The sequence below is a fragment of the Pseudomonas sp. Root71 genome (genome assembly GCF_001429045.1).
Taxonomy (GTDB): Bacteria; Pseudomonadota; Gammaproteobacteria; order Pseudomonadales; family Pseudomonadaceae; genus Aquipseudomonas; species Aquipseudomonas monachiensis.
This window is the reverse complement of the sequence record NZ_LMHY01000025.1, coordinates 400,828-455,599: the sequence shown is the minus strand read 5'-3', so window position 1 is coordinate 455,599 and position 54,772 is coordinate 400,828. Positions and strand designations below refer to the sequence as shown.

55 protein-coding genes, 2 tRNA genes, 1 pseudogene and 1 riboswitch (2 of these 59 running past the window's edge) are annotated in these 54,772 nt (G+C 60.3%); of the genes and pseudogenes, 27 read left to right on the top strand and 31 right to left on the bottom strand.

What is annotated here, in order from left to right; all coding sequences use genetic code 11:
• Window positions 1–64, top strand: partial view of an ABC transporter permease gene (locus tag ASD95_RS18355; protein ID WP_056726288.1) — the 3' end only. The gene continues 626 nt to the left of window position 1, outside the view; only the last 64 of its 690 coding nucleotides appear in the window; its start codon lies off the left edge, out of view; the stop codon is at window positions 62–64.
• A gap of 49 nt (window positions 65–113) precedes the next feature.
• Entirely contained in the window at window positions 114–1,292 is a 1,179-nt protein-coding gene (locus tag ASD95_RS18350; RefSeq protein WP_056726287.1) for a pyridoxal phosphate-dependent aminotransferase, read from the top strand.
• Between the two features lie 169 nt (window positions 1,293–1,461).
• Here the strand turns inward: ASD95_RS18350 and ASD95_RS18345 are convergent.
• From ASD95_RS18345 to ASD95_RS18320, 6 genes are all read right to left on the bottom strand, one after another.
• A tRNA-Met gene (locus ASD95_RS18345) sits at window positions 1,462–1,538 on the bottom strand.
• A gap of 87 nt (window positions 1,539–1,625) precedes the next feature.
• Entirely contained in the window at window positions 1,626–3,080 is a 1,455-nt protein-coding gene (locus ASD95_RS18340) for an amidase (RefSeq protein ID WP_056726286.1), read from the bottom strand.
• Between the two features lie 60 nt (window positions 3,081–3,140).
• Complete coding sequence (locus ASD95_RS18335; protein WP_056726285.1) at window positions 3,141–4,187, bottom strand: ABC transporter substrate-binding protein; 1,047 nt, start codon at window positions 4,185–4,187, stop codon at window positions 3,141–3,143.
• A 27-nt stretch (window positions 4,188–4,214) separates the two neighbouring features.
• Window positions 4,215–5,021, bottom strand: a complete 807-nt coding sequence (locus ASD95_RS18330; RefSeq protein ID WP_056726284.1) for an ABC transporter permease — start codon at window positions 5,019–5,021, stop codon at window positions 4,215–4,217.
• On the bottom strand, window positions 5,021–5,941 hold the full coding sequence (locus ASD95_RS18325; RefSeq protein WP_056726283.1) for an ABC transporter permease: 921 nt from the start codon (window positions 5,939–5,941) through the stop codon (window positions 5,021–5,023). Before ASD95_RS18325 ends, ASD95_RS18330 begins: the two co-directional genes overlap by 1 nt.
• Before the next feature lie 15 nt (window positions 5,942–5,956).
• On the bottom strand, window positions 5,957–7,075 hold the full coding sequence (locus ASD95_RS18320) for an ABC transporter ATP-binding protein (protein ID WP_056726282.1): 1,119 nt from the start codon (window positions 7,073–7,075) through the stop codon (window positions 5,957–5,959).
• Window positions 7,076–7,303: 228 nt separating this feature from the next.
• Here ASD95_RS18320 and ASD95_RS18315 point away from each other — a divergent pair, with 228 nt between their 5' ends.
• Window positions 7,304–8,209, top strand: a complete 906-nt coding sequence (locus ASD95_RS18315) for a LysR substrate-binding domain-containing protein (protein WP_056726281.1) — start codon at window positions 7,304–7,306, stop codon at window positions 8,207–8,209.
• A gap of 15 nt (window positions 8,210–8,224) precedes the next feature.
• On the opposite strand, the gene ASD95_RS18310 is transcribed toward ASD95_RS18315, so the two are convergent.
• Window positions 8,225–10,282 (bottom strand): methyl-accepting chemotaxis protein, encoded by a 2,058-nt coding sequence (locus ASD95_RS18310; RefSeq protein ID WP_056726280.1) that lies wholly within the window; start codon window positions 10,280–10,282, stop codon window positions 8,225–8,227.
• Window positions 10,283–10,614: 332 nt separating this feature from the next.
• Here ASD95_RS18310 and ASD95_RS18305 point away from each other — a divergent pair, with 332 nt between their 5' ends.
• Window positions 10,615–11,832 carry an MFS transporter gene (locus ASD95_RS18305; RefSeq protein WP_056726279.1) on the top strand — a complete coding sequence of 406 codons (1,218 nt, stop codon included), beginning with the start codon at window positions 10,615–10,617 and terminating at the stop codon, window positions 11,830–11,832.
• Between the two features lie 128 nt (window positions 11,833–11,960).
• Here ASD95_RS18305 and ychF read toward each other — a convergent pair whose 3' ends face one another.
• The 8 genes from ychF to ASD95_RS18265 form a co-directional block, all read right to left on the bottom strand.
• Window positions 11,961–13,061 carry a redox-regulated ATPase YchF gene (gene ychF / locus ASD95_RS18300; RefSeq protein WP_056726278.1) on the bottom strand — a complete coding sequence of 367 codons (1,101 nt, stop codon included), beginning with the start codon at window positions 13,059–13,061 and terminating at the stop codon, window positions 11,961–11,963.
• Window positions 13,062–13,084: 23 nt separating this feature from the next.
• Window positions 13,085–13,669, bottom strand: coding sequence for an aminoacyl-tRNA hydrolase (pth, locus tag ASD95_RS18295; protein ID WP_008037207.1), 585 nt, complete (start codon window positions 13,667–13,669; stop codon window positions 13,085–13,087).
• 169 nt (window positions 13,670–13,838) lie between these two features.
• A complete protein-coding gene (locus ASD95_RS18290) occupies window positions 13,839–14,438 on the bottom strand; it encodes a 50S ribosomal protein L25/general stress protein Ctc (RefSeq protein WP_056726277.1) in 600 nt (199 codons plus the stop codon).
• Window positions 14,439–14,580: 142 nt separating this feature from the next.
• Window positions 14,581–15,522 (bottom strand): ribose-phosphate pyrophosphokinase, encoded by a 942-nt coding sequence (locus ASD95_RS18285; protein WP_003171603.1) that lies wholly within the window; start codon window positions 15,520–15,522, stop codon window positions 14,581–14,583.
• Between the two features lie 46 nt (window positions 15,523–15,568).
• Window positions 15,569–15,643 (bottom strand) — tRNA-Gln (locus ASD95_RS18280).
• A 36-nt stretch (window positions 15,644–15,679) separates the two neighbouring features.
• Window positions 15,680–16,531, bottom strand: coding sequence for a 4-(cytidine 5'-diphospho)-2-C-methyl-D-erythritol kinase (ispE, locus tag ASD95_RS18275; protein ID WP_056726276.1), 852 nt, complete (start codon window positions 16,529–16,531; stop codon window positions 15,680–15,682).
• Between the two features lies 1 nt (window position 16,532).
• On the bottom strand, window positions 16,533–17,150 hold the full coding sequence (lolB, locus tag ASD95_RS18270) for a lipoprotein insertase outer membrane protein LolB (protein WP_056726275.1): 618 nt from the start codon (window positions 17,148–17,150) through the stop codon (window positions 16,533–16,535).
• 4 nt (window positions 17,151–17,154) lie between these two features.
• Complete coding sequence (locus tag ASD95_RS18265; protein WP_056726274.1) at window positions 17,155–18,879, bottom strand: tetratricopeptide repeat protein; 1,725 nt, start codon at window positions 18,877–18,879, stop codon at window positions 17,155–17,157.
• 233 nt (window positions 18,880–19,112) lie between these two features.
• Between ASD95_RS18265 and hemA the strand changes: the two genes are divergently transcribed.
• The 6 genes from hemA (at window position 19,113) to ASD95_RS18235 (ending at window position 24,486) form a co-directional block, all read left to right on the top strand.
• On the top strand, window positions 19,113–20,402 hold the full coding sequence (gene hemA, locus ASD95_RS18260) for a glutamyl-tRNA reductase (protein WP_056726273.1): 1,290 nt from the start codon (window positions 19,113–19,115) through the stop codon (window positions 20,400–20,402).
• Window positions 20,399–21,481 (top strand): peptide chain release factor 1, encoded by a 1,083-nt coding sequence (prfA, locus tag ASD95_RS18255; RefSeq protein ID WP_056726272.1) that lies wholly within the window; start codon window positions 20,399–20,401, stop codon window positions 21,479–21,481. The genes hemA and prfA overlap by 4 nt, the downstream gene beginning before the upstream one ends.
• Entirely contained in the window at window positions 21,482–22,312 is an 831-nt protein-coding gene (prmC, locus tag ASD95_RS18250; protein ID WP_056726271.1) for a peptide chain release factor N(5)-glutamine methyltransferase, read from the top strand.
• Window positions 22,306–23,061 (top strand): molybdopterin-synthase adenylyltransferase MoeB, encoded by a 756-nt coding sequence (locus tag ASD95_RS18245; protein ID WP_056726270.1) that lies wholly within the window; start codon window positions 22,306–22,308, stop codon window positions 23,059–23,061. The genes prmC and ASD95_RS18245 overlap by 7 nt, the downstream gene beginning before the upstream one ends.
• Entirely contained in the window at window positions 23,054–23,845 is a 792-nt protein-coding gene (murI, locus tag ASD95_RS18240) for a glutamate racemase (protein ID WP_056726269.1), read from the top strand. The genes ASD95_RS18245 and murI overlap by 8 nt, the downstream gene beginning before the upstream one ends.
• Before the next feature lie 122 nt (window positions 23,846–23,967).
• Complete coding sequence (locus tag ASD95_RS18235; RefSeq protein WP_056726268.1) at window positions 23,968–24,486, top strand: acyloxyacyl hydrolase; 519 nt, start codon at window positions 23,968–23,970, stop codon at window positions 24,484–24,486.
• Between the two features lie 65 nt (window positions 24,487–24,551).
• On the opposite strand, the gene ASD95_RS18230 is transcribed toward ASD95_RS18235, so the two are convergent.
• From ASD95_RS18230 to ASD95_RS18205, 7 genes and pseudogenes are all read right to left on the bottom strand, one after another.
• Window positions 24,552–24,857, bottom strand: a complete 306-nt coding sequence (locus tag ASD95_RS18230) for a YkgJ family cysteine cluster protein (RefSeq protein WP_056726267.1) — start codon at window positions 24,855–24,857, stop codon at window positions 24,552–24,554.
• A 99-nt stretch (window positions 24,858–24,956) separates the two neighbouring features.
• The gene (locus tag ASD95_RS18225; RefSeq protein WP_056726266.1) at window positions 24,957–25,739 is read right to left on the bottom strand and encodes an SDR family NAD(P)-dependent oxidoreductase; all 783 of its coding nucleotides are present in this window, start codon (window positions 25,737–25,739) and stop codon (window positions 24,957–24,959) included.
• A pseudogene (locus ASD95_RS29955) lies at window positions 25,736–25,834 on the bottom strand (nuclear transport factor 2 family protein); the annotation flags it as partial. The pseudogene ASD95_RS29955 and the gene ASD95_RS18225, both read right to left, overlap by 4 nt.
• 2 nt (window positions 25,835–25,836) lie before the next feature.
• On the bottom strand, window positions 25,837–27,279 hold the full coding sequence (gene phrB / locus ASD95_RS18220) for a deoxyribodipyrimidine photo-lyase (RefSeq protein ID WP_056726334.1): 1,443 nt from the start codon (window positions 27,277–27,279) through the stop codon (window positions 25,837–25,839).
• Between the two features lie 21 nt (window positions 27,280–27,300).
• Window positions 27,301–28,242 carry a MerR family transcriptional regulator gene (locus ASD95_RS18215; protein WP_056726265.1) on the bottom strand — a complete coding sequence of 314 codons (942 nt, stop codon included), beginning with the start codon at window positions 28,240–28,242 and terminating at the stop codon, window positions 27,301–27,303.
• Entirely contained in the window at window positions 28,242–29,201 is a 960-nt protein-coding gene (locus ASD95_RS18210; protein WP_056726264.1) for a YbgA family protein, read from the bottom strand. The genes ASD95_RS18215 and ASD95_RS18210 overlap by 1 nt, the downstream gene beginning before the upstream one ends.
• 154 nt (window positions 29,202–29,355) lie before the next feature.
• Window positions 29,356–30,342, bottom strand: coding sequence for an NAD(P)/FAD-dependent oxidoreductase (locus ASD95_RS18205; RefSeq protein ID WP_056726263.1), 987 nt, complete (start codon window positions 30,340–30,342; stop codon window positions 29,356–29,358).
• Window positions 30,343–30,538: 196 nt separating this feature from the next.
• Here ASD95_RS18205 and ASD95_RS18200 point away from each other — a divergent pair, with 196 nt between their 5' ends.
• Both ASD95_RS18200 and hemH read left to right on the top strand, forming a co-directional pair.
• Complete coding sequence (locus tag ASD95_RS18200) at window positions 30,539–31,441, top strand: TIGR01777 family oxidoreductase (protein ID WP_056726262.1); 903 nt, start codon at window positions 30,539–30,541, stop codon at window positions 31,439–31,441.
• A 13-nt stretch (window positions 31,442–31,454) separates the two neighbouring features.
• Window positions 31,455–32,477 carry a ferrochelatase gene (gene hemH, locus ASD95_RS18195; protein WP_056726261.1) on the top strand — a complete coding sequence of 341 codons (1,023 nt, stop codon included), beginning with the start codon at window positions 31,455–31,457 and terminating at the stop codon, window positions 32,475–32,477.
• Window positions 32,478–32,582: 105 nt separating this feature from the next.
• Here the strand turns inward: hemH and ASD95_RS18190 are convergent, their stop codons facing one another.
• On the bottom strand, window positions 32,583–33,857 hold the full coding sequence (locus tag ASD95_RS18190; protein WP_046041878.1) for a uracil-xanthine permease family protein: 1,275 nt from the start codon (window positions 33,855–33,857) through the stop codon (window positions 32,583–32,585).
• A 2-nt stretch (window positions 33,858–33,859) separates the two neighbouring features.
• Entirely contained in the window at window positions 33,860–34,498 is a 639-nt protein-coding gene (upp, locus tag ASD95_RS18185) for a uracil phosphoribosyltransferase (RefSeq protein WP_056726260.1), read from the bottom strand.
• 174 nt (window positions 34,499–34,672) lie between these two features.
• Here upp and ASD95_RS18180 point away from each other — a divergent pair, with 174 nt between their 5' ends.
• The 4 genes from ASD95_RS18180 (at window position 34,673) to ASD95_RS18165 (ending at window position 36,715) form a co-directional block, all read left to right on the top strand.
• Window positions 34,673–35,230 (top strand): hypoxanthine-guanine phosphoribosyltransferase, encoded by a 558-nt coding sequence (locus tag ASD95_RS18180; RefSeq protein ID WP_008045996.1) that lies wholly within the window; start codon window positions 34,673–34,675, stop codon window positions 35,228–35,230.
• 3 nt (window positions 35,231–35,233) lie between these two features.
• Window positions 35,234–35,707, top strand: coding sequence for a WbuC family cupin fold metalloprotein (locus tag ASD95_RS18175; protein ID WP_056726259.1), 474 nt, complete (start codon window positions 35,234–35,236; stop codon window positions 35,705–35,707).
• 171 nt (window positions 35,708–35,878) lie between these two features.
• The gene (locus tag ASD95_RS18170) at window positions 35,879–36,364 is read left to right on the top strand and encodes a hypothetical protein (protein WP_056726258.1); all 486 of its coding nucleotides are present in this window, start codon (window positions 35,879–35,881) and stop codon (window positions 36,362–36,364) included.
• Window positions 36,365–36,427: 63 nt separating this feature from the next.
• Complete coding sequence (locus tag ASD95_RS18165; RefSeq protein ID WP_046041883.1) at window positions 36,428–36,715, top strand: PA4642 family protein; 288 nt, start codon at window positions 36,428–36,430, stop codon at window positions 36,713–36,715.
• A 142-nt stretch (window positions 36,716–36,857) separates the two neighbouring features.
• On the opposite strand, the gene mqo is transcribed toward ASD95_RS18165, so the two are convergent.
• Together mqo and ASD95_RS18155 are read right to left on the bottom strand one after the other, a co-directional pair.
• Window positions 36,858–38,366 carry a malate dehydrogenase (quinone) gene (gene mqo, locus ASD95_RS18160; protein WP_056726257.1) on the bottom strand — a complete coding sequence of 503 codons (1,509 nt, stop codon included), beginning with the start codon at window positions 38,364–38,366 and terminating at the stop codon, window positions 36,858–36,860.
• Between the two features lie 738 nt (window positions 38,367–39,104).
• Window positions 39,105–39,344, bottom strand: coding sequence for a hypothetical protein (locus ASD95_RS18155; protein ID WP_056726256.1), 240 nt, complete (start codon window positions 39,342–39,344; stop codon window positions 39,105–39,107).
• Between the two features lie 204 nt (window positions 39,345–39,548).
• On the opposite strand from ASD95_RS18155, the gene ASD95_RS18150 reads away from it, so the two are divergent.
• A complete protein-coding gene (locus ASD95_RS18150; protein WP_056726255.1) occupies window positions 39,549–40,133 on the top strand; it encodes a YajG family lipoprotein in 585 nt (194 codons plus the stop codon).
• A gap of 122 nt (window positions 40,134–40,255) precedes the next feature.
• Here the strand turns inward: ASD95_RS18150 and ASD95_RS18145 are convergent, their stop codons facing one another.
• Entirely contained in the window at window positions 40,256–40,462 is a 207-nt protein-coding gene (locus ASD95_RS18145) for a hypothetical protein (protein ID WP_033052291.1), read from the bottom strand.
• Between the two features lie 190 nt (window positions 40,463–40,652).
• On the opposite strand from ASD95_RS18145, the gene ASD95_RS18140 reads away from it, so the two are divergent.
• A complete protein-coding gene (locus ASD95_RS18140) occupies window positions 40,653–40,931 on the top strand; it encodes a hypothetical protein (RefSeq protein ID WP_056726254.1) in 279 nt (92 codons plus the stop codon).
• Window positions 40,932–41,007: 76 nt separating this feature from the next.
• On the opposite strand, the gene ASD95_RS18135 is transcribed toward ASD95_RS18140, so the two are convergent.
• Complete coding sequence (locus ASD95_RS18135) at window positions 41,008–42,174, bottom strand: 1-acyl-sn-glycerol-3-phosphate acyltransferase (protein WP_056726253.1); 1,167 nt, start codon at window positions 42,172–42,174, stop codon at window positions 41,008–41,010.
• 139 nt (window positions 42,175–42,313) lie between these two features.
• Here ASD95_RS18135 and ASD95_RS18130 point away from each other — a divergent pair, with 139 nt between their 5' ends.
• The 4 genes from ASD95_RS18130 (at window position 42,314) to ASD95_RS18115 (ending at window position 44,552) form a co-directional block, all read left to right on the top strand.
• Entirely contained in the window at window positions 42,314–42,496 is a 183-nt protein-coding gene (locus tag ASD95_RS18130) for a CPXCG motif-containing cysteine-rich protein (RefSeq protein WP_056726252.1), read from the top strand.
• Window positions 42,497–42,505: 9 nt separating this feature from the next.
• Window positions 42,506–42,766 carry a putative signal transducing protein gene (locus tag ASD95_RS18125; RefSeq protein ID WP_056726251.1) on the top strand — a complete coding sequence of 87 codons (261 nt, stop codon included), beginning with the start codon at window positions 42,506–42,508 and terminating at the stop codon, window positions 42,764–42,766.
• 35 nt (window positions 42,767–42,801) lie between these two features.
• Complete coding sequence (locus ASD95_RS18120) at window positions 42,802–43,425, top strand: SOS response-associated peptidase (protein ID WP_056726250.1); 624 nt, start codon at window positions 42,802–42,804, stop codon at window positions 43,423–43,425.
• A 308-nt stretch (window positions 43,426–43,733) separates the two neighbouring features.
• Window positions 43,734–44,552 (top strand): M48 family metallopeptidase, encoded by an 819-nt coding sequence (locus ASD95_RS18115; RefSeq protein WP_056726249.1) that lies wholly within the window; start codon window positions 43,734–43,736, stop codon window positions 44,550–44,552.
• A gap of 166 nt (window positions 44,553–44,718) precedes the next feature.
• Here ASD95_RS18115 and ASD95_RS18110 read toward each other — a convergent pair whose 3' ends face one another.
• The 3 genes from ASD95_RS18110 to ASD95_RS18100 form a co-directional block, all read right to left on the bottom strand.
• Entirely contained in the window at window positions 44,719–45,303 is a 585-nt protein-coding gene (locus ASD95_RS18110) for a TMEM165/GDT1 family protein (RefSeq protein ID WP_008016665.1), read from the bottom strand.
• Between the two features lie 89 nt (window positions 45,304–45,392).
• A riboswitch (yybP-ykoY riboswitch) is annotated at window positions 45,393–45,517 on the bottom strand.
• Window positions 45,518–45,567: 50 nt separating this feature from the next.
• Complete coding sequence (locus ASD95_RS18105; protein ID WP_056726248.1) at window positions 45,568–46,566, bottom strand: class I SAM-dependent methyltransferase; 999 nt, start codon at window positions 46,564–46,566, stop codon at window positions 45,568–45,570.
• Between the two features lie 33 nt (window positions 46,567–46,599).
• On the bottom strand, window positions 46,600–47,565 hold the full coding sequence (locus ASD95_RS18100; protein WP_056726247.1) for a 2-hydroxyacid dehydrogenase: 966 nt from the start codon (window positions 47,563–47,565) through the stop codon (window positions 46,600–46,602).
• A gap of 91 nt (window positions 47,566–47,656) precedes the next feature.
• Here ASD95_RS18100 and ASD95_RS18095 point away from each other — a divergent pair, with 91 nt between their 5' ends.
• The 5 genes from ASD95_RS18095 to ASD95_RS18075 all read left to right on the top strand — a co-directional run.
• On the top strand, window positions 47,657–48,286 hold the full coding sequence (locus ASD95_RS18095) for a LysE family translocator (RefSeq protein ID WP_056726246.1): 630 nt from the start codon (window positions 47,657–47,659) through the stop codon (window positions 48,284–48,286).
• A gap of 248 nt (window positions 48,287–48,534) precedes the next feature.
• Complete coding sequence (locus ASD95_RS18090; protein WP_056726245.1) at window positions 48,535–50,217, top strand: fatty acid--CoA ligase; 1,683 nt, start codon at window positions 48,535–48,537, stop codon at window positions 50,215–50,217.
• Window positions 50,218–50,555: 338 nt separating this feature from the next.
• Window positions 50,556–52,457 carry a DUF1302 domain-containing protein gene (locus ASD95_RS18085; RefSeq protein ID WP_056726244.1) on the top strand — a complete coding sequence of 634 codons (1,902 nt, stop codon included), beginning with the start codon at window positions 50,556–50,558 and terminating at the stop codon, window positions 52,455–52,457.
• 28 nt (window positions 52,458–52,485) lie between these two features.
• Window positions 52,486–53,850 (top strand): DUF1329 domain-containing protein, encoded by a 1,365-nt coding sequence (locus tag ASD95_RS18080; RefSeq protein ID WP_056726243.1) that lies wholly within the window; start codon window positions 52,486–52,488, stop codon window positions 53,848–53,850.
• 175 nt (window positions 53,851–54,025) lie between these two features.
• Window positions 54,026–54,772, top strand: partial view of a LuxR C-terminal-related transcriptional regulator gene (locus tag ASD95_RS18075; RefSeq protein ID WP_056726242.1) — the start only. The gene runs 1,992 nt beyond the window's last position; 747 of the gene's 2,739 nt are visible here — the first part of the coding sequence; the start codon lies at window positions 54,026–54,028; the stop codon falls past the right edge of the window.

The following is a 54,772-nucleotide window of genomic DNA, read 5'->3' as shown; positions in this document are numbered from 1 at the left end:
CCTGGCGATTGTCATTGAGCAAGGTTTTGCCCGGATAGGCAAAACGCCGCAACGTCAGGCCTGACTTCAAGGTCGATGGACACATCGGCCCAAGGGCTCATAAGGAGTGTCATATGAAATATTCGTCCATGGTCAAACGCATCAGTGGCGAAACCGTCACCGCCTGGGACATTCACTACGCAGCCTGTGATGCACAGGCTCGCGGTGAAGATGCGATCGTGTTGAGCATCGGCGATCCGGATTTCGCCACTGCCGATGAAATATGCGCGGCAGCGGTTCAGGCAATCAATGAGGGCGACACCCATTACACCCACGTGATCGGTCGCCCGGCCCTGCGCGAAGCGATTGCCGCCAAGCAGTCGGCGTTGCTCGGCCAGCCGGTGTCCGCCGACAACGTGGCGCTGGTGGCCGGCGCACAGAACGGTTTGTATGCCACGGCCATGTGCCTGTTCGAACAAGGCGATGAAGTGCTGGTGCCGGAACCCATGTACCTGACGTACGCGGCGAGCATCCAGGCTTCAGGTGCATGCCTGGTGCCGATTGCCCAGCCGGCCGAAGAAGACTTCCGCCTGACCCTGGCCGCGCTGGAAGCGGTGGTGACCGACAAGACCCGTGGCATCGCCTTGGCCACGCCGAACAATCCCACCGGCAACGTCTACACCCGCGAGGAGCTGGAGGCCGTTGCGCTGATTGCTCAACGCCATAACCTGTGGGTCATCAGCGACGAGGTTTACGGTCAGCTGACCTATGACCGTCCGCACCAGAGTGTGGCCACCCTTGAGGGCATGGCCGAGCGCACCGTGGTGCTTAACAGTCTGTCCAAATCCCATGCCATGACCGGCTGGCGGGTAGGCTGGGTGGTGGGACCGCAAGAGCTGATCGGCCACCTCGATAACCTGTTGCTGTGCATGCTCTACGGCTTGCCGGGGTTCATTCAGGCCGCCGCGCTCAAGGCACTGGAGCTGGATGAGCAAGTGGTCGGGGAAGGGCGGGCTCTTTACCGTCGGCGCCGAGACCTGGTGGTCGAAGGATTGCGCCACGTGCCGCTGCTCAAGTGCAAGGTGCCTGAGGCGGGCATGTTCATGCTGGTGGATGTGCGGGAGACGGGCTTGTCGAGCACGGACTTTGCCTGGCAACTGTTCCGTGAAACCGGTGTTGCCGTACTCGATGCCAGCGCTTTTGGCGCCAGTACCACGGGCTTCGTACGCATCTCGTTCACGGTCTCCGACGCAGCGCTCAGTGATGCCTGTGGCCGAATCGCAGGTTTCATCGAGCGCCTTCGCGGACAATGACGTTTCTGCTGCCAACGGGCGTAGGGGCCTGCCCCTGTCTGCCTTGGCAGCCATTCGAAATCCGATGCGACAACTTCAATACGGCGGCACAGGATTTCCTGTCGCCGTAGCGTACTTTTCTCGAGGCATAAAAAAACGGCTTACCTTGCGGTAAGCCGTTTTTAGTACTTGGTGGCTACACAGGGACTTGAACCCCGGACCCCAGCATTATGAATGCTATGCTCTAACCAACTGAGCTATGTAGCCAAGTGGCGCGCATTATTCACCGGTAACGGGGATGCGTCAAGCATAAATCTAAAATATTTCTCTGCGCTTTCAACCGTTTATCAAAATCTATCCTCTGAGCAGGGGTGAAGGGCAGCGCTGGAACCAGCGACTGGCCTGTTCGTACGCGTGCGCCAGTTGCAGGACGGCGAAGTCGGCCTGGTGCCGGCCGATGATTTGCAGGCCCATGGGCAGGCCGCTGGCGTTGAAGCCGACCTGTACGTTGGCCACCGGGCAGCCGGACAAGGTGCCGGGAATCACCACCTCCATCCAGCGGTGATAAGTGTCCATGGTCACGCCCTCGATGGCGGCGGGCCACGGTTGGGTTTTATCGAACGGGAACACCTGGGCGCTGGGCAGCAGCAGGTAGTCGTATTTTTCGAACAGCCTGGAGATCGCCCGATACCAGTCGCTGCGCGTCACCGAGGCGGCAAACACGTCGGTGGCCGAGAGTTTCAGGCCGTTTTCCACTTCCCAGCAGGCCTCCGGTTTCAACAGCGCACGTTTTTGCGGGTCGGCATAAGTCGCACCCAACGAACCGGCGACCATCCAGTGACGCAACGTCCGCCAACTGCTCCACAGCTTCTCTGGCGCGAATTCGGACTGAACCGGTTCAATGTGGCAACCCAGGCTTTCGAAGTCGACAAAGGCCTTCTCGCACAGCGAGAGGATGCCTTGCTCCATCGGCAGGTAGCCGTTGAAGTCGCCGAGCCAGCCCAGACGCGTGCCTTTGAAGTCTCGACCCAGCGGTGCCGCAAAGACGCTGCCGGGCTGGGCAATGGACAGTGGCGCCCGCGCATCGGCCCCGGCCTGCACCGACAACAGCAACGCCGCATCGCGCACGCTGCGAGCCATGGGGCCTTCGTAGCCGAGTTGGTCGATAAACAGGTCGGCACTGTCATCGAAGGGCACGCGGCCCTGGGACGGACGGAACCCGAAGATGTTGTTGAAGGCCGCCGGGTTGCGCAGGGAGCCCATCATGTCGCTGCCGTCGGCCACCGGCACCAGGTGCATGGCCAGCGCCGCCGCCGCGCCACCGCTGCTGCCGCCTGCGGTCTTGCTCGGGTCGTAGGCACAACCGGTCGCGCCGAACAGCGGGTTATAGCTTTGCGAGCCGAGGCCGAATTCCGGGGTGTTGCTCTTGCCGATGATGATCGCGCCGGCGGCCTTGATCCGCTCGACCATGATGCCGTCGCGCTCGGGGATGAAGTCCTTGTACAGCGGCGAACCCAGGGTGGTGCGGATGCCACGGGTCAGGGACAAGTCCTTGATGGCGTGGGGCAGGCCGTGCATCCAGCCACGGTATTGGCCTTTCGCCAGTTCGGCATCGCGGATATCGGCCCGGGCCAGCAGGTCTTCTGGCGCTTGCAGGCTCACCAGCGCATTGACCTGCGGGTTGAAGCGTTCGATATGGGCAAGATAAGTCTGCATCACTTCCCGGCAGGAAACCTGGCGCAGGCGGATGCGTTCGGCGAGCTCGTGGGCCTGCAACAGGACCAGTTCGCTGATGTTATTAGAGTTCATTGCAAGCGGCCTTTCAGACGGCTGGAAAAACGCCCCGCCATCGCGTCGGGGCGGTAGAGATCAACGCATCAGGTTGGTCCAGAGACGGTCGGCCAGGCGGATCGCGCCTTCGCCGCAAGTCTTGCTGAACACCACGTTGGTGCCTTCGGGAATGTGCAGTTCCGGCGCGTCCTTGAGGCTCGCATCAAGGAACGGCTCCACACCCTTGATCGGGCTCTGGTGCTTGAGGAAGTTCTGGGTCATCGCCGCGTTTTCAGGCTGGCTGAGGAACGCGATGAAGGCCTTGGCGTTCGCCGGGTTCTTGCTGCCGGTCGGGATGACCATGTTGTCGACCCAGGCCAGCACACCTTCTTTCGGGTACAGGTATTTCAGGCTCGGTTTCATCTCCCGGGCGCGCATCGACGAGCCGCCCCAGAAGGTCGACATGTCGATTTCACCCGAGGCGAGGTTTTCGCGGATCGAGCCGGCCTTGGAGCTATAGGTCTTGACGAAGGGTTTCTGCGCCTTGAGCAGGGTCAGAACCTGCTGCATCTGCTTCGGGTCTTCGCTGCACAGCGGGATATTCAGGTACAGGCTGGCCATGTCCACCACGTCGCTGACCGAGTCGAACATGTTGATCCGCCCTTGCAGCTCGGCCGGTGGCTCGTAAAGCACCTTGAGGCTGTCGGTGGGGCCCTTGTAGCGCTCGGTGTTGAGCACCACGCTGGTGGTACCCCAGATGAACGGCACGGAGTAGGCGCCTTCCGGGTCCCAGGTGGGTTTTTTCAGGTTGTCGACGACGCTGGCGTAGTAGGGCTGGTTGACCGGGTCGAAACGCTCCAGCAGTTTTTCCTTGATCAGGATCGGCACGAACTGGTGCGACGGGATCGCCACGTCATAACCGGCACCCCCCTGCTTCAATTTGGCCAGCAGGGTTTCGTTGGAATCGTAGGAGTCAACGGTGACTTCGATGCCGGTCTGCTTCTGGAATTTGGCGAGAATCTCCGGCGAAAAGTAACCGCTCCAACTCACCACGTTGAGTTTTTCCGAGGCCTGAACGCTGCCGGCCATGGTCAGCGGTAAAGTCAGGAACAACGAAGTGCCGATGCTTGCAATCAACTTGCTCATGCTATTTCCCCACAGTACGTAGAAGGTTCAGGTTTTCTTTTTGCCCAGCAGATAAGAGAGCGTGACGAACAGCACCGAGACGCCCAGGATCAGGGTCGAGACGGCGTTGACGTCCGGTGTCACGCCCATGCGCAACAGGCCGAAGATGAAAATCGGCAAGGTCGTGGTGCCGGCCTGGGAGACCATCATCGAGATCACGAAGTTATCCAGTGAGACGATGAAGGCCAGCATCAGCCCGGAGAAAATCCCCGGCATCAGCAGCGGCAGCGTGACCTTGCGGAAGGTCCGCCACGGGCCGGCATACAGGTCGGCCGAGGCTTGCTCCAGGGACAGGTCCATGTCGTTCAGGCGTGCCCGTATCGGCAGAAAGGCAAACGGAATACAGAACACGGTGTGCGCAATGATCAGGTTGCCGTAGCCCAGGGACAGGCCGATGGTGGAGAACAGCGCGAGGGTGGCGACGCCGACCACGATTTCCGGCAGTACCAGGGGCAACATGATCGCGCCCATGGACAGTTGCAGGCCCTTGAACTTCGCACCCCGTGAAGTGCCGAGGGCGGCGAGGGTGGCGATGGCCGTGGCGACCATGCTGGCGCAGACCGCGATCAACAGGCTGTTGCCGGCCGCCTGGCGCAGGGCCTGGTTGGCGAAGGCCGCGCGATACCAGTCGAGGCTGAAACCGGTCCACACCGTGGCCGACTGGTTGGCGTTGAACGAGAACACCACCAGCACCACGATCGGCGCGTAGAGGTACAGGTAGAACAGAAAACTGAAACCGCCGAAGCCCGGGAAATCCTGCACACCCAGCGTGTTGCGTTTGAACAGGCTGATCATCACGCACCTCCTTTGGCGATGCGCTGGCGCTCGGCACGCAGGGCATAAACCGTCAGTACCAACATCACCGCCGCCATCAGCACCAGCGACAGGGCCGCGCCGAATGGCCAGTTACGCGCATCGCTGAACTGCCGGAAGATCAAGTTGCCGAGCATCATCCGCGTGCCGCCACCGAGCAGTTCCGGGGCGATCATCGCGCCCAGGCAAGGCACGAAAGTGAGAATGGCGCCGGCGAGAATCCCCGGCCTGGCGATCGGCAACACCACCTTGCGCAAGGTTCGAATGCGTCCGGCGTAGAGGTCCTGAGCCGCTTCGAGCAGGCGGATGTCCATTTTTTCCAGGGTGGCGTAGATCGGCAGTACGACGAAGGGCGCGTAGGTGTAAACCAGCCCCAGCAGCACCGCGCCGTCGGTGTAGAGAAGTTGTAGCGGCTGGTCGATCACTCCGAGGCCCATCAGACTGTTGTTGATCACCCCGGTATTGCGCAGCAGCAGAATCCACGCATAGGTGCGGATCAACAGGTTGGCCCAGAACGGCACGGTGATCAGAAAGATCAGCAGACCACGACGATGGGGCGGCTGCATGGCCAGCCACACCGCCACCGGAAAACCGATCAGCAAAGTGATGAGGGTGGTCAGCCCGGCGATGCCGATGGAGCGCAGGGCAATGATCAGGTAGGAGTCGGCGAAGGCCAGGCTGTCATCCAGTTGTCGTTCGAACAGCAACGAGGTGTAGGCATCGCTGCTGAATACCTTGTTCACCCCGCCGTAGGGGTTGGCCTCCATCAACGAATAGCCGATGACAATCAGGATCGGCACGATCAGAAACAGGCCGATGGCGATCAGCGCCGGGCTGACCCCGAGGAAACTCTGGAAGGCCCGCCGACGTTCCAGGGTATTGGCAATCGGTAAAGCGTGCATGGCGATTCCTCGTGCTCAATCGTGCAGGACGCTGGCGCTGCCCTGGTCGAACAACAGACCGGCCTGGCTGCCGACGGCGAAGCGTTTGCTCTGGTCGACGCAGTTGGGGGTGCGCACAGTGAGGCGCGAACCGTCGCTCAGGCTGACCTGGTATTGCAGGTCGGTGCCGAGGTAGATCTGCGCTTCGATTCGGCATGGCAAGGCACATTCGGTATTGCCCGGCACCAGATGCAAACGCTCGGGACGCACGGACAAAGTGACGTTGGCCCCGACCCGCACATCGCTGCATGGCTGTGCAGGCAGCGGATGACCGGCCGGGCCGGCGAACCAGGCCAGGCCGTCTTCGATGCGGGTGACCGTGCCTTCGATGAAGTTGGTTTCACCGATGAAGTCCGCCACGAAGCGATTGCGCGGGCGTTCGTAGATGTCTTCCGGACGGCCGACCTGCTGCACCTCGCCTTCGGACAACACGGCGATGCGGTCGGACATGGTCAAGGCTTCTTCCTGGTCATGGGTGACAAAGATGAAGGTGATGCCGGTGCGGGCCTGAATGGTTTTCAGCTCTTCGCGCATGGCCTGGCGCAGCTTGAGGTCCAGCGCCGAAAGCGGTTCGTCGAGCAGCAAGACTTTGGGGTGCGGCGCCAATGCACGAGCCAGGGCGACACGCTGTTGCTGACCGCCGGACAACTGCGCCGGCTTGCGGTTGGCAAAGCGTTCCATCTGCACCAGGGCGAGCATCTCGCGCACCCGTTCGGCCAATTGCGTTTTGTTCAGGACTTTGCCCATCGGGTGGGACTCAAGGCCGAAGGCCAGGTTCTCGGCGATGGTCATATGCGGGAACAACGCGTAATGCTGGAACACCGTGTTGACCGGGCGCTGGAAGGGCGGGCGGTCGGCGATGTTTTCGCCGTAGAGCAGAATCTCGCCTTCGGTAGGGAATTCGAACCCGGCGATCATCCGCAGGAGCGTGGTTTTGCCGCAGCCCGATGGGCCGAGAAGGGTGAAGAACTCGTTGTCGCGAATGTCCAGGTCGATGCTTTTGAGCGCCACCGGGCCAGTCTTTGGATCACCGTAGACTTTGCGCACTGAGCGGATGGACACCGCCAGCGTTTGCAGCGAATGCAGGGCATTCATGCGTTACCTCCGATTCCCCCATCGCCTGCGCACGTGCTGAAAACAGCTGTGTCGTCGGGCCATGGATATTATTTTTCTGGGCAGGATCGAGATTGCGTTCGGGTGTTGTAACCAGCTGTTTTTTTGTTCTGCTGTGGATCGATTATCAGCGAGGGGTTGCGGGGGCGAAACTTCAATTTTAACATAGGGGCTGTTAAAAAATTTAACAGCAGAAGGCGCCCGAATACCATGCCTGACCACCGTTTGCCGCCGCTCAACGCAGTGCGTGCCTTTGATGCCGCGGCCCGGTTGGGCAGCTATGTCGAAGCCTCCAAGGCCCTGCACGTGACCCAGCCGGCCATCGGCCGCCACGTGAAATTGCTGGAAGACTGGCTAGGCATCCAACTGTTCGAGCGCACCTCTCGCGGGGTCAACCTGACGACGGCGGGGGAGAAGTACCACCGCAAGATCACCGCCGCCTTGCAGTTGATCATCGAGGCCGGAAAAGAGGCGCAACCCAAGCACGCCGAACGCTGGCTGCGCATCATGGTGGTGCCGGGGTTTGCCAAGCGCTGGCTGATGCCGCGCATCGAGGCTATGCGGCACCTGCGTCCGGGCTTGAAATTCGCCATCGAACCCAATTCGACCTTCACCGAGGTGGATGGCAAAAGCGCTGACCTGGGCATCGTCTACGGGTTGGACGGCCAATATGCCCACTCGCGCACCAGCCTGATTTGTCCTCGGGTGTTTCCGATCTGTTCCCCTGATTATCTGGCCAGCGTCGAGCCCATCGACAGTCCCGCGGACCTGGTGAAGCACAACCTGATCCACGTCGATGACGGCGAGTGGTGGAACCTGTGGTTCGCCGCCAATGACCTCGACATCCACCTCAATTCGGACATGCTCTACGTCAACAACGACCACGCCTTGTCGGTGGCCGAGAGCGGGCAGGGCATTGCGCTGGCCAACGAAGTGCTGGTGCGCGAAGAGCTCCATAGCGGCAAGCTGGTGCGGGTGGTGGACGCGCAAGTGAAGCTGGAAAGCTATCGGGTGCTGACGCCGTCCGCCGAACTCTCGGCGGACGTGGCGTGGTTTATCGACTGGCTAAAGAGCGAACTGGAGCAGGACTTCCCGGAGGCGGTGATCCGCGCCTGAGAAGTCCTGGCGGATTCAACTCAAGCGGAAACGCCCGGTGTTGGCGCTGAGGGCCTTGCTGCCGTGGCTCAGGGTGTCCGCTGCCTGGTTCACCGCGCGGGCACCTTCAAGAAGGCGCACCGCCGCTTGATCGACCTGCTGGATATTGCCGCTGACCTCGTCGGCGGTACTGGCCTGTTCTTCAACCGCCGTGGCGATTTGCGCCAGGGTATCGGTGACGCTCTGCACCGCACTGGCGATTTCACCGAGCCGTTCACCGAGGCCGGTGACCGCTTGTGCATCGCTCTCTGCCTGACTGCAGGCGGCTTGCATCAGGCTGACGGCCTCATTCACGGTGCTGCGCAGGCTGTCGACCGTGCCGGCAATCTGCGCAGTCGACGATTGCGTGCGTTGCGACAGGCTGCGCACTTCATCGGCTACCACCGCGAAGCCACGCCCTTGCTCGCCCGCCCGAGCCGCCTCGATGGCGGCATTGAGCGCCAGCAGGTTGGTCTGCTCGGCGACGCCGCGAATGGTGTCGACTACCAGTTGAATCTGCTGCCCCTGCTCGCTGACCCGGCCCAGCGCCGCAGCGGTCTCGTTCAGGCGTTGATTGAGTTGCTGGATGCTCGCGGTGGTGCGCAGGCTGTCACGGCTGCTGTCGGCGGCAATGCGTCGGGTGTGCTGGGCACTGCCGGACGCCTGTTCGCAACTGTGGGCCACCCCTTGTGAGGTGGCGGCCAGTTGTGTCGCCGCAGCGGCAATCTGGCTGATCTGCAACTGCTGGGCTTCGACTTCGCCCAGGGCATCGCTGGAGTGATGGTTGAGGGTTTGCACCGCGTTGCTCAGTTGCAGGGTTTCGTGATCCACCCCTTGCAGGCTGCTGCGCAGTTGCACCACGGCGACGTTCAGCGCGGTGCTGATGACCGCCAGTTCGTCCCGGCCCTGAACCGGCACTTGCAGACTCAGATTGCCATCGCGCAAGGCCTCGGCCAGCACCGTGATGCCGCTGGCGCTGCGGCGGATCGAGGCCTGCAAACAGATGAACAGATACAGTGCCGCCAACAGCAGGCAGCCCAACACGGCGGCCACCATAACGAACTGGCGGATCGCCGAGTCGTGGTAGTAATCCAGGCGCTGATCCAGCGACACCAGCGACTGCTGGCGCAACGAAGCGAGGTCGGAGAGCAGGGCATCGAGACTGCGTTCGAAATCCTCCGGCTTGAGGTTGATGCTGCCGCCGAACACGCCGTCATCCAGCACCTTCAGGCCCGCATCGAGGCGCTTGAGGCTGTCGTGGTACTGCCCGGCCCAGGTTTGCAGGGCGCTGGGCAAGCGCGCTTCGAGCAGGCCTGCGGTTTTCACCAACTGCTCTCGCGCATCGCCGATGCGACTGCGCAAATCGCGCAGTTGCAAGCGGCTTTGCAGGGTGAACTGCCCGGACACCACCGAGGCCTGGCCCACCGCCGCCAGACGACCGACCCGTTCGATCAGGTCTGGCGCATGCTGGGTGGAGATCTGCGTCAGCAAGTAGGTTTCCAGCCACGGTGCCAGCGTCAGGCGATTGTCCATGGCGATCTGCTCGCGCAAGGCTTGCAGGGCGCTCAAGGCGTTGGTGAAGCGATCATAACCATCCGGCCACCAGCCGACATTGCTCAGGCTTTTTGAGTCGAGGCCATCGAGGGCGGTTTGCAGGGCCTGGTAACGCGACAGGGTCTCGCCCTCGGCGTTTTCTTTTTGCAGGGCATTGCCCAACTCGGCAGTGGCCTGGCTGACGGCGGGCTGAACGGCATCGAAGGCGGCCATCGCGGCGAGGGTGGCCGGCGTTGGCTGGCGATTGGTTTCCGTGGCGCGCCACCGGGCGGCGCGATCACGCTGGGCGGCGAGCAGGTCATCCAGCGCATCGAGCGCAAGCAGTTGCCGCACCCCGGCGCGTTCGCCTGAGATCAGGTTGAGTTTGTCGCGATAGTCCTGGCCGATCATCCACAGGCTACCGGCCAGCGGCAGGATAAATAGCAGAAACAACAGCTGGAATTTACGTGCGAAGCCAAAACGCCCCAGCAGCCCGATCCCCGGTGATAAAAAAGCCTGCATGCCCCAAGACTCCTCTGGACACCACGCACTATTGGCGTGCGTCGGAGGTTGTGGACTCCGACTCGTGCCCTCTAAAAAGGCCTCGAAAGTTCACCCTTGTCCGCTCTGTAGGCCGACTCTGTAGCGAAACTTCCCATTGTCGGTCTCCTTTGTAAGGAGGCCGCGTTCAAGCAGACAAGGAAGGCAAGATTCAGACCATGGCTTTGCGCCATCAAGGAGGTGGAAATGAAAAATCGAAGTCGTTAGCAGGCTAAGGGGATGGCGTTGCTGCACTGAAAAATGGCACATTGACGCACCTGCACGTTTGTACCTCCTGTTGTCTGGAAATTCCCATGGCTATCAGCAACGCCCAGTCCGGCTCAGTGCCGGCTTCCGCTACGCCCCAAAGCAGTCCCCTGGTGATGCGCATCATCGGCGCCGTAGCGCTGGCGCACTTGATCAACGACCTGATCCAGTCGGTGCTGCCGTCGATCTATCCGATGCTCAAGGCCAACTATGGCCTGACCTTCACCCAGGTCGGCCTGATCACCCTGACATTCCAGTTGACGGCCTCGCTGCTGCAGCCATGGGTCGGTTACTACACCGATCGCCATCCCAAGCCGTGGTTGTTGCCGGCGGGGACGGTCTGCACCCTGGTTGGCATTCTGATGATGTCGGTGGTTGCCAGTTTCCCGTTAATCCTGTTGGCGGCGGGGCTGATCGGCATCGGTTCTTCCACCTTCCACCCGGAAGCGTCCCGCGTGGCGCGCCTGGCTTCGGGCGGACGCTTCGGGCTGGCGCAATCGACCTTCCAGGTCGGCGGTAATGCAGGCTCTGCGTTCGGCCCGTTGCTGGCGGCGGCGATCATCATTCCCTACGGTCAAGGGCACGTGGCCTGGTTCGGCCTGTTCGCGGTGTTTGCGCTGTTCGTGCTCTACCGGATCAGCCGCTGGTACGCCAACCACTTGAACCTGTTCAAGCTCAAGCAGGGCCAGGCTGCGACTCACGGCCTGTCCAAGGGCCGAGTCACCAGTGCGCTGGTGGTACTCGGGTTGCTGGTGTTCTCCAAGTATTTCTACATGTCGAGCCTCACCAGCTACTTCACCTTTTACCTGATCGAGAAGTTCGACCTGTCGGTGGCCAGTTCGCAGTTGCACCTGTTCCTGTTTCTCGGCGCGGTCGCGGCGGGGACATTCTTCGGCGGGCCGATCGGCGACAAGATCGGGCGCAAGGCGGTGATCTGGTTCTCGATCCTCGGTGTTGCACCCTTCACATTGCTGCTGCCCCATGTCGACCTGTTCTGGACCAGCATCCTCAGCGTCGTTATCGGCTTCATCCTCGCCTCGGCGTTCTCGGCCATCGTGGTGTATGCCCAGGAATTAGTGCCGGGCAATGTCGGGATGATCGCCGGGGTGTTCTTCGGCCTGATGTTCGGTTTCGGCGGGATTGGTGCGGCGCTGCTGGGCCATCTGGCGGACATTCATGGCATCGAATACGTGTACTACCTGTGTTCGTTCCTGCCGCTGTTCGGGGTGTTGGCGATCTTCCTGCCGCGAACCAAAAAGGCATAGAGCTAAAAGATCGCAGCCTTCGGCAGCTCCTACGCCGATCATCTGTAGGAGCTGCCGAAGGCTGCGATCTTTTGAAATTCTCACAAAAAAGCCGCGTATCAAACGCGGCTTTTTCTTGTGCGTATGGCTTACACGTTGAAGCGGAAGTGCATCACGTCGCCGTCCTTGACGATGTAGTCCTTGCCTTCCAGGCGCCATTTGCCGGCTTCCTTGGTACCGGCTTCGCCCTTGTACTGGATGAAATCGTTGTAGGCGATCACTTCGGCGCGGATGAAGCCTTTTTCGAAGTCGGTGTGGATCACGCCAGCGGCTTGTGGTGCGGTGGCACCGACGCGGACGGTCCAGGCGCGGACTTCTTCGACACCGGCGGTGAAGTAGGTCTGCAGGTGCAGCATTTCGTAGCCGGCGCGGATCACGCGGTTCAGGCCAGGCTCTTCGAGGCCCAGGGCTTCGAGGAACATGTCCTTCTCTTCGCCGTCATCGAGCTCGGCGATTTCCGCTTCGATTTTGTTGCACACCGGTACAACCATGGCGCCTTCTTCTTCGGCGATGGCGCGAACAACGTCCAGGTGCGGGTTGTTCTCGAAACCGTCTTCAGCGACGTTGGCGATGTACATGACCGGCTTGGTGGTCAGCAGGTGGAAGCCCTTGATCACCGCTTTTTCGTCGGTGCCCATGTTCTTCATCAGGCTGCGCGCCGGCTTGCCTTCGGTGAAGTGGGCGATCAGTTGCTCCAGCAGGCCTTTCTGGACCACTGCGTCCTTGTCGCCGCCCTTGGCGTTGCGAGCGACTTTCTGCAGTTGCTTCTCGCAGCTGTCGAGGTCGGCGAAGATCAGTTCCAGGTCGATGATTTCGATGTCGCGTTTCGGGTCGACGCTGTTGGAGACGTGAATCACGTTCTCGTCTTCGAAGCAGCGGACCACGTGGGCGATGGCATCGGTTTCACGGATATTGGCCAAAAACTTGTTACCCAGGCCTTCACCTTTCGACGCACCGGCAACCAGGCCAGCGATGTCGACGAACTCCATGGTGGTTGGCAGGATGCGCTTTGGATTGACGATGGCTGCCAGGGCATCCAGGCGCGGATCCGGCATCGGCACGATACCGCTGTTGGGTTCGATGGTGCAGAAGGGGAAGTTCTCGGCCGCGATCCCGGATTTGGTCAGGGCGTTGAACAGGGTGGACTTACCGACGTTAGGCAGGCCGACGATGCCGCAATTGAATCCCATGGTGTTTCCCCGAGGAGTTAGAGTCAGGCCTTCTGGCTGTGCAGGTTTTTCATCGCGCGGTTCCATTCCCCGGCGAGGATATCCGGCAGCACGCCGAGGGCAAAGTCGATGCTGGCATCGAGTTTTTCCTGTTCGGCGCGTGGCGCACGACCCAGGACGAAATTTGAAACCATACTGGCGACGCCCGGGTGGCCAATGCCAAGCCGCAGACGGTAGAACGTATTCTGATTGCCCAGTTGCGCAATGATGTCGCGCAACCCGTTGTGACCGCCATGGCCGCCGCCCTGCTTGAGTTTGGCAACGCCGGGTGGCAGGTCGAGTTCGTCGTGCGCCACGAGGATTTCTTCAGGCTTGATGCGGAAGAAACCGGCGAGTGCCGCCACGGCCTGGCCGCTGCGGTTCATGTACGTGGTGGGAATCAGCAGACGAACATCCTGACCCTGATGCGAATAGCGCCCGGTCAGGCCGAAATATTTGCGGTCCGCCACAAGGTTCACGCCTTGTGCGTTCGCGATGCGCTCAACAAAAAGGGCCCCTGCGTTATGCCGGGTCTGTTCGTATTCAGCGCCTGGATTTCCCAGGCCAACGATCAGTTTGATGGCAGTCACGATAGGGGCCCTTCCTTGGAGTGGTGGATAACATCGCCGCAATCAGGGAAAGCGGCGAAAGTGGACGAAAATTGCTCATTTACCATGATGTAAACTCCGCGTTCTCGCCCGCTTTCTCGCTATGCTCTAGTCCGCGATGTTTCCGGTCACTCCGGCGTACAGAGTAAAATTACTCTGCAGCGCCTTCTGCAGCTTCTGGAGCAACACGTGGAGCGTGGACGTTGGCAACAGCCTTGTCATCACCGTGTGCCAGGGCAACGAACTCAACGCCTTTAGGAGCCTTGAGGTCCGACAGGTGAATGATCGAACCGATTTCAGCGTTAGCCAGGTCGACTTCGATGAACTCAGGCAGATCTTTCGGCAGGCAGGAAACTTCGATCTCGGCAACAACGTGCGAGATTTCGCCGCCTTTCTTGGTCGGTGCTTCTTCGTTGATGAAGTGCACTGGAACGATAGCGGTCAGTTTCTGGCCAGCTACTACGCGTACGAAGTCAGCGTGCATCACGTGGCCTTTGGCCGGGTGACGCTGCAGGGCTTTGATCACGACGTTCTGCTTGGTGCCACCAACGTTCAGCTCGATGATGTGGCTGTAAGCCGCTTCGTTTTCGAGCAGTTTGGCAACTTCTTTGGCCAGCATGCTGATGGATTCAGGGGCTTTTTCGCCACCGTAAACTACAGCTGGAACCAGGGCGGCGAGACGACGCAGGCGGCGGCTCGCACCTTTCCCCAGGTCGGAACGCACTTCAGCATTCAGGGTAAAATCGTTCATGTTGTATCTCCAAAATAACCACACTCGCCCCAGCGTTTGCGACCAGCGCTAAAGGCGATATGGGCAAAAAAGCCCCGCCCCGACAGGAATGCCGGGGCGGGGCGCTTTTCGTCAACGAGACATTTCGAGAAGGGCAGGGCCCTTAGCGGAACATCGCGCTGATCGATTCTTCATTGCTGATGCGGCGGACCGCCTCGGCAACTACCGGTGCGATATCCAGTTGGCGGATACGCGCACAGGCTTGTGCTGCAGCGGACAGCGGGATGGTGTTAGTCACCACCAGCTCGTCCAGCACGGAATTTTCAATGTTTTCGATCGCCCGACCCGACAGCACAGGGTGCGTGCAGTAGGCGAAAACCTTGGCTGCGCCATGCTCTTTCAGGGCCTTGGCCGCATGGCACAGGGTGCCGGCGGTATCGACCATGTCATCGACCAGAATACAGGTACGCCCTTCGACATCACCGATGATATGCATCACTTCAGAGTGATTGGCTTTCTCACGGCGTTTGTCGATGATCCCGAGATCCACGCCCAGGGATTTGGCAACGGCACGTGCACGCACGACGCCGCCAATGTCCGGGGACACGATCATCAGGTTTTCGAAGCGCTGATCTTCGATGTCATCCACCAGAACCGGGGAGCCGTAGATGTTATCTACCGGAATATCGAAGAAACCCTGGATTTGGTCAGCATGCAGATCAACCGTGAGAACACGGTCGATGCCGACTACGGTAAGCATGTCAGCAACGACTTTCGCGCTGATAGCCACACGTGCGGAACGCGGACGGCGATCCTGTCGGGCATAACCAAAGTAAGGAATAACAGCAGTGATACGAGTAGCCGAGGAGCGGCGGAAGGCATCAGCCATCACTACCAGTTCCATCAGGTTATCGTTGGTCGGAGCGCAAGTCGGCTGAATAATGAAGACGTCTTTACCGCGAACGTTTTCATTGATCTCGGCTGTAATTTCGCCGTCGGAGAATTTACCGACAGAGATGTCACCGAGAGGGATATGCAGCTGACGTACAACACGCCGAGCCAGATCGGGGTTAGCGTTCCCCGTAAAGACCATCATCTTGGACACGCGCAGTACCTGAAGGCTGAGGGTAACCTGGATGAGTATAGGAAAATGGCAGGGGCGGCTGGATTCGAACCAACGCATGGCAGGATCAAAACCTGCTGCCTTACCGCTTGGCGACGCCCCTGTATCTGTTGCAACGATTACCCAGTAATCGGTTCCTTTAGAGCAGACTTTGCAGCTTGCGATGCAACATCGAAACGTTGCTTCCTTTTGCCACAAACCCTGTAAGGGTCTCTGTAAGAAGGGCCGAGACTTTATCAGCTTCAGCTTTGCTTGGGAAGCCCCCAAACACACAACTTCCAGTTCCGGTGAGTTTTGCTTCGGTAAATTTACCTAACAAATTCAAAGCGTTACGTACCTCTGGGTAACGCCTTGTTACCACCGGCAAGCAGTCATTACGACTGTTTCCCTTGGGAACGGGGCGCACTTTAATGGGAGGAGTGTTACGTGTCAACAACGGATCTGAAAAAATTTCTGCCGTACTTACAGAGACTTGCGGCACCAGCACCAGATACCACGGTTCTTCCGGGTCGACAGGGGTCAGTTTCTCCCCCACGCCCTCGGCGAAAGCCGCGTGGCCACGTACGAAAACCGGGACGTCGGCGCCCAGCGTCAACCCCAGCCCGGCAAGGCGATCTTCATCCCAGCCCAATTGCCACAGATGATTCAAACCAAGCAAAGTCGTTGCGGCATTCGAGCTGCCGCCACCGATGCCGCCGCCCATTGGAAGGATCTTGTCGATCCAGATATCGACGCCCAGCGGGCAAGCGGATTGCTCCTTAAGTTTTCTGGCGGCCTTGACGATCAGGTTGCTGTCGTGGGGGACACCCGGGAATTCGGTGTGCAATTGAATGACACCGTCATCGCGCAGGGCGTAGGTGATTTCGTCGCCGTAATCGAGAAACTGAAACATTGTCTGCAGTTCGTGGTAGCCGTCTTCGCGGCGACCCAGAATGTGCAGCATCAGATTGAGTTTGGCCGGCGAGGGCAGCGTCAGGCGATTGTCCGGCATGTCATTGCCCCAGTTTGCGCGGTTGCCAGACCTTGATCACCAGCGTGACATCAAGGTCGGTGCCGCTGAGCTTGATACGCTCGGGCAACCAGTAACCGTTTTGCTCGGTGTAGGCGGTGTAGTCGACCTTCCAGCCATCCTGTTCCAGGCTGGCCAGGCGGCTGTCGCCGTCCAGGGTCAGGCGACTTTTAGTGTCGGGAGCCGGGAGCCCGCGCACCCACCAGGCCAGGTTGGATACCGGCAATTTCCAGCCCAGCTGTTCTTCGAGCAGCACTTCCGGGTTCGGCGCGTCGTAGCGTCCCTGGTTGGCGACTTCCAGCGACACCTTGCCCGGACGTCCGGTCAGGCGAGCGGCGCCGCGGCCCAGTGGTCCGGACAGGCGGATGTCGTAGTAATCCTGGCGCTGCAACCAGAACAGCGTGCCGCTGCCCGAGTCTTTCGGGGCGCGGATGCCGATCTTGCCGTCGATCTGCCAGCCATCGAGGCCGGTCAGTTGCTGTTTGTGCTCGCGCCATTGGGCGGCGTTGCCATGACCCTCGACCGATTCGCGGGGACCCAGGCCTGCGCAGCCGGCGAGCAGGGCGATAAAACTGAAAACGATGAAATGGCGCAAAAACATAATCTTAAAGAGTCTCTGATCCGGTCAGGCGTTTGATGGTGCCGCGCAGGGTCGGGCTGTCGGGTTGTTCCTTGAGGAACTTGCCCCAGACTTGTTTCGCTTCACGCTGTTTGCCGTTGGCCCACAGGACTTCGCCCAGGTGCGCAGCGACTTCCTGGTCGGGGAAGCGTTCCAGGGCCTGGCGCAGCAGGCGCTCGGCTTCGTCGAGATTGCCCATGCGGTAATTCACCCAGCCAAGGCTGTCGAGCACCGCCGGGTCTTCCGGGCTGATCCGGTGCGCCTGTTCGATCAGGGCCTTGGCTTCGGCGTAGCGCGTGGTGCGGTCGGACAGGGTGTAGCCGAGGGCGTTCAACGCCATGGCATTGTCCGGGTCGCGCTTGATGATCGTGCGCAGGTCTTTTTCCATCTGCGCCAGGTCATTGCGTTTTTCCGCCTGCATGGCGCGGGTGTAGAGCAGGTTCAAATCGTCCGGATATTGCTGCAAGGCTTGTTGCAGAACGTTCCAGGCCTTGTCGCCCTGATTGTTGGCGGACAGGGTTTCGACTTCGATCAGGTACAACTGGATCGCGTAATCGGGCTGCTCGTCGCGCTCAGCCGCCAGTTTGCGTTGGGCTTCGGCGGTCTTGCCGTTGTCGATCAGAATGTCGGCCTGGCGCAATTGCGCCGGCAGGTAGTCGCTGCCCGGACCAACCTTGGCGTATTCGATCAGCGCGCCTTGCGGGTCGTTCTGTTCTTCGGCGATGCGGCCGAGGTTCAGGTGTGCCGAGTCGACATGGCTTTCCCGGGCGATCAGGTCTTCAAGATAACCCTTGGCCTCGTTCCAGGCCTTGGCTTCCAGGCAGACCAGTGCCAGGGAGTAACGCAGTTCGTCGTCTTCCGGGTATTGCTGGACCAGGCTCGAGAACTCGGCCTTGGCGTCGTCCATGCGGTCCTGTTCAACCAGCATCCGCGCGTAAGTCAGGCGCAGGCGTTTGTCGTCCGGGTACTTCTTGATGCTTTTTTGCAGCAGCGGCAAGGCCTCGTCACCGCGATCGAGGGTTTGCAGCAGGCGTGCGCGCAGCAGGATCGGCGCGATTTCACCGTCGTCCGGCGGATTGTCTTCCAGCAACTTCAACGCGCCTTTGGTGTCGCCGTCCTGTTGCATCAGCAAGGCCTTGCCGAAAATCAGCTGGCTGTTGTCCGGATGACGTTGCAACAAACGGTCGAAACTTTTCATCAAACCGTTGCGGGTGTCCTGGTCGGTGTCGGCCGCGGACAGCGCAAGGAAGTCGAAATGGGTGTCGCCCTTGCCTTGCAGGACTTTCTCCATATAGACCATGGAGTCGTCATAACGACCGGTGCGTGCCAGCTGCACGGCAGCGGCGCGTTGCGCTTCGAGGTCGTCGGGGGCGTTCCTGGCCCAGATCAGCGCAGTGTCCAGGGCTGCCTGATCGGCGCCCAGATATTCGGCGATACGAAATGCGCGCTCGGAGATGCCCGGATCCTGGGTGTTGATGGCCTGGGTCACATAGTTGTCCAGGGCAATGTCGAAACGATTGCGCTGGCCCGCCAGTTCGGCACTCAACAGGCTGAAAATGGTTTCCTCGCTGAATGAGCTGTAGACCTTGGGCTTTTCAGGGGCCGGGGTGCTGTCTTCAACCGGTGGCGCACCGTCCGACGACACGGGGGCCAAGGCCTGGCAGCCGCTGAGGAAGGCAAGAGCGAGGAGCAACGCGGAAGATCTATTCATATAGGAGGAGGACGACTAACCTGCGGTCGGATCATCATGACACAAGCTTTCGGCCAAACATAACCGGCCCGGCAATTTACCTGCCAGCCCGATAGAAGACTCTTGGGGATCCTTTAAACGAGAACCGCTCGCAACGTCGGCGTCGTCTACTGGCACGATAGATATCGAGTAGTTGTTCTGATTCCGTCGAAGTAGGACAATTGTCGGCTTCACGTCACAATCAGCGACTTTGAATGGCCTTCCTTGCACTCGGTATTAACCACAAGACTGCTTCAGTAGACGTCCGCGAGCGCGTGGCTTTTACCCCTGAGCAGCTGGTTGAGGCCTTGCAGCAGCTCTGCCGACTCACCGACAGCCGCGAAGCTGCGATCCTCTCCACCTGCAATCGCAGTGAACTCTATATAGAACAGGATCACCTGTCGGCAGACGTCGTGCTGCGCTGGCTGGCCGAATATCATCATTTGAGCTACGACGAGCTGCGCGAAAGCGCCTATGTGCATGAAGATGATGCGGCAGTTCGTCACATGATGCGGGTCGCTTCCGGGCTCGACTCGCTGGTGTTGGGCGAACCGCAGATTCTCGGCCAGATGAAGTCGGCCTATGCCGTGGCTCGCGAGGCCGGGACCATCGGGCCGTTGCTCGGGAGGCTGTTCCAGGCCACGTTCAATGCGGCCAAGCAGGTGCGCACCGACACGGCTATCGGCGAGAACCCGGTATCGGTGGCGTTTGCCGCGGTGAGCCTGGCCAAGCAGATTTTCAGCGACCTGCAACGCAGCCAGGCCTTGCTGATCGGTGCCGGCGAGACCATCACCCTGGTCGCCCGCCATCTGCATGACCTGGGTGTAAAGCGCATTGTGGTCGCCAACCGTACCCTGGAGCGCGCAAGCATCCTGGCCGAACAGTTCGGTGCTCATGCGGTGTTGTTGTCGGATATTCCGGCAGAGCTGGTGCGCAGCGACATCGTCATCAGTTCCACCGCCAGCCAGTTGCCGATCCTGGGCAAGGGTGCAGTGGAAAGCGCCTTGAAACTGCGCAAGCACAAACCGATCTTCATGGTGGATATCGCTGTTCCCCGCGACATCGAGCCAGAAGTCGGCGAGCTGGACGACGTTTACCTGTATAGCGTCGACGATCTCCACGAAGTGGTTGCCGAGAATCTCAAGAGTCGTCAGGGCGCAGCCCAGGCCGCTGAAGAGATGGTCTCGATCGGCGCCGAAGACTTCATGGTCCGCCTGCGTGAGTTGGCGGCGGTGGACGTGCTCAAGGCCTATCGTCAACAGAGCGAACGCCTGCGCGACGAAGAATTGCAAAAGGCCCAGCGCATGCTGGCCAACGGCAGCAGTGCCGAAGAGGTGCTGGTGCAACTGGCTCGCGGGCTGACCAACAAACTGTTGCATGCACCGAGCGTGCAGTTGAAAAAGCTCTCTGCCGAAGGTCGCCTGGATGCGCTGGCGATGGCCCAGGAACTCTTTGCCCTCGGTGAGGGCTCATCGGATAGCTTTTCGGATAAAAAACCGCAATGAAAGCGTCACTGCTCAATAAGCTGGATATCCTCCAGGACCGTTTCGAGGAATTGACTGCCCTGCTGGGCGACGGCGAGGTCATTTCCGATCAAAACAAGTTCCGCACCTATTCCAAGGAGTACGCGGAAGTTGAACCGATCGTGGGCGCCTATAAACAGCTGCTGAAAGTGCAGGACGACCTCGAAGGCGCCCAGGCACTGCTCAAGGACAGCGACCCGGACATGCGTGAAATGGCCGTGGAAGAAGTCCGCGAGGCCAAGGAACGCCTGGTCACGCTCGAAGCCGACCTGCAACGCATGCTGCTGCCCAAGGACCCGAACGACGGGCGCAATGTGTTCCTCGAGATCCGTGCCGGTACCGGCGGTGACGAGGCGGCGATTTTCTCCGGCGACCTGTTCCGCATGTATTCGCGTTACGCCGAGCGTCGTGGTTGGCGGGTGGAGATCCTCTCGGAAAACGAGGGTGAACACGGCGGCTATAAAGAGGTGATTGCCCGGGTCGAGGGCGACAACGTCTACGGCAAGCTGAAGTTCGAATCCGGCGCGCACCGTGTGCAGCGGGTTCCGGCGACGGAATCCCAGGGCCGCATCCACACGTCGGCCTGCACCGTGGCGGTATTGCCCGAGCCGGACGAACAGGAGGCCATCGAGATCAACCCGGCCGACCTGCGCGTCGATACCTATCGCTCCTCCGGCGCCGGTGGCCAGCACGTCAACAAGACCGACTCGGCGATCCGTATCACGCACTTGCCGTCCGGCATCGTCGTCGAGTGCCAGGAGGAACGTTCACAGCACAAGAACCGCGCCCGGGCGATGTCCTGGTTGTCGGCCAAGCTGAACGATCAGCAGACCTCCGCTGCGGCCAACGCCATCGCCAGCGAGCGCAAGTTGCTGGTCGGCTCCGGTGATCGCTCCGAGCGCATCCGCACCTACAATTTTGCCCAGGGCCGGGTCACCGACCACCGGGTCAACCTGACCCTGTATTCCCTCGACGAGATCCTCGCCGGCGGTGTCGAGGCGGTGATCGAGCCGTTGCTGGCCGAGTACCAGGCCGATCAACTGGCAGCGATAGGTGAGTAAATGACGATCATTGCCAGTTTGTTGCGCGCCGCCGATTTACCCGACTCGCCGACGGCGCGTCTGGATGCCGAACTGCTACTGGCGGCGGCGTTGGGCAAGTCCCGCAGTTTTTTGCACACCTGGCCGGAGCGCATCGTACCGAGCGAAGCGGCGCTGACGTTTGCCGAATACTTGCAACGCCGCCGCAGCGGTGAGCCGGTGGCCTATATTCTTGGCCAGCAGGGTTTCTGGAAACTGGACCTGGAAGTGGCACCGCACACGCTGATCCCACGCCCCGACACCGAGTTGTTGGTGGAAGCCGCGCTGGAACTGTTGCCGGCCACACCGGCCAGGGTACTCGACCTCGGCACCGGCAGCGGCGCCATCGCCCTGGCCCTGGCCAGCGAACGCCCGGCATGGAATGTCACCGCCGTGGATCGCGTGCTGGAGGCCGTGGCCCTGGCCGAACGCAATCGCCAGCGCCTGCATCTGGGTAACGCCACCGTGCTGAGCAGCCATTGGTTCAGCGCTCTGGAAGGTCAGCGCTTTCAACTGATCATCAGCAATCCGCCCTACATCGCAGCGGCCGATCCGCATCTGGTCGAGGGCGATGTGCGCTTCGAACCGGCCAGCGCCCTGGTGGCGGGTATCGACGGGCTCGACGATCTGCGCCTGATCGTCGCCCAGGCACCGGACCATCTGGATGCCGGTGGTTGGCTGATGCTCGAACACGGCTATGATCAGGCCGAGGCGGTCCGCGATTTGCTGCTGACCCGGGGTTTTGAAGAAGTCCACAGCCGCACCGATCTGGGCGGTCACCAACGCATCAGTCTGGGGCGCCTGCCGTGCTGAATGATCAGGAATTGTTGCGTTACAGCCGGCAGATTCTGCTGCAACACATCGATATCGACGGCCAGTTGCGGCTCAAGCAAAGCCGCGTATTGATCGTCGGCCTTGGCGGCCTTGGCGCGCCCGTGGCGCTGTATCTGGCGGCCGCCGGGGTTGGCGAGTTGCACCTGGCGGACTTCGACACGGTCGACCTGACCAACCTGCAACGCCAGATCATTCACGACACCGACAGCGTCGGCATGACCAAGGTCGATTCGGCGCTCAAGCGCCTGGGCGCGATCAATCCCGAGATTCAACTGATCGCCCATCGCGCTGCGCTGGATGAGGACTCCCTGGCCGCCGTGGTGGGCGGGGTGGATCTGGTCCTCGATTGTTCCGACAATTTTTCCACCCGTGAAGCGGTCAATGCCGCTTGCGTGGCGGCCGGCAAACCGCTGGTCAGCGGTGCGGCGATTCGCCTCGAAGGGCAACTGTCGGTGTTCGATCCGCGTCGACCGGAGAGTCCGTGCTACCACTGTTTATACGGGCACGGCAGCGAAGCCGAATTGACCTGTAGCGAGGCCGGCGTGGTCGGTCCGCTGGTGGGGCTGGTCGGCAGTCTGCAAGCGCTTGAAGCGCTGAAGTTGCTGGCCGGATTCGGCGAGCCGTTAGTGGGGCGCCTGCTGTTGATCGATGCCTTGGGCACGCGCTTCCGTGAATTGCGGGTCAAGCGCGATCCGGGCTGCAGTGTCTGTGGGTCGAAACATGCGTGAAGCGCCGATTGGCGTGTTCGACTCCGGTGTCGGCGGGCTCTCGGTACTGGCCGAGATCCAGCGTTTGCTGCCTAATGAATCTCTGCTGTACGTCGCCGACTGCGGGAATGTTCCCTACGGCGAGAAAACCCCGGAATTTATCCGGCAGCGTTGCAGCGTGATGGCCGACTTCTTTCGGCAACAGGGCGCCAAGGCCTTGGTGCTGGCGTGTAACACGGCGACGGTTGCCGGTGTCGCCGACTTGCGTCGCGACTATCCAGAATGGCCCATCGTTGGCATGGAGCCGGCAGTCAAGCCGGCCGCCGCCGCAACCCGCTCCGGCGTGGTGGGGGTGCTGGCCACCACCGGTACCTTGCAGAGCGCCAAGTTCGCCGCGTTGCTCGACCGCTTCGCCACGGACGTGAAAGTGATCACCCAGCCCTGCCCCGGGCTGGTGGAGCTGATTGAAAACGGCGACCTGCGCAGCCCGGAGTTGCGTCAGCTGTTGGCTGGATATGTTCGGCCACTGCTGGCTGCCGGCGCGGACACCCTGATTCTCGGCTGCACCCACTACCCCTTTCTCAAGCCGATGCTGCGGCAGATGATCCCCGAGGACATCAGCCTGATCGACACCGGCGCCGCCGTCGCGCGGCAACTTCAGCGTCTGCTGGCCGAAGGCGAGCTGCTCGCCGATGGGCCGGCCCGTGAGGCACAGTTCTGGACCAGCGCCGATCCGCTACATTTCAGAAATATCTTGCCGATATTGTGGAATACGGCTGGCGTTGTGCGAAGCTTCAGCAGGTAGAAGGCTGTCCGGGGGGAATACGAAGAGTCGGGTGAACTTCTGATAAATCGCTGACTTCTATAGTTTTGCAGGGCTTGGCAACAAAAAAACCATACGAAATCGTTCGCAAAAGGAAGTTTCAAGTGAAGCGACTATTCTGCTTGGCCGCGATTGCGGCCGCACTTTTGGGGCACACTTTTACCGCGCAGGCGGCAGGTGTGGAGTTTGCCGTGGGGCAAACCGGCGAGTCGACCATGACCTATCGATTGGGGATGCAATTCGATTGGGACCAGAGCTGGTGTCAGAGTGACGTGGGTCGTCTGACCGGTTATTGGGACGGCGCCTACACCTATTGGGAAGGTGACAAGACATCCAGTAACCACAGCCTGTCGTTCTCGCCCGTGCTTGTTTATGAATTTTCCGGCCAGAACGTCAAACCCTACATCGAGTTTGGGGTTGGCGTGGCAGCCTTTGCCAGCACCGAAGTCGAAAACAACGATCTGGGCAGCGCCTTCCAGTTTGAAGACCGCTTTGGTTTCGGTTTGCGCTTTGCCGGCGGGCATGAAGTCGGGGTCCGCGCGACGCACTATTCCAATGCCGGGATCACCACTCCGAACGATGGTGTAGAAAGTTACGCATTGCATTACACGATGCCGTTGTAAGGCGCAACGCTTTACTAAATGTGGGAGCGGGCTTGCTCCCACATTGGTATTGGGACAACTTCAAACTAGCGATACGCCGTCGAAATCCCCTGGCGCTCTTCGATGCACTCCGGTGCGCCCATCTCGAACTCCCGGCAGATCAGCGGGCGTTTTTCGTAGATGGTGCACATCATCGTGTTGCGATCCAGCGCGGCACACCAGCCGTCATCCAGGCGCAGCATCACTTCCCCACCCCAGTCATCGGTATCGATGAACCGTTCAGGCACGCCCGTATCGGTGATCAGCATGACTTCGAGCTGGCAGCAGCAGGCCGCGCAGGTCGAGCAGGTGACTGCGGGTTCCGCGATTTGCGTATGGGGGATGGTTTTCATGGTGCGCAGTGTAAGGCAGTCACCGGGTGCTGTGTGAAAGGTCGGACGGACGCTCAAGTATCGGAACGTCCGGGATACCGATGCCGATAATGGCGATTTTCAGGGTTGATCCTTGATCGGCGGCTGGCTGCGTATCATGCGCTTGCCGATTTCCAGTTTCACTTGGTCCGGCCGTTTGGCGAGTGGCCAGAGGGCGCCCATGAACGCCGCCGGGAAAGCGATTTCCAGCGGGCGGTCCTTGAGTTTTTCGAAGATGTGCCGCGCGGCTTTCTCCACCGGCCAGCTCAAAGCCATGGAGGAGTCGTTTTTCGCTGTCAGCGGCGTCTCGACAAACCCGGGGCTGATCACCGTGAGTTCTATGCCTTCCGGGGCCAGGTCGATGCGCAGTGACTCGAACAGGTAACGCAGCCCGGCCTTTGAGGTGCCGCAGGCTTCTGCCTTGGGCAGTGGCAGGTAAGTCACCGTGCTGGCCATGGCGATCATATGCGGTGCGGTACCGGCCCGCAGCAAAGGCAGGGCGGCCTCGATGCAATAACTGCTGGCCAACAGGTTGGTACGCACCACGTGCTCGACAATCGACGCATCGAACTGCTTGGCATCCACGTACTCGCAGGTACCGGCGTTGAGTATCACGGTGTCCAGCGAGCCCCAGTCTTCGGCAATCTGCTCGCCGATCTCGCGCACGGTCTGGCTGTTGGTCAGGTCTCCGGCGACCACCAGCACCTGCCCCGGGTAACGGAGCGACAAGTCTTTCAGTGGTGCCACGGTGCGCGAACTGACGGCCAGGTGCGCACCGGTTTTGAGGATTTCTTCGGCCAGGGCGGCACCAATGCCACTGCTGGCACCGGTCAGCCAGTATCGTCGTGCGAGCGTACGACTCATCCCAATCTCCTTTTCAGCCGGGCAATTGCCCGGCCCAATACGGGTAAATGTCCATCATGCAAAGCCCCGGCATCGAAGTCATCCCGGAGGCGATAATTCATGATCCAACGGCGGCATACTGCCGCAAGGGCAGGTTTTTGAATACCGTCAACGCACGCGTACGGGAAGCGCTCAAGTCGACGATCGGTGGGGGGTAATCCACAACACCGAAAAGGCCGCCGAGATTGGCGGGGTTGTGCACGTCCTTTTTGTTCAGTCCGGCCAGTTCCGGCAACCACTGCTTAATGAACACGCCTTCGGGGTCGAATTTTTCCGACTGGCTCAACGGGTTGAAAATCCGGAAGTAAGGCGCCGAGTCGGTGCCGGTGGACGAACTCCACTGCCAGCCACCATTGTTCGCCGCCAGGTCGCCGTCAATCAGGTGACGCATGAAAAAGCGTTCGCCTTCGCGCCAGTCGATCAGCAGGTTTTTGGTCAGGAACATCGCCACCACCATGCGCAGGCGGTTGTGCATCCAGCCGGTTGCCAGCAGTTGGCGCATGGCGGCGTCGATGATCGGCAAGCCGGTACGCGCCTGTTGCCAGGCGGCCAGTTCTTCTGGGGCGTTGCGCCAGGCCAGGGCTTCGGTTTCCGGACGAAACGCGCGGTGCCGGGAAACCCGTGGGTAACCCACCAGGATGTGTTTGTAAAACTCGCGCCACAGCAGTTCGTTGATCCAGGTGACGGCGCCGGTCTTGCCGCTTTCGAATTCACCTTGATTGCTGTTCAAGGCCGCGTGCAGGCATTGGCGTACAGAAATCACCCCGGCGGCGAGATAGGCCGAGAGCTGACTGGTACCGGGCTTCGCCGGGAAATCCCGTTCGCTTTGATAGTGCTCGATCTGTGCATCGCTAAAGCTGTCGAGGCGATGCCGGGCTGCGGCTTCTCCCGCCGGCCACAGGTTGCGCAGGTTAGCAGCAGGTGTTGCGAAACCGTCGATCCTCAAGGGGATCGCATCGCTGGCAATGTTCAGCGGCGCTTGTTTGTGCGGCGCCCCTACCAGGCTGGGCAGCGAGTGGTGCAGGCGCTCGTAGCAGACTTTGCGGAACTGGCTGAAGACCTGGAAGTAAGTGCCGGTGCGGGTCAGCACGCTCCCGGGCCTGAACAGCAATTGATCGAGGTAGCGGTGAACTTCGATGCCTTCGGCCTGTAGCGTCCGGGCGACCGCTGCATCGCGACGGGACTCGTGGATGCCGTATTCCTCGTTGAGGTGCAACGCGTCGACCTGCCACTCTCGGCACAGGTTCAGCAATACGCTGGGCACGTCATCCCAGCGGGGAGCCTGGCGGATCAGCAGGGGAATGTTCAGTTGACCCAGCTCGCGGCTCATTTCGCGCAGGTTACGCAGCCAGAAGTCCACTTTGCAGGGCGCATCATCGTGTACCAGCCATTGTTCCGGACTCAGCAGATACACCGCCACGCACGGGCCGCGAGCCGCGGCGGCCGAGAGGGCGGTGTTGTCATGCAGGCGCAAGTCGCTGCGCAGCCAGATCAATTGCATTTTGTTATCCACGGGATCCATTTAAATCAGTCCTCGCTGAACGAGTGCCTGATGTGCCGACAACGGATCTTCGGCCAGGTACAAATCAGCGATCTCGGCAGTACTTGCAGACAACTCGGCGTGGTGGATGCATACCGTTGGTCCGGCAATCATTTTTGGGCAACTGACGCCTTTGAAAAGTTTCGGCAGTTGCGCCGGATTCAGGGCTTTGCTTGAGTACAGCAGAACCCCGCGGGGTTGCAGAAGTTCGACTGCCAGTGCCAGTTCGCCGACAGGCAGCGGCCAGTCGAAGACCTCCACCGGGCAATCCGCACTGCTGACCAGCCAAGCCGTGAGCCACAGGTGCGGTTCCATGGGCAGGTCCGAATGGTTGACCAGCAGCAACGGCGCGGTGCGCAACTGACGGTTGTTATGGTAGATGCGCGCACCGAACTTGCTGCGCAGCCAGGCACAAAAAAAGCCCCGCTCCATCTGCGCCCCGAACTGGCCTTGCCAGCGTTGCTCCAGAGCGGCCAGCAAGGGCATCAGCAATTGCTCGCACAGGGTTCGCGGCGGATACAGCGCCATCGCCTGATTGACGCTGTCGTCCAGGGCACGCTCCTGCAATCGGCTGACCGCCAGCAGTAACGTTTGCAGCAAGGCGTGCCAATCGTTGTCGACGGACTCGCTGAAGGCTTGAGGCGTGTCGAGCAATGGCTTGACCTGGCTGACGGCAACGCCACGGTTGAGCCAGGTGAGGATGGTCTGGATGCGTTGTACGTGGTCGGCCGAGAACAACCGATGGCCCTTGGGCGTGCGCAGCGGCACGATCAGACCATAGCGCCGCTCCCAGGCGCGCAAGGTCACGGCATTGACCCCGGTTTGCCGCGCCACTTCACGGATCGGCAGCCAGCCTTCGTCCAGCGCCTTTTTAAAGTCATCGCCGAGGTCTTCGCGGGCGCTGGTGTCGAGTCCTTTTTTCATCAGATGGCGTTTCGCAGGCTGAGGTTTTCCGGGTGCGGTTGCAGGTAAACCTGCTGTGCGATGTACGGATCGGGGTGTTGGCGAAAGTGATGCTTGAGCAGCGTCAGCGGCACCACCAGCGGCACGATGCCCAGGCGGTACTGGCTGATCACGTGCTGCACTTCCTGCTTGTCTTCGCCGCTGATGGCCTGTTTCAGGTAGCCGCTGAGGTGTTGCAGGACGTTGGTGTGAGTACGGCGGGTGGCGCATTTTTTCAGCGCCGCCATCAGTTCGCTGAAATAGCGGGGGCCCAGTTCATGCGGATCGGTTTTGCCCATGTTGCCCAGCAGGTGGCCCAGGGTTTTGTACTGCACCGGGTTGTGGGCCATCAGCAGGTATTTGTAGCGCGAGTGAAAGTCCGTGAGACCACGCCGGGTCATGCCCTGCTGGCGCAATTGCTGCCAGGCGCCGTAGGCGAACACCCGGGTAAGGAAGTTTTCCCGTAGCACCGGATCGTTGAGCCGACCGTCTTCCTCCACCGGCAAGTCCGGGTGCCGCAGGCAGAAGGCCCGGGCATAGATCCCGCGCCCGTCTCTGTCCGCCCGCGCGCCGTTGGCGTGGTAGACCTTGACCCGCTCCAGCCCGCAGGACGGGGAATTTTGCATGAAAATATAGCCGCAGATATCCCCCAACTGCGCTGCCATGTCCCGGCCGTAGGTGTCCAGTGGTTGCGTCACGTTAAGCTTGTGATCGAGGGTGCCCACGGCTTCGGGTTGATCCGCGCTGCCCACCAGTCGAATCGGTTGGCGCGGTACACCCAGGCCGATGGCCACTTCCGGGCAGACCGGGATGAAATCGAAGTAGTCAGTGAGGGTGCGGCTGCACAGCCGCGACTCTTTGTGCCCGCCGTTGTAGCGCACATCAAGGCCCATCAGGCAGGCGCTGATGGCGATTTTCGGTTTGGCGGGGGAGTGGAGCATCGGAGCACCTCGAATCTGAACCTGTACAAACATTCGCGTCTGTACAAGATAACTTCATCATAGATTCGAAGTTATACAAGTCAAATTTTTTGTATAGGTTTTTGGCGGGCTGCTGTCCAAGGCGACAGCAGCGATTTGCTCGGATCGATGCCCTTTACTGCAGGTGCTCATGCAGGCGGCGGGCGGCTTCCTGACCGCTGAGCCAGGCTCCTTCGACGCGTCCGGACAGGCACCAGTCGCCACAGGCATACAGCCCCAGGTCGGCATCGGCCAGGGTACCCCATTCGTGACTGCTGGCGGGGCGGGCGTAGAGCCAGCGGTGGGCGAGGCTGAAGCTCGGCGCGGGCATGGAGTCGTGCAGCAGTTCGGCGAAGGCGCCGTGCAACTGCTCGATCACCGCTTCCTTGGACAGGTCGATGTGCTGGCGACTCCAGGCGCTGGTGGCGTGCAGCACCCAGGTGTCGAGTGTGTTGTCGCGTCCGGGTTTGCTGCGGTTTCGGGCCAGCCAGTCGAGTGGGCTGTCCTGTACGAAGCAGCCTTCCATGGGCGTTTCCAGCGGCGTTTCGAAGGCCAGGGCGATGGCCCAGGTCGGGTCCATTTTCACCCCGGCGGCGGCCCCGGCCAGTTTCGGCGCCGATGCCAGCAAAGCTGTGGCCTGAGGGGCCGGCGTGGCGATGACCACGTGGCTGAACGGTCCGTGGGTGAAGCCTTCGGCGTCCTGCAGGTGCCAGTGTTCTTCACCGCGATAGACCTCGGTGATCCGGCAGGCGAAATGCACTTCCAGGTCACCGAGCAGCGCGCGGGTGATGGCGCTCATGCGGGGTGTGCCGACCCAGCGGGTCTGCTCGTCCGGCGACAGGTTGAGCTGGCCGCCATGGTAGGTATACAGCTGCGGCGTCCACTCGGCGACCCAGCCTTTGGCTTGCCAGCGCTGGACTTCGTTGACAAAACGCCGGTCGCGGGCAGTGAAATACTGCGCGCCCATGTCCAGGGCACCCGCATCGCTGCGCTTGCTCGACATGCGCCCGCCGCTGCCGCGGCTTTTATCGAATAGTTGAACCACGTACCCGAGGTCCGTCAGGGCCTGGGCGGCGGAGAGTCCGGCAATGCCGGTGCCGATGATTGCGATAGGTACAGTCATAGGGGCCTCGTTTACCTTTCTGTACAGACTACGCTGGGGTTCAAACCTGTACAATATTGTTTTTTGGTATAACTTTTAGCGTTCTCGATCTGACAGCTTGGCCTATTGTTAAACATAGAGCCTGCTCGATACCAAAGATCCCTGCTTATAAAAATAGACTAATGGACAAGGTAAAACGCCACGCGAGGAAGAAGTCATGCACATATTGCTGACCGGCGGTACTGGTTTGATAGGACGTCAGCTCTGCCGGCACTGGTTGGGCCAAGGTCATCGCCTGACAGTCTGGAGTCGCCAACCTGAAAATGTCGCGAAAATATGTGGTGCCCAAGTGCGTGGAATTGCCCGTTTGGAGGATCTCGGGCAGGAACCTGTCGATGGGATTATCAATCTTGCCGGTGCGCCGATTGCCGCCCGGCCCTGGACGCACAAACGCAAAGCCCTGTTGTGGAGCAGTCGCATCTCGCTGACCGAAACCCTGCTGGCCTGGCTGGAAAGCCGCGAACAGAAACCCCGGGTGCTGATCTCCGGTTCCGCTGTTGGTTGGTATGGCGATGGTGGCGAACGTGAGTTGACCGAAGAGTCGCCACCGGTCATCGATGATTTCGCCAGCCAGTTATGCATCGCCTGGGAAGAGACCGCGCAGCGGGCTGAGGCGTTGGGCATTCGCGTCATCCTCATTCGAACCGGGTTGGTGCTGTCGGCGCAGGGCGGCTTTTTGTCGCGTCTGTTACTGCCGTTCAAACTGGGCCTGGGAGGGCCGATAGGCAACGGCCGGCAGTGGATGCCGTGGATTCATATCGACGATCAAATCGCCCTGATTGATTTTCTTCTGCATCGCAACGAGGCCAGCGGTCCCTATAATGCGTGCGCGCCCAAACCGGTGCGCAACCGCGAGTTTGCCGAGGCGCTGGGCAGCGTATTGCATCGCCCGACGTTCATGCCGATGCCGGCCTTCGTATTGAAGGTGGGGTTGGGCGAGTTGTCGCTGTTATTGCTGGGTGGCCAGCGCGCCACTCCGGTGCGTTTGTTACAGGCTGGTTTCACTTTTAAGTTCACGGATTTGCGCGCGGCTTTGGACGATCTGTCCAGTCGCCTTTGAAATAGGACGTTGCATGACCGATCACGCGTTGCTTCTGGTCAACCTGGGTTCACCTGCCTCCACCTCGGTGGCGGATGTGCGCAGCTACCTCAATCAATTTCTGATGGACCCGTACGTGATCGACTTGCCATGGCCGGTTCGACGGCTGTTGGTGTCGCTGATCCTGATCAAGCGTCCCGAGCAGTCGGCCCATGCCTATGCCTCGATCTGGTGGGACGAGGGCTCGCCGCTGGTGGTGCTCAGCCGTCGCCTGCAACAAGCGATGATCAGTCAATGGCAGCACGGTCCGGTCGAATTGGCGATGCGTTACGGCGAACCGTCGATTGAATCGACGCTGGTGCGCCTGGTCGTGGCGGGACACAAGCGAATTACCCTGGCCCCGCTTTATCCACAGTTCGCCGACAGCACCACGACGACGGTCATCGAGGAGGCCAGGCGCGTGGTGCGCGAGAAAAATCTCGACGTGCAGTTGTCGGTGCTCCAGCCGTTCTACGACCAACCGGAATACCTCGATGCGTTGGTGGCCACGACCCGGCCCTATCTGGAGCAGGATTTCGATCACTTGCTGATGAGCTTTCACGGCTTGCCGGAACGGCATCTGAAGAAACTCAACCCCGGTCACTGCTTCGAGGGTGGCGGTGATTGCTGCGCCGGAGCGTCGCCGGCGGTGGTCGCCACCTGTTATCGCGCCCAGTGCCTGCGTACGGCGGCAGAGTTTGCCAAGCGCATGGGGTTGCCTGAGGGCAAGTGGTCGGTGTCGTTCCAGTCGCGCCTGGGACGCGCCAAATGGATTGAACCCTATACCGAGGCGCGCCTGGATGAGTTGGCCAAAAGCGGCGTGAAAAAGATTCTGGTGATGTGCCCGGCGTTCGTTGCCGATTGCATCGAGACCCTGGAAGAAATCGGTGATCGCGGCAAGGAACAATTCCGCGCAGCGGGGGGAGAGGACCTGGTGCTGGTGCCGTGCCTCAACGATGACCCGCATTGGGCTCGGGCATTGAGTACATTGTGCGAGCGAGCGCCGTTGGCGCTTTAAAAGCTTCGCGAGCAAGCCCGCTCCCACAGGTGGAATGCATTCCAAATGTGGGAGCGGGCTTGCTCGCGAAGAGGGTCTTTCAGTCAGCGAAGAATCCGAACCTGCTTAGATCAGCGGCTCATCCGCTTTCTTGTGCTTCCAGCTGTCGTTGCCCGGCAGGATCAGGTTCAAGCCAATCGCCACCACCGCGCACAGCGCGATGCCCTTGAGGCCGAAATCGTCCGGCCCGGTGCCGGTGCCGATCAGCACGCCGCCGATCCCGAAAACCAGGGTCACCGACACAATCACCAGATTGCGCGCCTCGCCCAGATCGATCTTGTGGCGGATCAGCGTGTTCATCCCCACCGCCGCGATCGAACCGAACAACAGGCACAGAATCCCGCCCATCACCGGTACCGGAATGCTTTGCAGCAGTGCGCCGAACTTGCCGATGAACGCCAGGCTGATGGCGAAGATCGCCGCCCAGGTCATGATTTTCGGGTTGTAGTTCTTGGTCAGCATCACCGCGCCGGTCACTTCGGCGTAGGTGGTGTTGGGCGGACCGCCGAACAGACCGGCCGCCGTGGTGGCAATGCCGTCACCGAGCAGGGTGCGGTGCAGGCCGGGCTTCTTCAGGTAATCGCGACCGGTCACGCTACCCACGGCAATCACGCCGCCGATGTGTTCGATGGCCGGGGCCAGGGCCACCGGTACGATGAACAGAATCGCCTGCCAGTTGAATTCCGGCGCGGTGAAGTGCGGGATGGCGAACCAGGGTGCCGCCGCAATCTTCGCGGTATCGACCACACCGAAGTAGAACGCCATGCCAAAGCCCACCAGCACGCCGGAGATGATCGGCACCAGGCGGAAGATGCCCTTGCCGAATACCGCGACGATCAGTGTGGTCAGCAGTGCGGGCATCGAAATCATCATTGCCGTCTGGTAATGAATCAATTCACTGCCATCGCCGGCCTTGCCCATGGCCATGTTGGCGGCAATCGGCGCCATGGCCAGGCCGATCGAAATAATCACCGGACCGATTACCACCGGCGGCAGCAAGCGGTCGATGAAACCGGTGCCTTTGATCTTCACCGCGAGGCCGAGGAAGGTGTAGACGAAACCTGCCGCCATCACGCCGCCCATGGTCGCGGCCAGGCCGAACTGGCCCTTGGCGAGAATGATCGGGGTGATGAAGGCAAAGCTAGATGCCAGGAACACTGGCACCTGACGCCCGGTGACGATCTGGAACAGGATCGTCCCCAGGCCGGCCGTGAACAGCGCCACGTTCGGGTCGAGTCCGGTAATCAGCGGCATCAACACCAGGGCGCCGAAGGCCACGAACAGCATCTGTGCACCCGACAGCACCGTGCGCCAGAGCGGATCGTTGAACTCTTGCTGCATGGTCACGCGTCCTTCTGCTTGGTGCCGAAGATCTTGTCACCGGCATCGCCCAGTCCAGGGATGATGTAACCGTGTTCGTTCAGTTTCTGATCAATGGAAGCGGTGTAGATGATCACGTCCGGGTGAGCTTTCTCTACGGCGGCGATGCCTTCCGGGGCGGCAACCAGCACCATGGCGCGGATGTCGCGGCAGCCGGCCTTTTTCAGCAAGTCGATGGTGGCAACCATGGAGCTGCCGGTGGCGAGCATCGGGTCGATGATCATCGCCAGGCGTTCGTTGATTTCCGGAACCAGCTTTTCCAGGTAGGTGTGGGCCTGCAGGGTTTCTTCGTTGCGGGCAACGCCGACGGCGCTGACCTTGGCCCCCGGGATCAGGCTGAGCACGCCCTCAAGCATGCCGATGCCGGCACGCAGGATCGGCACGACAGTAATCTTCTTGCCGGCGATTTTCTCGACCGACACCGTGCCGCACCAGCCTTCGATATCGTAGGATTCCAGCGGCAGGTCTTTGGTGGCTTCATAGGTCAGCAAGGCGCCGACTTCCTGAGCGAGCTCACGGAAATTCTTGGTGCTGATGTCTGCGCGGCGCATCAGGCCAAGTTTATGACGGATCAGCGGGTGGCGGATCTCATGGATGGGCATGGGGAAAGGCTCCGGCGGCGGGCAAAAAAACCGGCCTAGATTAATCTATCCGAGGGTGTTGTCCTATAGACATACAGTACGTTAGTCCACAAACACTTGATCTGGCCTCGCTTGATGCGTACCTTTGCCCGCTTTTCCGAATCCGTCCCTCCCCCCAAAACCTTGGAGAGCGCCATGTCCGCTGATCTCGAGCATATCCGTCAAATCATGCGAGAGGCTGACTGCCTGTACACCGAAGCTGAAGTCGAGGCGGCCATCGCCCGCGTCGGTGCACAAATCAACGATCAACTGGCGGACAGCAACCCGGTGGTGTTCTGCGTGATGAACGGCGGGCTGATTTTCTCCGGCAAGCTGCTGACCTACCTGCACTTCCCGCTGGAAGCGTCCTACCTGCACGCCACCCGCTATCGCAACGAAACCAGCGGCGGCGACCTGTTCTGGAAAGCCAAGCCGGAAGTTTCCTTCATCGACCGTGACGTGCTGATCATCGACGACATCCTCGACGAAGGTCACACCCTGGGCGCGATCATCGACTTCTGCAAACACGCCGGTGCCCGCAAAGTGCACACCGCCGTGCTGATCGACAAAGACCACGACCGCAAGGCCCGTCCGGACCTCAAGGCCGACTTCGTCGGCCTGCCGTGCATCGATCGCTACATCTTCGGTTACGGCATGGACTACAAAGGCTACTGGCGTAACGCCAACGGGATTTTCGCCGTTAAAGGAATGTAAGACATGGATACGCCTCGCTTTCTGGATCAGACCCTGTTCGCCGAGCTGGCCGGGAAAGCCGCGGCCAGTCCTCGTGGGCGCCAGCATCACAACTTCCATCAGATGGAAGACGCCTGCCATCGCATGGCGGTGGGGTTGCAGCCGTCCACGTATATCCCGCCTCACCGGCATTTGGGCGACAACAAGGCCGAAACCCTGTTGGTTCTCAAGGGGCGGCTGGGTGTGTTGATCTTTGACGAGACCGGTGCGGTGCTCAGCAAGACCGTGCTCCAGGCCGGTGGCGACTGTGTTGGCGTGGACCTGCCAACCGGTGTGTTCCACGGTTTGGTGGTGCTCGAGGCCGACAGCCTGATGTTCGAATGCAAGGCCGGACCTTATCGCCCGGTCGGTGAGGGTGAGCTGGCGCATTGGGCGCCACGCGAAGGCGAGCCTGGTGTTGCCGAGTATCAGGCCTGGATGCGCGCGCAGTTCGACTGATCTTTGCCCCTGTGGGAGCGGGCTTGCTCGCGAAGAGGGCGTGTCAGCCGACATCAAATTAGCTGACACACCGCTTTCGCGAGCAAGCCCGCTCCCACAGGGGTTTCTGTGCACTTGAACCACTTCCTTCAGCCCATGCTAGAGTGCTCGGCCCCGATTCCGGAGCCTGCCATGAGCCGTTCGATCCGCTGCTGCACAGCCCTGTTGCTGACCCTCAGCCTGCCCCTGGCCGCCGCGCCGGCGCCCATGCATGCGCAGTTCCTGCCGCCCGATGACTTGACCCTGCGTGACAGTGATCCCGAACAGCAGCAACTGATGCAGGTCACCGATTATTCGGTGGTGGTCGGTGCTCAGCGTCAATCCAATCAACAGCCGATTCCGGTCACGTCCCCATTAATGATTCGTCTCAAGGGCAAATCCCTGAACAAGGGTGCCACCATCAGTCAGGTGCTGATCAACTTCGATGGTGAAAGCAAAAGCCTGAAGAAGCCGGTTTACGACGAGGCGAGCAAGACCCTGACCCTCTATTACCCGCTGGCGCAATACCGGGTGGTGATCGACTTGTTGCGCAACGACACGGTGTATTGCCAGTTTCTCAGCTATGCCAATGGCCATGTCTGGGCCGATCTGCACACCGGCAGTACTCGTCCGCGTTGAGCCTTGTGCCTGCGCAGGGGTAAACTGCCCGCCCCGTGAAATGTCTGCGAGCTGGAGTCGGCAATGCGTAAAGATAAAAAACAAGTGATTGGTGACGAGATCGGCGATGAGCAGATCAAATTGTTTCTCGATTTCGAACCGGTCGACGCGACTTCGCCGTCCCTGCACAAACTGGTCAAGGCCTACCGTGGCCTGCGCATCGACGATTTCGCGCGTTTCCTGACGTTCTTCGTCGAAGCGGGTTACGACGTCAATGGCAAGGATGAGCACGGAAATGACTTCGTTGCCCTGATCAAGGATCAGCGCAACGCGCCGGATTACATCGAGCTGATCGAAAAAGCTCGCGGTTAAAGATCAAAAGATCGCAGCCTTCGGCAGCTCCTACTTTGGAACGGCGTACCTCCTGTAGGAGCTGCCGAAGGCTGCGATCTTATAAAGGCATAAAAAAACGCCCCGCTCTCAGTGAGAACGGGGCGTTTTTTATAAGGCCGAATCAAGCGTAGCTTTCGGTCTCGCTGCTGGCTTCAACCAATTCCAGGGCAACGTTGTTCTGCGTATTGATCTTTCGATACAGCGCAGCGTCGGTTTCCAGGACCTTTTCCCGGGCCGGGAAGATTTCTGCCAGTTTGCTGGCCCATTCGCCCTTGGCTTTGCCCGGGAAGCATTTTTCGATCAGCTCAAGCATGATCGAAACGGTCACCGAGGCACCTGGCGAAGCGCCGAGCAGTGCCGCCAGGGAACCGTCCTTGGCCGCGACCAGTTCGGTACCGAATTGCAGGATGCCGCCTTTTTTCGGGTCTTTCTTGATGATCTGCACTCGTTGGCCGGCCACTTCCAGGCGCCAGTCTTCAGCTTTCGCCTCAGGGTAGAAGCGGCGCAGGGACTCCAGGCGCTGCTCCATCGACTGCATCACTTCGCTGACCAGGTACTTGGTCAGGTCCATGTTGTTTTTTGCCACGGAAAGCATCGGCCCGATGTTGCCGGCGCGAACCGACATCGGCAGGTCCATGAAGGAGCCGTGCTTGAGGAACTTGGTGGTGAAACCGGCATAAGGTCCGAACAGCAGGGACTTCTTGCCTTCGACCACGCGGGTGTCCAGGTGCGGCACGGACATTGGCGGCGAACCTACGGCAGCCTGGCTGTAGACCTTGGCCTGGTGGTGCTTGACCACTTCCGGGTTGTCGCAACGCAGCCATTGGCCGCTGATCGGGAAGCCGCCGAAGCCTTTGCTCTCTTCGATGCCCGAAGCCTGCAGCAGCGGCAGTGCCGCGCCGCCAGCGCCGAGGAAGACGAACTTGGCGTCGACTTCACGGGTGTTGCCGCTGTTGACGTCCTTGATGCTCACGGTCCAGCCGCCGTTGCTGCGCTTGAGGCCGGTCACGCGCTTGCAGTACTTGACCTGGGCATCGGGTGCGCTGGTCAGGTGCTTGAGCAACTGGTTGGTCAGGGCGCCGAAGTTGACGTCGGTGCCATTGATCACGCGGGTCGCGGCGAGGGTTTCGCCAGGATCGCGGCCAGGCATCATCAGCGGCATCCACTCGGCCATCTTGGCCTTGTCTTCGGTGTACTCCATGTCCGAAAAGGCGTGGTGCTTGCTCAGCACCTTGAAGCGCTCCTTGAGGAAGGACACGCCGCTGTCGCCCTGCACGAAACTCAGGTGAGGCACCGGGCTGATAAACGATTTGCACGAGCCGAACGTGCCTTTTTTGGTCAGGTACGACCAGAACTGCTTCGACACCTCGAACTGGGTGTTGATGTGCACGGCTTTCTTGATGTCGACGGTGCCATCGGCGGCCTGCGGCGTGTAGTTGAGCTCACACAGCCCGGCGTGACCGGTACCGGCGTTGTTCCACGGGTTGGAACTCTCCGCGGCACCGGAATCCATCAGCTCGACGACTTCCAGCTTGATCGCGGGGTCGAGCTCTTTGAGCAGTACTGCAAGGGTGGCACTCATGATGCCGGCCCCAACCAGTACTACGTCGACTGCTTCGTTATGCGCCATTTAACGCGTCTCCAAAATCTGCAGCACCAAATTGTCGGCATGGCTGCCAGGCGTTCCGGGGCGAGTCAGTGATGCCCCTGGATCTCATGGCAGTATCGCCATGTCCGAATCTTCGCAATTTATCGCAACTTCGACGGACGCTACCTGCCGGGCCTATGAGCCATATGAACTCATTTCGGCGCGCGGGAGGCAATTCGACTTATGGTCGATACATCCGTTTGTGCAACCAAATCCGTAGCGGACAGGCTTCAGGCTCCGGTGTTCGAGGAATACTCGGTCCTGTGTCGTTGGGCTGTTGTAGACGCTAATGGTGCATGTTCAGACGCAAAACTATTCATTTGCTCGCCACACTCTTGTGAAGTTGTGAAAACCCGTTTTTTTCACGCTCTTTTGAAGACGTGAACCTCAAAAAAGGGCTGTCCCAGGCTGGCACCGTGCCCGGATGGATTGCCGCCATGGGATACAGGGCAGGCAAAACGGGCAAACAGCTCAGTGACCGAGCGTAATGACAGCTCTGCAGATTCGCGAAAAGTGGAGGTTTTGCTCAATAAAACAGCAAGCGCGCCAGCTTCACTCGATCTGTGTGGGCGGCTCTCTGTGGGCGGTTCGGGGTGTCAATACAAGCGCATTGACGATGCTGCGAGGCCCGATCAGGAGACGTCCTTATAATCGGGGGGAGATTGTATCTAAGAAACGCAGGGAAATGGTCGTGTTTAATGACTTTTATTAGGTGTTTGGTCAGGTCGTCATCAGATGCTGTGCACGCGAGCGTGGCCGGTGCTGCCGGGAAACGACGCGGGCACCGGCAGGCAGTGGCTGATTCAGCCAGTTCAGGCGAATCTCTTCGATTTCAACCCAGCCATCGCCCATGGGCTGGAGGCTGCACTGCCTGAAGGCCTGGCAGCGGCCGTTGCGGTCGAGCAGGGCGAAGCAGCGATGCAGTGGGCGTGGCGCGAACAGAGAGATCAGATGGCGCATGGCAAAATACCGTTTGGGTGACTGCCGAGAAGGTTGCCTGCAGGCCATTACGTGCAAGTGTATGGGGGGTGACATCTGTGTGACAGGAACCGCATGAGCAAGGGTTTGTCAGAGATATAATCAAACACTGTGCGGTGCTGGTTCCCCGCAGTGGCGCACCGCTATACTGCCGGCCTGTTTGTGCCTGATTCTGGAGAGAAGAGCATGTTGCAACGCCTGTTGTTCGGTTTGATCACTGTGACCAGTTTGACCCTGGTTGGCTGCGCCCACAGCCCGCAACAACTGAACCCGGAACCCAAGTTGACGGCTCAACTGGCGCCCGTCGGCCACGGTCAGCCTGTTGTGGTGCGTGTGGTGGACGGACGTCCGTCGCCAACCCTCGGCACCCGTGGTGGCCTGTACCCGGAGACCAGCGCGATCACCGTGCAGGGCGCGCAGATCCTGCCGAAACTGCAGGCTCAGGCCGAAGCTGCCGTGCGCCTGTTGGGCTTCACCCCGACCGCCAATGCGGCGAATGCACCGCAAATCACCGTGACCCTCGCCGAGCTGAAGTATCAGTCGCCTAAAGAAGGCATGTACGTGACCGAAGCGACCATCGGCGCGACTTTCCGCTCAGATGTGCAAAACGCCAACCGTCGCTACAGCGGCCGTTACGGTGCGTCCCTGGACCAGCGCTTCGGTATGGCGCCTAACCAGGAAACCAACACCAAGCTGGTCAGCGATGTGCTCAGTGATGCGTTGACCCGCCTGTTCAAGGACCCGACTGTGGGTCAGGTTCTCGGCGAGTAATGCGAGCCATGTAGGAGCTGCCGCAGGCTGCGATCTTTTGATCTTGTTTTTTAAGGTTTGGAGCCGCCGAAGATCAAAATCAAAAGATCGCAGCCTGCGGCAGCTCCTACAGGAAGAGATCGTCAGGCCGCTTGCGAGTAAAAGTCCAGCACGCTCACGCCCGTCAGCAAATCCGCCTCCGGTAAATCGGCATGCTGGTGGCCACCGAGTGCGCAATACACCAGCCAATGGCGGTCTTGAACATTGAAGGCGAGGCTGCCGACGAGGGCTTGCTGTTCTTCGCTGGGGGTGATGAGGTAAAGACGATCCTGGTTTTCGGCGTGGAGCATGACGTGATCCGTGTCGGTTTCGAGGTGCGCATGTTCGCCGATACAGATGACGAAGCCGTGACTCAGGACAGCCATTGATCAAAAGCTTCGTTATTTGTCGGAAAACGAGGGCAGGTGCGCAGGCTTTCGGTAGAATCCGCGCCGCGGTCGCCGGCCCGGCACCTGCCACCTGTTTTACTTGAGGTTCGTGATGTCGCTGCACTTGATGACGCTGTTTACCGCCCATCCCGCCAAATTGATCAATCTGCTGGCCTTGCTCTTTGCCTTCCCGGGTGGCTGGTTGCTGCACGCCACCCGTCGTCGCGAACTGCGTGCGATGGCCAGTTTGCAGGCGCAGCGCCAGAGCAGTCCCAACGCAGAGCCCACGCTGGACTGGGCGACCTTGCGCATGAACCGGTTTTTCTACATCTTCGGTTTTGCCTGCATGGGGATGGCGCTGCTGGTGTCGTGGATCAGCACTCAGGTTTGAGTAACCGCAAAACTGTGGTGAACAGATACAAAAGCGGCGCCTCGAGGGCGCCGTTTTCACATCCAGCCGATACCGCTTACAGCGGCAATCCGGCCTTCACCCGGTACTGATTGCGTACCGGCATCGCATATTGAAGCACCAGGAATGGACGATGCTCTTCAGGGCAGGCGTCCAGGCGGCGTTGCCATTCTTCCTGGGCCTTGGTCAGTTCCTCGGTCGGGAACACTTCAGCGGCCTTCGGTACCTGCAACTGCGGATCGGCGTCCTTCCACTGTGCATAAGCCAGGTAGTGCACCGGGAACAAGCGGTATCCGCTGAGGATTTGCCTGTCCATCTCGACCGCCAATTGCTTGGTGTCTTCGAACAGTTCGGTGATCGGCGCGGCAAAGTTCACATGCACCCGGCCCTTGTAGCCGGTGATGCCCTTGGCGATGCTCACGTCATCCTCGCCCGGCACCTTGGTGTAGCTGCCGGTGCTGGCGCGGATGAAAAGCTCGCGGGCCTTGGCCTGGTCGCACGGGTCGTACTCGTAGCTGATCGACACCGGGGTCAGGTTCAGCGACTGGATGACTTCACCGAACGGCTCGTCCTTGCGGCTCATGTGGAACATCTTGAGGATCGCCGATTCGGTACGGTCGTCACCGTCCTTGGCGCGGCCTTCGGCCTGGGCAATCCAGATCGAGGCGCAATCGTTGCGGATCGAATGGTTGATGTATGCCGACAACAGTTGATAAGCCGCCATTTTCTCCCGGCGTCCGCTGATCGAGCGGTGCACGATGAAGCTCTTGTTCAGACGCATCAGGTCGCTGACGAAAGGCTTTTGCAGCAGGTTGTCGCCAATGGCGATGCGCGGGGTCGGCAGGCCGGCGTGGTACACGGCATAGTTGACGAAGGCCGGGTCCATCACGATGTCGCGGTGGTTGGCGATGAACAGGTAGGCGCTGCCGGACTTGAATTGCTCCACCCCGGTATAGGTAACACCGTCGGTGGCGCGCTCGATGGTATGGTCGACGTAATGCTCGACTTTGTCCTGTAACGTGGCCACGGAGGTTATGCCGGCAAACTCACGGCGCAGCCGATGGGCTATAAGAGGTTTGAGTGCCCAGCCTAAAGCGCCGGCGAAACGCGGGAAGCGGAAGTGGGTGAGGATATCTAGAAACGCCTTGTCGCCTAGCAGTCGTGCCAGCACTGCCGGGACTTCGCTGTCGTCGTAAGGTCGGATGGCATCGAATTCGCCCATCATGCTCTCTTGTTAGAAACGGCTAGGGTAAGTAAAGGTTTTGATCGAAAACCGGCGGGGTACGGTCTGAAAAAGTAGCCAGACAAAAATAGCCCTGCAAATAGACCGGCGATTATACGCACAAGTCACCTGGGAGACCGCGATGCTGGAAACTACGCGATATGAATGTCCGTATTGTGGTGAGGAAGTCGAGACGACGCTGGACTTGTCCGGTGGTGATCAGACCTATATTGAAGACTGTCAGGTGTGCTGCCGGCCGATAACCTTCGTGTTGCAGGTTCATGAAGGGGAATGGCATCTCGAAGTGTTCAGCGAAAACGAGTGAGGAGCGTGTATGCAGCGCATCTACGACCCGGAAAACCTGATGGAAGGCGAATTGCTGCAAGGCATGCTCGCCAGCGAGGGCATCGAAGCGCATCTGATGGGCCGTGATTTGCTCGGGGGCAGCGGCGAGTTGCCGATCTATGGCCTGCTCGGGCTGTCGGTCGAGAACGACCAGGCCGAATACGCCCGCGAGCTGATCACCGCGTACAATGCCGCGCTGCCGCTGTCTGGCGATGAACCGGACAGCTTTCCCGGCACGCTGGTCTGTTAGGCTGGCGTTCGTTTGATCAAGAGTCGTGTTGCCCCATGTGTGGACGTTATGCCCTGTTTCGCTGGAACCCTGCCTTCGCGGCACTGCCCGGTTTTCCCGCCGACCAGCAGGCGCAGTGGAACATTTCCCCCAATGATTCGGTGTTGATGCTGCGGGCCGAGCCTGACGGCCAGCGCTCGCTGGCCCGCGCCCGCTGGGGCCTGACGCCACCCTGGTTGACCGATCTGTCCCGCACCCCGGCCCACGCCCGTGCCGAAACGGTTGCCGAACAGCCCATGTTTCGCCAGGCCTTGCGCGAGCGCCGCTGCCTGTTGCCGGCCAATGGTTTTTACGAATGGCGCGGCACAACGCGAAAGCGCCCGTACTGGCTGACACCGGGGGAGGGCTCGTCATTATTTTTTGCGGCAATCTGGGAGGCGTATCCGGTACAGGAGCAGGTGTGGCTGAGTACCGCCGTGATTACCCAGCCGGCGGCAAGCCAGCGGCGACCGTTGATTCTTGATGAGGCGGGGCAGGCTGCGTGGCTGGATCCCGAGACGCCGTTGTATGCACTGCAAGCCTTGCTGGCCAGTGAACCCGCCGCATTGCGCGAGCGGGTGCTGGCCAACATGGTGAATGATCCGAAGCTCAATGGGCCGGAGTGCCTCACTCCCGGTTAGTCAGGCGCCGCTACCGGCCGCGCTCGACTCATCCGCATCACCGCCCACTTCATTGGTCACCTGATCGATCTCGGCCACCTGCTTGAGCGGGCGGGTATGAGCGCGGGCAGTTGAAATGACTGTTTTTGCGTGCTGGATGTCTTAATTGAATCAAGGCGTGGCGTGATGGGCTGCGGGTTGTCGCCGTATGTGAATTTTTTCTACGGCGATGAGAGCTTTGTCCGAATTGCGCGTCTTACGTCCATTGTATCTGGCGTCGATACATTTCCACGCCTAGGATACTCGGCATGTTTTCAGGGAGTTTTTTGATGAACAAGATTTTGGTTGTCAGTGCACTGGGCGCAGCACTTTTGCTCAGCGGTTGCCAGTCGGTCAATACCACCAGTGGCGGTGCCGTGGGGGTGGAGCGCAAGCAGTACATGTTCAGCATGTTGTCTGCGCAAGAAGTCGACCAGATGTACGCCCAGTCCTATCAGAAGACAGTGGGCGAGGCGTCCAGCAAAGGTGTGCTGGACAAGACCAGCAATGAAGCCCGGCGGGTTCAGGCGATTGCCGACCGGCTGATTGCCCAGGCGCCGAACTTCCGTCCGGACGCGGCTCAGTGGAAGTGGGAAGTCAACCTGATCAAGAGCGATGAACTCAACGCCAACTGCGGTCCTGGCGGCAAGATCATCTTTTACACCGGCCTGATCGATAAACTGAAACTGACCGACGATGAAATCGCCGCGATCATGGGCCATGAAATCGCCCACGCCCTGCGCGAGCACGGTCGTGAAGCGATGTCCAAGGCGTACGGCATGGAAATGGCCAAGCAGGGCGCCGGTGCCTTGTTGGGATTGGGGCAGGACAGCCTGGCCCTGGCCGATACTGTGGCCAACTACGGCATGACCCTGCCCAACAGCCGCGCCAATGAAAACGAGGCGGACCTGATCGGCCTGGAACTGGCCGCCCGCGCCGGTTACAACCCGAATGCCGCGATCACCCTGTGGAACAAGATGAGCAAAGTCTCGGAAGGTTCGCCACCTGAGTTCATGAGCACTCACCCGGCATCGTCGAGCCGTATTGCGGCGTTGCAGGCGGCGATTCCGAAGGTCATGCCGCTTTACGAGCAAGCCAGGAAGTCCTGATAGTCATGTGGTGAGGCTGCTGGCCTCTTCGCGAGCAAGCCCGCTCCCACAATAAACCTCCATTGACTGCAAACTTTGTGTGCACTGGAGACCCAATGTGGGAGCGGGCTTGCTCCGGGCAGCGTTCCGACGAAGAACGATAACGCGGTCTATAGACTCTATCGCGTCAAACCCACCCGCTGCTCTGCATCGCCTTGTACACCGCGACAATCGCCAGGATGAAGAACGCCGACGCCGCCAGTCGACGGATCAGGGTCAATGGCAGCTTGTCAGCGGCAAAGTTACCGGCCAATACCACGGGCACGTTGGCAATCAGCATGCCAAGGGTGGTGCCGATGATCACCAGCCACAACTCCGGATATTGCGCAGCTAGCATCACGGTCGCGATCTGCGTCTTGTCGCCGATTTCCGCCAGGAAGAACGCGATCAGCGTGGTCAGGAACGGCCCGAACTTGCGGGCGGTGCTGGCCTCGTCGTCATCCATCTTGTCCGGAACCAGGGTCCATAGCGCCGTGGCGGCGAAGCTCGCGGCGAGGATCCAGTGCAGCATCGTATCCGAGAAGAAACTGCCGACCCAGGCGCCTACCGCACCGGCGGCCGCGTGGTTGGCCAGGGTCGCGGCGACGATACCGGCAATGATCGGCCAGGGCTTGCGGAAACGGGCAGCGAGAATGAGCGCGAGCAGTTGCGTCTTGTCGCCGATTTCGGCCAAGGCAACGATTGCGGTAGGTACGAGTAGTGAATCCAGCATCAGGGGTTTTCCTAAGGGGCGGGTCGACACGGCTATGACACGTACAGCCTTCCCGCCCCGGGTAAGGTGTTCGTGTCATAGGTCTTGTCAAACCCTGCAATCCATCTGAAGTGGATGCTTGGGTCGCATGCGCCATGGTCTGAGGACCAAGTATGTTGACGCATGCCGGACGAGCGTGGCGCTCGTGGGAGACTACTCCCCTAGGACGGAGCGGATTCTGCCTAGGCAAAAACCATTCGGCAAGCCTTCTTTATCAAAAGAATTTCAACCGCGTTTGGCTCGATAGATCCGGAAGCCCTGTCCTTCGGCCTTGATCGCACACACGCCAAGATGCTCTTCGATCAGCGGTTGATACTTCAGGAAACTATTCGCCACCAAGCGCAGTTCGCCGCCGTTTTTCAGATGTTTGGCTGCTTTTCGCAGCAGGTTTTCCGTTGCGAAATAATCGGTGTGCACGCCGACATGGAACGGCGGATTGCTCAGGATCGCACTCAACCCCATCGGTGCGGCATCGATTCCGTCGCCGGTAATCACTTCGGCTTCCAGACCATTGGCAGCCAGGGTCAAGCGACTGCTGGCAGCGGCAAAGGCATCCACGTCCAGTAACGTGACCTGGTTATGCGGGTAACGACGTTTCACCGCCGCGCCCAAGACTCCTGCGCCGCAACCGAAATCGAGCAAGTGACCGCCGGGCAGTTTGTCCAGATGCTCCAGCAGCAGCGCGCTGCCGCGATCGAGGCGACCATGGCTGAACACCCCCGGCAGGCTGATGACCTTCAACGGGCCTTCGGCCAGCGGCAGTTCGTAGGTCTGCGCCAGGCTTTCCAACGGTTTGGCTTCAGGCGCGTTGGCCACGGTGACCAGCCAGAGCTGGCAGTGGCGCGCGCTGTCGAGTTTACGTGGCTTGCCGAACGGGTTGAGTTGTTTGGCGGCACCTTCGATGCCGCTTTTTTTCTCGCCGACCAGGTACAGCTCGCGGCCGGCCAGCCGCGAGGCGAGGGCGTTGAGGATGTAGTCGGTCAAGTCCTTGGCCTTGGGCAGAAACACCACCGCTGTATCGAACTCGCGCTCGGGTGCATTCACGCCAAAATGGCTGCGCTCGGCGAAGCGGGCGTCCAGCGCGGCCTGATCGCCGGCGTGCCAGCACCAGCCATGCGCTTTGGGCAGACGGCCCAGCAAGTCGTCGGCGGGCAAACCGGCCAACAACACCGAACCCTGGAATAACTCGGCCTGACGAAGCAGTACTTCACTGCGCGGATCCATAACTGCTCCCGTGGAAAAAAGTGCCGCAGTTTATCAACTGACGACCCGCAGCGCCTTACCGCTGAAGTATCCCAGTGCGTTTTCGGTGACTTGACCAACGATTCTCTGGCGCGCTTCGCGGCTGCCCCAGGCGTTGTGAGGAGTGACGATCAGGCGCGGGATGTCATGGGCCAGCAGTGGATTGCCATTGACGGGAGGCTCCACGCTCAGCACGTCAGTGGCGGCGCCCCCCAGATGGCCGTTGCGCAAGGCGTCGGCCAGCGCCTGCTCATCAATCAATCCACCGCGAGCGGTATTGACCACGAACGCGCCGGGTTTCATTGAGGCCAGTTCGCGGGCGCCGATGAAGTGGCGGGTGTGCTCGTTGAGCGGGCAGTGCAGAGTCAGTGCGTCGATTTGCGGTAACAGTTCATCCAGTGGCAAGCGGTCCGGCCGGGCAGGGCGTCCGGGAATTTGCCCCAGCAGAACGCGCATGCCGAAGGCTTCAGCCAGTCGTGCGACCGCGCCGCCCAATTCGCCATGACCCAGCAGGCCAAGGGTTTTGCCTTCGAGTTCGACGATCGGGTAATCCAGCAAACAGAACTGTCTGGCCTGCTGCCAGCGGCCTTCGCCGACGGCTTTTTGATAATCGGCCAGGCGCGTGGCCAGGTTGAGCAGCAGCATGATCGTGTGCTGCGCCACCGATGGCGTGCCATAACCCTGGCAGTTGCACACGGTGATCTCGTGAGAGCGGGCGGCGGCGAGGTCGACATTGTTGGTGCCAGTGGCGGTGATCAGGATCAGCTTGAGATCAGGGCTGGCCGCCATGGCGGCGGCATCGATCAGGATCTTGTTGCTGATGGCGACGGTGGCGCCCTTGAGGTGTTCGATGACTTGATCGGGCAAGGTCTGGGCGAACAACTGCAATTCGCTGAAACAACTGCGCAGTGGGTTGAGGTCAAGGTCGCCAAGGTCCAGGGACGGGTGGTCGAGGAAAACGGCGCGGCGAGTGTTCGTCATCAACTGTACCTTTTGTGCATTGAACTGAAGGCGTAATCTGCCGAGCCTACCAGATGAAATAAATAGTTACGCTTGGCCTGAAGGAGCCCCCATGTACTGGACAGAGTTCTTGACCGTTGCCCTGATTCACCTGCTGGCCGTGGCTAGCCCTGGCCCGGACTTTGCCGTGGTGGTGCGCGAAAGTGTTACCCACGGTCGCCGCGCTGGCACCTGGACCGCGCTGGGTGTGGGGACGGCGATTTTCCTGCACGTGGGTTACTCGCTGTTGGGGATCGGCCTGATCGTGTCCCAGTCGATCGTGCTGTTCAATGCCTTGAAATGGGCGGCCGCCGCTTACCTGCTGTACATCGGTTACAAGGCGTTGCGCGCGCAGCCGGCCAAGCCTGTGGCGGACGATCTGCACAAGGAAGCCGGGGAGCGCACCGCCCGTGGTGCCTTCACTTCGGGTTTCGTCACCAATGGTCTCAACCCGAAAGCCACCCTGTTCTTCCTGTCGCTGTTCACTGTGGTCATCAATCCGCAAACGCCACTGGCCGTGCAGGCCGGTTACGGGGTTTACCTGGCGGTGGCGACAGCGATCTGGTTCTGCCTGGTGGCGATGCTGTTCAGCCAGCAGCGCGTACGCGCCGGTTTCGCCCGCATGGGTCACTGGTTCGACCGGACCATGGGCGCGGTGCTGATTGCAATTGGCGTGAAGCTGGCTTTTACCGAGATGCATTGATTCCGTAGGAGCTGCCGCAGGCTGCGATCTTTTGATCTTCAGCATTATTGGAATCGCCTAAAGATCGCAGCCTGCGGCAGCTCCTACACCGGATCCAACTGCAATCACCAAACTTCTGTGAGGGCTGGCGCAACGCCAGTATTCATGCGGTTCTGCAAATCATTCCTTTGGCTGATTTGGCTGACCTTCAAGGGCACTACAGTGCGTACTTTCAGTCACGACCGTGCAGTCAGATTAAAGGGATTATTATGTTGCAGACTCGCGTTATCCCCCCGGCCGAAGGCGCTTACCAGTACCCGCTGTTGATCAAACGGCTGCTGATGTCCGGTGCCCGTTATGAGAAAACCCGCGAGATCATTTACCGCGACAAGTTGCGCTATAGCTACCCGACCCTGATCGAACGGGTGGCCCGCCTGGCCAACGTGCTGACAGCGGCCGGGGTCAAGCCCGGGGATGCCGTGGGTGTGATGGACTGGGACAGCCATCGCTACCTGGAATGCATGTTCGCCATCCCGATGATCGGTGCGGTGATCCACACCATCAACGTGCGCCTGTCGCCGGAACAGATCCTCTACACCATGAACCACGCCGAGGACCGCTTTGTGCTGGTCAACAGCGAGTTCGTCGGCCTCTACAAGGCCATCGAGGGGCAACTGACCACGGTCGACAAAACCCTGCTGCTGACTGACCTGCCGGAAAAAACCGCAGACCTGCCGAACCTCGTCGGCGAATACGAACAGCTGCTGGCCGCGGCGAGCCCGCAGTACGACTTCCAGGATTTCGACGAAAACTCGGTCGCGACCACGTTCTATACCACTGGTACCACCGGCAATCCCAAGGGCGTGTACTTCACCCACCGGCAACTGGTGCTGCACACCATGGGCGTGTCAACCATCATGGGCGCGATCGATAGCGTGCGCCTGCTGGGCACCAACGACGTGTACATGCCGATCACCCCGATGTTCCACGTGCACGCCTGGGGCTTGCCGTATGTGGCGACCATGCTCGGGCTCAAGCAGGTGTATCCCGGCCGCTATGACCCGGAATACCTGGTGGAGTTGTGGCGCAAGGAGAAAGTCACGTTCTCCCATTGCGTACCGACCATTTTGCAGATGGTCCTCAATGCCAAGGCCGCGCAGGACGTCGACTTCGGCGGATGGAAAATCGTCATCGGCGGCAGCGCCCTGAACCGCACCTTGTACGAGGCTGCCAAGGCCAAAGGCATTCAGTTGACCGCCGCCTATGGCATGTCGGAAACCGGGCCGCTGGTGTCGTGCGCGCACCTCAACGACGAATTGATGGCCGGTACCGAAGACGAACGCACCACTTACCGGATCAAGGCCGGCGTGCCGGGGCCACTGGTGGAGGCGGCGATCGTCGACACCGAGGGCAACTTCCTGCCCGCAGATGGCGAGACCCAGGGCGAACTGGTACTACGCGCGCCATGGCTGACCGAGGGTTATTTCAATGAGCCGCAGAAGGGCGCCGAGCTCTGGGCCGGAGGCTGGCTGCACACCGGTGACGTGGCGACCCTGGACAGCATGGGTGTGATCGACATTCGTGACCGGATCAAGGACGTGATCAAGACCGGTGGCGAATGGGTCTCCTCCCTGGACCTGGAAGACCTGATCAGTCGTCATGCGGCGGTACGTGAAGTAGCAGTGGTGGGGATCCCCGATCCGCAGTGGGGCGAGCGGCCGTTTGCCCTGCTGGTGCTGCGTGAAGGGCATGCAATCGGGGCACGGGAACTCAAGGAACACCTCAAGCCGTTTGTGGAGCTGGGACACTTGAGCAAGTGGGCGATTCCGAGCCAGATCGCCCTTGTTACTGAAATTCCCAAGACCAGCGTCGGCAAACTCGACAAGAAGCGCATTCGCGTCGATATCAGCGAATGGCAGGCCACCAACAGCACCTTCCTCTCGACGCTTTAAGCGTCTCCCGGCGTGCCCGAAAGGGCACGCCAGCCCCACCAAGCAAGCGCTTGGCTTGTCAAATCGAAATTTTCAGCCATCCTTGCCGTGCCGACGGGTGTCGGACTGGCGAAAGGACTGTTCCAGAGTGGCTGGCAACTGCAAATCACACTTTAGAGGGATCAAGCGCTACTACCTGCTGGCTATAGTCCGCTCAAGGATTTTTAAGAACGGGGCAACCGCACGAACAGGGGCGATGCAACTTTGGAATGACTTTGGGATGCCATGGCTCCCGGTTATCCACAACGTTTTTAGAAGTGCTCTTGCCATAAAAATAAAATGCACATGGAGTAGCGTCGATGACATCAGTTAACCAGTTCTGGCGCCGGGCGAAACTGCCCCTGGCTGTCAGTCTTGCCTCTACGCTCGCCGGGCCAGCATTCGGCGTCAGTTTCAACGTCGGTGAAATCGAAGGTCAATTCGACTCATCCCTGTCGATCGGTGCCAGTTGGTCTACCGAAAGTGCCAACAAGAACCTCATCGGTGTCAACAATGGCGGCAAGGGTCTGTCCCAGACTTCTGATGACGGTCACCTGAACTTCAAGAGCGGGGAAACCTTCTCGAAGATCTTCAAGGGCATCCATGACCTTGAACTGAAATACGGCGATACCGGTGTTTTCGTCCGTGGCAAATACTGGTACGACTTTGAACTGAAGGACGAAAGCCGTCCGTTCAAGGACATCAGCGACGAGGGCCGCAAGGAAGGCGCCAAGTCTGCCGGCGGCCAGATCCTCGACGCCTTCGTCTACCACAACTACGCCATTGCCGATCAACCAGGCTCCGTGCGTCTGGGCAAGCAGGTCGTGAGCTGGGGTGAAAGTACCTTCATCGGCGGTGGCATCAACTCGATCAACCCGATCGACGTGTCCGCGTTCCGTCGTCCGGGTGCCGAGATCAAGGAAGGCCTGATCCCGGTCAACATGTTCTATGTGTCCCAGAGCCTGACCGAAAACCTCTCGGCCGAAGCGTTCTACCAAATTGAATGGGACCAGACCGTCGTCGACAACTGCGGCACGTTCTTCTCTCAGCCGGACATCGTTGCCGACGGCTGCAACGACAACCTGCGCGTACTGGCCAAGCGCTCGCAAATTCCGGCCATTGCCTTGGGGCCGTTGGCCGCCAACGGCGTCGACGTCAACAACGAGGGTGTTCTGGTGCGTCGTGGCCCTGATCGCGATGCCCGTGACAGCGGTCAGTGGGGCGCGTCCTTCAAATACATGTTCGACCCGCTGGACACCGAGTTCGGCGCCTACTTCATGAACTACCACAGCCGTGCGCCGATCTTCAGCGCCACCGGTGCGCCGCAGTCGGTCTACAACACGGCAGCGGGGCTCCCGGGCCCGTTCGCCGCGCTGGCGCCATTGTTGGTAGCGGGTAATTCGCAGTACTTCATCGAATACCCGGAAGACATTCGCCTGTATGGCCTGAGCTTCTCCACCACCCTGCCTACCGGTACGGCGTGGAGCGGTGAGATCAGCTACCGTCCGAACGCTCCGGTGCAGCTCAACTCCACCGACATCCTGTTCTCCGGTGTCCGTCCTATAGGCAATAACAACCCGAACAACCCGTTGACCAATGCATCGCTGCTTACCGGCGTGCCAGGTCAGGACCTGCACGGGTATCGTCGCAAGGAAATCACCCAGTTCCAGACCACCCTGACGCACTTCTTCGACCAGGTCATGGGCGCCAGCCGTCTGACCCTGGTGGGCGAAGTGGGCGTGACCCACGTTGGCGGCCTGGAAAGCACTTCCGACGTTCGTTATGGCCGCGATCCGGTCTACGGTCCGGGTGAGTTGCCTGCCTCTGGCGCGCTTGATACCTGCGTGGCGCTCAACACCAGCACCATCAACGGTGCCGGTGCGGGTACGCCGACCAACAACCGCAGCCGCAACTGCACCGACGAAGGCTTCACCACGGCGACTTCGTGGGGCTATCGCGGTCGTGCCATCTGGGAATACAACGACGTGTTTGCCGGTGTGAACCTCAAGCCGAACGTTGCCTGGTCCCATGACGTGAGCGGTTACTCCCCTGGCCCTGGCGGCAACTTCGAGGAAGGCCGCAAGGCGGTGAGCCTGGGTGTCGATGCCGAGTACCAGAACACCTACACCGCGAGCCTGGCTTACACCAACTTCTTCGACGGCAGGTACACCACCGTGGATGACCGCGACTTCGTTGCGCTCAGCCTCGGCGTGAACTTCTAAGCACAGTATTTTCAGGACGAACGCATAAATGAAAATAACAAAAAGTCTGTTCCACGCCGGTGTTCTGGGCCTTTCGCTGCTGGCGACCAGCGTCATCGCAGCGGTTCCCCAGGCCGAGGCCGACAAACTGGGCAAGAGCCTGACCCCGATGGGTGCCGAAATGGCGGGTAACGCCGACGGTTCGATCCCGGCCTGGAAGCCGATGGCGAAGAACGCCGGTACGGTCGACAGCAAAGGCTTCCTGTCCAATCCGTTCGCCAGCGAAAAGCCGCTGTTCACCATCACGGCGCAGAACGTCGACCAGTACAAGGACAAGCTCGCCCCGGGCCAGTACGCGATGTTCAAGCGCTACCCGGAAACCTTCAAGATGCCGGTCTATCCGTCCCATCGCGGTGCCACCGTGCCGGATGAGGTGTTCGCCGCCATCAAGAAGAACGCCACCAACACCAAACTGGTGTCCGGCGGCAACGGCCTGGAGAACTTTGAAACCGCCATTCCGTTCCCGATTCCGAAAAGCGGCGTTGAAGTCATCTGGAACCACATCACCCGTTATCGCGGTGGTAGCGTGACCCGCCTGGTAACCCAGGCCACGCCACAACCGAACGGCTCGTTCAGCCTGGTGTACTTCCAGGACCAGTTCGTGTTCCGCGACAAGATGAAGGACTACGATCCGGCGAACCCGGGCAACATCCTGTTCTACTTCAAGCAGAAAGTGACTGCCCCGGCACGACTGGCCGGTGGTGTGCTGCTGGTGCACGAGACCCTCGACCAGGTGAAGGAACCGCGTTCGGCGTGGGTCTACAACGCCGGTCAGCGTCGTGTGCGCCGTGCGCCGCAAGTGTCCTATGACGGCCCGGGTACTGCGGCCGACGGCCTGCGTACTTCCGACAACCTGGACATGTTCAACGGTGCACCGGATCGTTACGACTGGAAGCTTGAAGGCAAGAAAGAGATGTACATCGGCTCCGATGCCTACAAGCTCGACGATCCGAAGCTCAAGTACACCGACATCATCAAGGCCGGTCACATCAACCAGGACCTGGCGCGTTACGAGTTGCGTCGTGTGTGGCATGTGGTTGCAACCCTGAAGGAAGGTCAGCGTCACATCTACGCCAAGCGTGATTTCTACATCGACGAAGACACCTGGCAAGCTGCGGTGATCGACCATTACGACGGTCGTGGCCAGCTGTGGCGTGTAGGTGAAGCCCATGCCGAGAACTACTACGACAAGCAAGTGCCGTGGTATGCCCTTGAAGCCCTGTACGACCTGCAATCGGGTCGTTACCTGGCGCTGGGCATGAAAAACGAAGAGAAGTCGGCTTATGACTTCGGCTTCACTGCCACCACCAGCGATTTCACCCCGGCCGCCTTGCGCCAGGATGGTGTTCGCTAAGGTGAACTGAGTAGAGGCCGCACCCTCTGAAACGCCCCGACTGGTTCGGGGCGTTTTTTTTTGCGTGCAGACTTTTTGTAGCCATTTGTAGCAATTACCTTCATTCCCTATCCGTTTACGGCTAGTCTGCGGACATCTGCAACGCCGCCACCCGCAATTCAAACAAGAGCCGGCTATGACTGATTTGTCTACACTCCCAGGTTCTGCAAACGTTGCTGTCGCGACACTCGACGGGCGCTTCTTCCGCCCGCCGTTGCCCGACGGCCATGTGCTGCGTCCACGCTTGTGCGAGCGCCTGAGTGCCGGGCTCGGTGGCAGGTTATTGCTCGTCAGCGCACCAGCAGGGTTCGGCAAGAGTTCGTTGGCGGTGGAGTTTTGTCAGGGGTTGCCGGCGCACTGGCAAAGTCTCTGGCTGGGGTTGAGCCCGCGCGACAGTGACCCTGGGCGTTTTCTCGAGCGCCTGCTGGAAGGCCTCCAGGACTATTTTCCGCACCTGGGCAGGCAATCCCTCGGGCTGTTGAAAATGCGCCAGCGCCATCAGCCGTTCGCGTTTGAAGAATGGCTGGACGGCCTGCTCGACGAATTGGCCGAGCACCTGTCCACCGCGACACCATTACTGCTGGTGCTGGATGATTACCATCTGGCCCAGGGGCCGGTGCTGGACCGTTGCCTGCAATTTTTCCTCAATCATCTCCCCGATGGCTTGCTGGTGATGGTCACCAGTCGCCAGCGTCCCGACTGGCATCTGGCGCGGCTGCGGCTATCGCGGCAACTGCTTGAGTTGCATGAACAGGATCTGCGCCTGACCCACGACGAGGCCTTGAGCCTGCTCGACCGGCACAGCAGTTCCCTGCGCGGTGAGGCACTGGAGAACCTGATCGAGCGCAGTGAAGGTTGGGTCGCGGGGTTGCGTTTCTGGCTG

What these genes read in the sequence shown, in the direction of transcription:
- ASD95_RS18210 (WP_056726264.1), bottom strand. Translation starts at nt 29,201, where the DNA reads ATGCTCCACTCCCCCGCCAAACCGAAAATCGCCATCAGCGCCTGCCTG.
- ASD95_RS18340 (WP_056726286.1), bottom strand. Translation starts at nt 3,080, where the DNA reads ATGAACTCTAATAACATCAGCGAACTGGTCCTGTTGCAGGCCCACGAG.
- ASD95_RS18225 (WP_056726266.1), bottom strand. Translation starts at nt 25,739, where the DNA reads ATGAGTCGTACGCTCGCACGACGATACTGGCTGACCGGTGCCAGCAGT.
- ASD95_RS18205 (WP_056726263.1), bottom strand. Translation starts at nt 30,342, where the DNA reads ATGACTGTACCTATCGCAATCATCGGCACCGGCATTGCCGGACTCTCC.
- ASD95_RS18115 (WP_056726249.1), top strand. Translation starts at nt 43,734, where the DNA reads ATGAACAAGATTTTGGTTGTCAGTGCACTGGGCGCAGCACTTTTGCTC.
- murI (WP_056726269.1), top strand. Translation starts at nt 23,054, where the DNA reads ATGCGTGAAGCGCCGATTGGCGTGTTCGACTCCGGTGTCGGCGGGCTC.
- ASD95_RS18135 (WP_056726253.1), bottom strand. Translation starts at nt 42,174, where the DNA reads ATGATGGGCGAATTCGATGCCATCCGACCTTACGACGACAGCGAAGTC.
- ASD95_RS18080 (WP_056726243.1), top strand. Translation starts at nt 52,486, where the DNA reads ATGAAAATAACAAAAAGTCTGTTCCACGCCGGTGTTCTGGGCCTTTCG.
- ASD95_RS18175 (WP_056726259.1), top strand. Translation starts at nt 35,234, where the DNA reads ATGGATACGCCTCGCTTTCTGGATCAGACCCTGTTCGCCGAGCTGGCC.
- ASD95_RS18130 (WP_056726252.1), top strand. Translation starts at nt 42,314, where the DNA reads ATGCTGGAAACTACGCGATATGAATGTCCGTATTGTGGTGAGGAAGTC.
- ASD95_RS18150 (WP_056726255.1), top strand. Translation starts at nt 39,549, where the DNA reads ATGTTGCAACGCCTGTTGTTCGGTTTGATCACTGTGACCAGTTTGACC.
- ASD95_RS18315 (WP_056726281.1), top strand. Translation starts at nt 7,304, where the DNA reads ATGCCTGACCACCGTTTGCCGCCGCTCAACGCAGTGCGTGCCTTTGAT.
- ASD95_RS18320 (WP_056726282.1), bottom strand. Translation starts at nt 7,075, where the DNA reads ATGAATGCCCTGCATTCGCTGCAAACGCTGGCGGTGTCCATCCGCTCA.
- ASD95_RS18310 (WP_056726280.1), bottom strand. Translation starts at nt 10,282, where the DNA reads ATGCAGGCTTTTTTATCACCGGGGATCGGGCTGCTGGGGCGTTTTGGC.
- ASD95_RS18290 (WP_056726277.1), bottom strand. Translation starts at nt 14,438, where the DNA reads ATGAACGATTTTACCCTGAATGCTGAAGTGCGTTCCGACCTGGGGAAA.
- ASD95_RS18200 (WP_056726262.1), top strand. Translation starts at nt 30,539, where the DNA reads ATGCACATATTGCTGACCGGCGGTACTGGTTTGATAGGACGTCAGCTC.
- ASD95_RS18100 (WP_056726247.1), bottom strand. Translation starts at nt 47,565, where the DNA reads ATGACGAACACTCGCCGCGCCGTTTTCCTCGACCACCCGTCCCTGGAC.
- ASD95_RS18095 (WP_056726246.1), top strand. Translation starts at nt 47,657, where the DNA reads ATGTACTGGACAGAGTTCTTGACCGTTGCCCTGATTCACCTGCTGGCC.
- ASD95_RS18350 (WP_056726287.1), top strand. Translation starts at nt 114, where the DNA reads ATGAAATATTCGTCCATGGTCAAACGCATCAGTGGCGAAACCGTCACC.
- ASD95_RS18170 (WP_056726258.1), top strand. Translation starts at nt 35,879, where the DNA reads ATGAGCCGTTCGATCCGCTGCTGCACAGCCCTGTTGCTGACCCTCAGC.
- lolB (WP_056726275.1), bottom strand. Translation starts at nt 17,150, where the DNA reads ATGTTTTTGCGCCATTTCATCGTTTTCAGTTTTATCGCCCTGCTCGCC.
- prmC (WP_056726271.1), top strand. Translation starts at nt 21,482, where the DNA reads ATGACGATCATTGCCAGTTTGTTGCGCGCCGCCGATTTACCCGACTCG.
- ASD95_RS18165 (WP_046041883.1), top strand. Translation starts at nt 36,428, where the DNA reads ATGCGTAAAGATAAAAAACAAGTGATTGGTGACGAGATCGGCGATGAG.
- ychF (WP_056726278.1), bottom strand. Translation starts at nt 13,061, where the DNA reads ATGGGATTCAATTGCGGCATCGTCGGCCTGCCTAACGTCGGTAAGTCC.
- ASD95_RS18120 (WP_056726250.1), top strand. Translation starts at nt 42,802, where the DNA reads ATGTGTGGACGTTATGCCCTGTTTCGCTGGAACCCTGCCTTCGCGGCA.
- prfA (WP_056726272.1), top strand. Translation starts at nt 20,399, where the DNA reads ATGAAAGCGTCACTGCTCAATAAGCTGGATATCCTCCAGGACCGTTTC.
- ispE (WP_056726276.1), bottom strand. Translation starts at nt 16,531, where the DNA reads ATGCCGGACAATCGCCTGACGCTGCCCTCGCCGGCCAAACTCAATCTG.
- ASD95_RS18230 (WP_056726267.1), bottom strand. Translation starts at nt 24,857, where the DNA reads ATGAAAACCATCCCCCATACGCAAATCGCGGAACCCGCAGTCACCTGC.
- phrB (WP_056726334.1), bottom strand. Translation starts at nt 27,279, where the DNA reads ATGCAATTGATCTGGCTGCGCAGCGACTTGCGCCTGCATGACAACACC.
- ASD95_RS18085 (WP_056726244.1), top strand. Translation starts at nt 50,556, where the DNA reads ATGACATCAGTTAACCAGTTCTGGCGCCGGGCGAAACTGCCCCTGGCT.
- ASD95_RS18125 (WP_056726251.1), top strand. Translation starts at nt 42,506, where the DNA reads ATGCAGCGCATCTACGACCCGGAAAACCTGATGGAAGGCGAATTGCTG.
- ASD95_RS18110 (WP_008016665.1), bottom strand. Translation starts at nt 45,303, where the DNA reads ATGCTGGATTCACTACTCGTACCTACCGCAATCGTTGCCTTGGCCGAA.
- ASD95_RS18325 (WP_056726283.1), bottom strand. Translation starts at nt 5,941, where the DNA reads ATGCACGCTTTACCGATTGCCAATACCCTGGAACGTCGGCGGGCCTTC.
- ASD95_RS18215 (WP_056726265.1), bottom strand. Translation starts at nt 28,242, where the DNA reads ATGAAAAAAGGACTCGACACCAGCGCCCGCGAAGACCTCGGCGATGAC.
- hemH (WP_056726261.1), top strand. Translation starts at nt 31,455, where the DNA reads ATGACCGATCACGCGTTGCTTCTGGTCAACCTGGGTTCACCTGCCTCC.
- ASD95_RS18145 (WP_033052291.1), bottom strand. Translation starts at nt 40,462, where the DNA reads ATGCTCCACGCCGAAAACCAGGATCGTCTTTACCTCATCACCCCCAGC.
- ASD95_RS18330 (WP_056726284.1), bottom strand. Translation starts at nt 5,021, where the DNA reads ATGATCAGCCTGTTCAAACGCAACACGCTGGGTGTGCAGGATTTCCCG.
- upp (WP_056726260.1), bottom strand. Translation starts at nt 34,498, where the DNA reads ATGCCCATCCATGAGATCCGCCACCCGCTGATCCGTCATAAACTTGGC.
- ASD95_RS18155 (WP_056726256.1), bottom strand. Translation starts at nt 39,344, where the DNA reads ATGCGCCATCTGATCTCTCTGTTCGCGCCACGCCCACTGCATCGCTGC.
- ASD95_RS18090 (WP_056726245.1), top strand. Translation starts at nt 48,535, where the DNA reads ATGTTGCAGACTCGCGTTATCCCCCCGGCCGAAGGCGCTTACCAGTAC.
- hemA (WP_056726273.1), top strand. Translation starts at nt 19,113, where the DNA reads ATGGCCTTCCTTGCACTCGGTATTAACCACAAGACTGCTTCAGTAGAC.
- ASD95_RS18140 (WP_056726254.1), top strand. Translation starts at nt 40,653, where the DNA reads ATGTCGCTGCACTTGATGACGCTGTTTACCGCCCATCCCGCCAAATTG.
- ASD95_RS18305 (WP_056726279.1), top strand. Translation starts at nt 10,615, where the DNA reads ATGGCTATCAGCAACGCCCAGTCCGGCTCAGTGCCGGCTTCCGCTACG.
- ASD95_RS18265 (WP_056726274.1), bottom strand. Translation starts at nt 18,879, where the DNA reads ATGAATAGATCTTCCGCGTTGCTCCTCGCTCTTGCCTTCCTCAGCGGC.
- ASD95_RS18180 (WP_008045996.1), top strand. Translation starts at nt 34,673, where the DNA reads ATGTCCGCTGATCTCGAGCATATCCGTCAAATCATGCGAGAGGCTGAC.
- ASD95_RS18105 (WP_056726248.1), bottom strand. Translation starts at nt 46,566, where the DNA reads ATGGATCCGCGCAGTGAAGTACTGCTTCGTCAGGCCGAGTTATTCCAG.
- ASD95_RS18335 (WP_056726285.1), bottom strand. Translation starts at nt 4,187, where the DNA reads ATGAGCAAGTTGATTGCAAGCATCGGCACTTCGTTGTTCCTGACTTTA.
- ASD95_RS18190 (WP_046041878.1), bottom strand. Translation starts at nt 33,857, where the DNA reads ATGCAGCAAGAGTTCAACGATCCGCTCTGGCGCACGGTGCTGTCGGGT.
- mqo (WP_056726257.1), bottom strand. Translation starts at nt 38,366, where the DNA reads ATGGCGCATAACGAAGCAGTCGACGTAGTACTGGTTGGGGCCGGCATC.